Source organism: Paraburkholderia sp. CNPSo 3281 (assembly GCF_024206515.1).
In the GTDB taxonomy this organism is placed as follows: domain Bacteria; phylum Pseudomonadota; class Gammaproteobacteria; order Burkholderiales; family Burkholderiaceae; genus Paraburkholderia; species Paraburkholderia nodosa.
The window spans coordinates 1-57,671 of the sequence record NZ_JAMBPS010000003.1 but is presented as its reverse complement, the minus strand read 5'-3'; the positions used below and the strand labels follow the sequence as shown (position 1 = coordinate 57,671).

The window sequence follows — 57,671 nt, the reverse complement described above, 5'->3', positions numbered from 1 at the left end:
GCGCGATGAAATCCGCCGAGCGCGCCTTGGCTGCGTCTTTCTGGTCCTCGTAGTAGAGGCCGCTTGCGATCGGATGATGCGTGTCGTGCGCCTCGGTCACGAGGTCCGCGATCGTGAGCTGCAGGCCGTTCGCGACGATGCGCAAGCCCTCGTCGCGCGGCGCGAGCTTGAGCTTCGGGCCGAGATAGAAAAGGATATTGGCGGTTTGCGGCACGATCAGGTCGCCGTCCTTGAGAAAGGGCGGGGCGTAAGGCGGATACGGCTCGTCGCTCTCCAGTTCGCCCATCATCGCGCCGATGCCGAAGCCGTCCTTCTTCTCGCCACGCGCCACGTCCACGTAGGGCGCCTGCGCCTCCTCCAGCGCGAGCCGCACGAATTCGCCCCGGCCCTGCAGACCGTCCCAGTAATAGAGCTCGTATGCCATCGGTCGTCCCCTTGCGTTCATGGCCGTGCTCGCCACGGCCTGCGCGGCCGCTGCCCACGCAACGGACAGCAACGCACAGTATCGCTCGCAACGGTCGCGCCTGGTACGCGCGTGGCGTGCGCGCGCGAGATGGCGCAAGGGCGCCGCGCGCAGAAACGCAAAAAGCCCCGCCGCAGGCGGGGCCGGTGGCCGGGAGCGCCGGCGCACAGGGGATCGGGTCGGGGCGCGCGGCCCCTGGGCGCCGGGTCATCCGAACAGGCGCTGCACGCCCCAGGTGATCGCGAGACCGCCGCCGACCAGCCAGAGGTAGATGATGAAACCGGCGGTCAGCGCGCGCGGACCGGCCTGGCGGATTTGCGAGACGCGTGTTTCGATGCCGAGCGCCGTCATCGCCATGGTGAGCGCGAAGGTGTCGAGCGTGTTGACCGCGTGGGTGGCCGTTTCGGGCAGCACGTGGAGCGAATTCACGATCACGAGCGCGAGGAAGCCGAGCGCGAACCAGGGCACCGCGAGCTTGCGCGCGCCGCCGTGGCTGGCGTGGCCGTCGGCCGTTGCCTTGCTGCGCGCCGCGCCGTTGAGCCACACGCCGAGCACGAGCAGCACCGGCACGAGCAGCATGACGCGCGTCATCTTGACGATGGTGGCGATGTGCGTGGCCTCGGGGCTCACATTGCTCGCCGCGCCCACCACCTGCGCGACCTCGTGAATCGTGCCGCCGAAGAAGAGCCCGGCGCCCAGCGTATCGAGGTGCAGCCAGCCTGCGCGGAACAGCACCGGGTAGAGGAACATCGAAAGCGTGCCGAACAGCACGACGCTACCCACGGCCATGGCGCTCTTGTGCGGCTTCGATTGCAGCGTGGATTCGAAGGCGAGCACGGCCGCTGCGCCGCAGATCGCGCTGCCGGCCGCGGTGAGAATGGCGGTGTCGCGGTCGAGCTTGAGGAGCTTCATGCCGACCCAGGTGCCGATCACGAGCGTGCTCACGACGATCACGACCGATTCGACGAGCCCCGGCACGCCGACCTGGGCGATTTCCTGCAGGCTCACGCGCAGCCCGAAGAACGCCACGGCGATGCGCAGCAGCTTGCGCGCGGAGAAGTTCACGCCGGCGGCCCAGCTTTCGGGCATGCCGTCGCGCAGCGCATTGCCATAGATCGCGCCCGCGACGATGCCGACGATCAGCGGGCTCATGCCGAGCCCGGCGATGGCGGGCAGCGAAGCGACGCTGGTGACGGCGGCCGCAAAAAGCGCGACGAACAGTACGCCGTTGATCTGCCCGCGGGTGGACGGCGATGCGTGCGCAAGACTGGGTGTAGACATGACGGCCTCTCTACCGGGCGAGCCGGTCGAAAAATGGGGTAGCGAACAGGTCGCTATCGAATGGCCTAATCCTAATTTAGATATATCGATATGAAAAATCGTGATTTGTGAAGTAATATATAGGACAACACGATGGTTTTCCACGATGACCCCGGAACAACTGATAACTTTCGCTGCCGTCGCCGAGCATCTCAATATCAGTCGAGCTGCACTGGCATTGCATTTGTCGCAACCGGCCGTCTCGGGCCAGTTGCGGCTGCTGCAGGAGGAGATCGGCGAGCCGCTGTATCAGCGCGACGGCCGGGGGGTGCGCCTCACGCCCACGGGCGAGCAGCTCGCGGGCTACGCGGCGCGCCTGCGCGACACCTGGCGCGACGCGCTCACCTACCGCGACGCCTTGCGCGGCCTCGAGCGCGGCACGCTGCGCATCGGCGCGACCACCACGCCCGCGAGCTACCGGCTGCCGTATCTGATGGCGCAATTCCACGGCTGCTATCCGCAGGTCAAGCTCGAAACGTCGAGCGGAAATACGACGGACGTCGCGGGCATGCTCGGCGCGGTCGATATCGCGCTGATCGAGGGGCCGGTGGGCGAGCAGTTGCCGCCGGATACCGCCGTGCATCCCTGGCACGAGGACGAAATCGTCGCGATCGTGCCGCGCTCTCACGCGCTGGCGTCGCAGCTCGACGCGCAAGGGGAGGCGGCCGCAGCGATGCCGGCCATTACGGTGGAAGCGCTCGCGCAGTGGCCGCTGGTCCTGCGCGAGGATGGCTCCGGCGTGCGCCAGGTGGTCGAGCGCGCGTTCGCGCGCGCGGGCGTGCCGATGCGCGTGGCGCTGGAGATCGCAGGCGTGGAGGGCGTGAAGGAGGCGGTGCGGGCGGGCATGGGCATCGGTTTCGTTTCGGCCATGTCGATGCGTCATGAGAACGGCGCCTTGCGGCAGATCCGCCTTGGCCCGGAACCGCTCGCGCGGCGCTTCTCGATCCTGGTGCCGCACGCGGGCGCGGCTTCGCGCGTCGCGCAGCGCTTCCTGGAACTGTGTCTCGCCGATGTTCCGGGCGCCTGATCCACCAGACCCAGGGCAATCCAGAATGGCGGCCCGAGCGGCTAGCGCGCACTATCCGCCCTAATCAACCGGCGCGCAGGCGCTTTTTTTCGGGCTGGATTTGGAACCGGTTCCAAGAAGAGCAAAGTGCGCGGCGGCAGGCAACAGGAAGACGGCAATGGCGGAAGTAGCAATCGTGGCAAGCGCGTTCGGCGCGCAGGCAATCAGGCGTGACGGTCACGCGGCATGGAGCCGGCCGGCACGGCGCGCGGGCGCGCAGGCGTTCGAGGTGCGGCGCGAGCTGATGCACGACGCCGACACGCAGCCCGAAGCGCTGCGCGCGCTCGGAACGGCGCTTGCGGACGAGGGTTTGTGGCGCGTGTGGTCCACCCCGGACGCGCTGTATGGCGAGGATGGGGCGCTCGACGAGGCGGCACTTGGCGCCGCTGTCGCCGCGGGACGGGCACTCGGTGCGCGTTTCGTGAAGCTGCAGCTGGGCGGTTTCGCGGGCGACGCCAGCGCGGCGCGCCTCGCGAGCCTGCTCGAAGCACTGGGTGCGCGCACGGGCGACGCCGTTGCAGCGGGCAACGGCCCGCGCGTCGTCGTCGAGAACGGCCAGCTCGAGCAGGGCGGCAAGCTCGACCAGTTCATCGGCCTCTTCAACGCGCTGCGCGATGGCGGTGCGCCGGGCGTGATCGGCATGACATTCGACATCGGCAACTGGCAATGGCCGGGCGAGCCGCCGCTGCTCGCCGCCGCCGCGCTCGCGCCGTACGTCGAATACATCCATTGCAAGGCCGTGGTGGGCGAGGGCGCGCGCCGCTTCGCCGCCGCGCCGGGCGACGACGACACGCTGTGCCGCGCCGCACTCGCGCTGCTGCCGACACACGTCCCGCGCGGCATCGAGTTTCCGTTCGATCCGGCGCGCGTGGACGCCGCCGCCGCGCATTACGTCGAGTGGCTCGCGGCCGCTTGAGCGCCGCTTGAAGCCTCGAAGCCGAGCCCCAGACTCCCCATCCGATTCATCAGGAGCGCATCTCATGACCGAAGCACTCGATGTCATCACCTACGGCGAAGCAATGGCGATGTTCGTCGCCACGGAGCCGGGGTCGCTTGCCCAGGTCGCGCATTTCACGAAACGCGCGGCGGGTGCGGAGCTCAATGTCGCGACCGGCCTCGCGCGCCTCGGTTTCAAGGTGGGCTGGATGAGCCGCGTGGGCGCCGATTCGTTCGGCCAGTTCGTGCGCGACGTGCTCGCACACGAAGGCATCGACGCGCGCTGCGTGAGCACCGACACGCGCTTTCCGACCGGCTTCCAGCTCAAGTCGAAGAACGACGACGGCAGCGATCCGGCTGTCGAATATTTCCGCCGCGGCTCGGCGGCGAGCAAGCTCTCGGCTTGCGACTATCAGGCCGACTATGTGCTCGGCGCGCGCCATCTGCACCTGAGCGGCGTGGCGCCCGCGATCTCTTCCTCTTCGCGCGAACTGGCGTTCAAGCTTGCACACGAGATGCGCGCCGCGGGCCGCACAATCTCGTTCGACCCGAATCTGCGCCCCACGCTCTGGGGCTCGCAAGCCGAAATGATCGGCACGCTCAACGAACTCGCGAGTTTCGCCGACTGGGTGCTGCCCGGCGTCGGCGAAGGCCGCGTGCTGACGGGCTCGGACGACCCGGAAGCCATCGCGCAGTTCTATCTTGCGCGCGGCGCGCGCGGCGTGATCGTGAAGCTCGGCGCAGAGGGCGCGTACTACGCCACGGCCGAAGGCGAGCAGGGCCGCGTCACCGCGCAGCGCGTGGAGCACGTGGTCGATACCGTGGGCGCCGGCGATGGCTTCGCCGTGGGCGTGGTGAGCGCGCTGCTCGAAGGACGCCCGCTTGCTGCGGCCGTCGCTCGCGGCAACCGCATCGGCGCGCTGGCCGTCCAGGTGATCGGCGACTCGGAAGGTTTGCCGACGCGCGCGCAGCTCGATGCGCTCGAAGGCGCGCAAACGCAGGCTGCCGCGACAGCCGCATAACGGAACAAGGGGCGCCACGCCAAGGGCGGCGCGCCAAGTGACATGAGACCAGAGGGCGGCACTGTCAGGTACCGAGCCCCATTCAACTGGAGACACCGATGACCTCAACCTCGCTCGCACCGCGCCGCTGGTGGGCAATCATGCCGATCGTGTTCATCACGTACAGCCTCGCCTATCTCGACCGCGCCAACTACGGCTTCGCCTCGGCCGCCGGCATCAACCGCGATCTCGGTATCAGCCCGGGGCTCTCGTCGCTGATCGGCGCGCTGTTCTTCCTCGGCTACTTCTTCTTCCAGCTGCCGGGCGCCATGTATGCGGAGCGCCGCAGCGTGCGCACGCTCGTGTTCGCGAGCCTCGTGCTGTGGGGTGGCTGCGCCGCGCTCACGGGCGTCGTCACGAACATCCCGTCGCTCATGGCGATCCGTTTCGTGCTCGGCGTGGTCGAGGCGGCCGTGATGCCCGCCATGCTCATCTTCATCAGCACCTGGTTCACGAAGAAGGAGCGCTCGCGCGCCAACACGTTCCTGATCCTCGGCAATCCGGTCACGGTGCTGTGGATGTCGGTCGTTTCGGGCTACCTGGTCCATGCCTTCGGCTGGCGCCACATGTTCATCGCCGAAGGCGTGCCGGCTGTCGTGTGGGCCGTGTGCTGGTGGTTCCTCGTACGCGACAAGCCCTCACAGGTCACCTGGCTCTCCGACGATGAAAAGCGCGCGCTCGACGCCGCGATGCGCGCCGAGCAGGCCGCCATCAAGCCGGTGCGCAACTACGCCGAGGCGTTCCGCACGCCTGCCGTGATGCTGCTCTCGGCGCAGTACTTCTGCTGGAGCATCGGCGTGTACGGATTCGTGCTGTGGCTGCCCTCGATCGTGAAGAATGGCTCGGCGCTCGGTATGGTCGAAACGGGCTGGCTCTCCGCCGTGCCGTATCTCGCGGCGACCATCGCGATGCTCGCCGCCTCGTGGGCCTCGGACAAGCTCGACAATCGCCGCGCCTTCGTGTGGCCGTTCCTGCTGGTCGGCGCGCTGGCCTTCGCGCTCTCCTACGCGCTCGGTTCGACGCACTTCTGGATCTCCTACGCGCTGCTCGTGGTGGCGGGCGCGGCGATGTACGCGCCGTATGGCCCGTTCTTCGCGATCGTGCCGGAACTGCTGCCGAAGAACGTGGCCGGCGGTGCGATGGCGCTGATCAACAGCATGGGCGCGCTCGGCTCGTTCGTCGGCTCCTATGTGGTCGGGTATCTGAATGGCGCGACGGGCTCGCCTGCGGCATCCTATGCGTTCATGAGCGTGGCGCTGCTCGTTGCGGTGGGCCTCACGCTCGCCGTCAAACCGCAGCGCGACGCCGCCCGTGGTTATGCATCGCCGGCTCACGGAAAATAACCCTCTTTTCTAGCGCACTTATGAAGCCGAAAATCGTAGTCTACAAAGCCTTGCCCGCCGATGTCGCCGACTATCTGCGCGAGCATGCCGAAGTGATCGAGGTCGATGCCGACCAGCCCGGCGCACTCGCCGCCGCGCTGAAAGACGCCGACGGCGCGATCGGCGCGAGCGTGAAGATCACACCGGCGATGCTGGACGGTTCGCGCGTGAAGGCGATCTCCACGATCTCCGTGGGCTACGACCAGTTCGACGTGCCCGATCTCACGAAGCGCGGCATCGTGCTCGCCCACACGCCCGACGTGCTGACCGAATCGACGGCCGACACCGTCTTCTCGCTCATCCTCGCGAGCGCGCGACGCGTGGTCGAACTGGCCGACTGGGTCAAGGCGGGTCACTGGAAGGGCAGCATCGGCCCGGCGCAATTCGGCGTGGACGTGCAGGGCAAGACGCTCGGCATCGTGGGGCTCGGGCGGATCGGCGGCGCCGTGGCGCGGCGCGCGGCGCTCGGTTTCAACATGAAGGTGCTCTACACGAACCGCAGCCCGAACGAAGCGGCCGAACGCAACTATGGCGCGCGCCGTGTCGAACTCGACGAACTGCTCGCCAGCGCGGACTTCGTGTGCCTCCAGGTGCCGCTCACCGACGCCACGCGCCATCTGATCGGCGCAGAGCAGCTGAAAAAGATGAAGAAGAGCGCGATTCTCATCAACGCCTCGCGCGGCGCGACCGTCGACGAAAAGGCGCTGATCGCGGCGCTCGAAGCGGGCACGATCCACGGCGCGGGCCTCGACGTGTTCGAGCGCGAGCCGATCGATCCCGCGTCGCCACTGCTGCGCATGCCGAACGTGGTGGCGCTGCCGCACATCGGCTCGGCCACGCACGAGACGCGTCACGCGATGGCGCGCTGCGCAGCGCAGAACCTCGTCGCCGCGCTCGCTGGCACGCTCGACGTGAACATCGTCAATCGCGACGTGCTCGCGCGATGAGCATGGCTGCGGACGGCGCGGATCGCGACGATCACGCGGAAACGGGCGCAGCGGCCACGGCGCCGCGCCGCGCGACCATTAGCGACGTGGCGCGTGAAGCCGGCACCGGCAAGACCAGTATTTCGCGCTATCTGAACGGCGAGCTGGGCGTGCTGTCGCCCGACCTGCGCGCGCGCATCGAGGCGGCGATCGAGCGGCTCGACTATCGCCCCAATCAGATGGCGCGCGGGCTCAAGCGCGGCCGCAACCGTCTGCTCGGCCTGCTGATCGCCGATCTCGCCAATCCCTATTCGGTGGAGATTCTGCAGGGCGTGGAGGAGGCGTGTCACGCGCTCGGCTACATGCCGCTCATCTGCCACGCGGCGAACGAAATCGATATGGAGCGCCGCTATCTCCAACTGCTCACCACGTATCGCGTGGAAGGCGTGATCGTCAACGCACTCGGCGTGCGTGAATCGATGTTGAAACCCGTGGGCAGCGGCGGCATTCCGGCCGTGCTGATCGACCGTACCGTCGACGGCCTGGATGCGGACATGGTCGGTCTCGACAACGCGGCGGCCGTGCGCCTCGGCACGGAGCATCTGCTTGCGCACGGCTACGACGACATCGTGTTCGTCGTACAGCCGTTCGAGCAGGTGAGTTCGCGGCGCGAGCGCGAAGCGGCGTTTCGCGAATCGATGCAGGCGACGAAGGGCGCGGCGCGCGGTCTCACGCATGTGCTCGATCTCCACGACGAAGCCGCCGTGCAAGCCGCGCTCGTGGCGCTCGACACCCACGTGGCCCAGGCGCTCGCGCGCGATGCGCGGTGCGCGTTGTTTGCGGCCAACGCGCCGGTGGCGCTGCGCCTCGCCTTGCACCTAAAAGCGGCGCTCGGCGCGCAGTGGCAGCAGCGCGTGGCGCTCCTTGCCATCGACGATCCGGAGTGGGCCGAACTTGCCGGCATTACGACGATCCGCCAGCCGACGCGCGAGATCGGCTATCGTGCGGTGGAGTTTCTGCACGAGCGCATCGAGGGCGCGGCGCCCAGGGCACGCGCGGCGGCGTTCGAGGGCGAACTGGTGGTGAGGGCGTCGACGCTGGGGTGACGACGGCGCAATTGCGGGTCTCTCGTGCAGCCAGGGCTGCGCGCAGGCGCCGATATCTGCGATCATTCGGGCTGCGGCGCGCGTGCGTGCGTGCCGAACGTCATAAGGAAGCCCATGTCCGTAGCTCCGATCACGCTCGTCTGCCTCTCGCTCGCGACGCTGTTCGTCGCCGCCTTGCCCGTATCGCTGTATCGCCGGCTACGCGTGCCGTTCGCGCTCGACTGGCGCGATACGATCACGGGCGTCGCCATCTTCGCGTTGTTCGCGACTGTGATCGAGCGCGCCATCAACGACTACATGCTGCACGGCAACGCCGCCGTCGCGCAGGTGCTTTCGAATCCCGTTTTCTTCGTGCTGTACGGGGCGCTCGCCGCGGGCGTGTGCGAGGAGGTCGGGCGCTATATCGCCATGCGGCTCATCGCGCGCCGCGGCGCACGCAAGCCCAACGCCCCCACTGACGGCGCGGCGTTCGGCTACGGCATCGGCCATGCGGGTGCGGAGGCGTGGTTCGTCGGCGTGCTCGTGCAACTGCAGTGGATCGTGTTCGCGGTGCTCGCGAATCGCGGCGATCTCGACGAGCATCTGTCCAATCTCACGATGGACTCGGTCTTGCGCGTGCATCTGATTCTCGCTAGCCTTTCGCCGCTTTTCGCGGGCGTGTTCGCGCTAGAGCGCACGGCCGCGTTCGTGTTTCAGATTGCCTTGTCGGTGCTGATGTGGCGCGGCCTGCGCGCGGGATGGAAGGGGATTTTGCCGCTCGCAATCCTCGTGCACGCACTCATCGACGTGCCTGCCGCGATGTACCAGGCGCAACTCGTGCCGCTCGTGGCCGTGGATGGTTTGTACGTGGTGGCGGCTGTGGTGGTCGCCGTCGTGCTTTTCAGGACGTGCCGCCAGCAGCGGCGCGTCGCACGCGCGGCGTGAGTGCGCGCGTCTCACTCTTTTTTCTGGCGTCAATGGAAGCCTATCTGTTTGAATGCGTGAGCCCCGATTTCGACGAGCTCGCCCGCGTGATCGCCGACATCTTTCCCGAGCAGACGCGCTTTGCCGAAGAGCCGAACGAGAACGGCGTGCCGCAACTAGTCGTGCACTGGGTGGCGATGCGCTTCGGCTCGAAGGCGCGCCGCATGGCGCTCACGGTCGCCATCGCGCCCGCCGCGCTCGCACGCTATCGCGCACTGCCGCCGCGGCTGCGCGGTCGCAGCTTCGCGGTGTTGCGCGCCTACGTGGAGGCGACGATCGAATCGCTCGAGGAACAGCACGCGAAGGGAGAAGACGTGCCGCGCGAGGTGACGATCGCGCTGGACGAAGAATTTGCGTAAAGCGTGTGCTTGAAGCGATGGGCGCAGCGCGCCCGCTCAGCGTTGCGCTGGGACTTAGTCGGCGAGCTTGTAGACTTTGGCGAAGCGTGCGGCCTGCACGACGCCATAGTCGCCGGGCGCGTACTGCATGACCCAGTCGCCGGCCACGCCGCCGAGCCGGTCGCCGCCGGCCGAACGCACGAGCGTGAACGGCTCGTCCATGCGCCTTGCGAGCACCACGACTTGGCGGTTGCGATACGCGCCTGAGTCGCCGTGGGCGAGGGTATCGCTCGCCGGCAGGTACTTCGCATCGAATCGATCGCGCGAGACGACCCAGCGATCGCCGGTCGAACCGGTGATGATCGCGTCGCCCGGCGCATAGCGGTTCGGGCCTTCGAGGCTCATCAGCTCGCCGGCAAGGGCTGCGAACTCGACGCTCACGGTTTCGTCCTTGACGACGCGCTGTGCGGCGGGGTCGACACGCAGGTCGAGTTGGGTCAGTTCAATCATGGCGGCAGCAGCGGACCTGCTTCACAAAAAACGGCTTTCAAAGTAGCAACGGCCGGGCGAAACTGCCCGGCCGTCGCGCGGTCCGCAAGGGTACCCTGGATCGGGCCGTCGCGCACGCATGGGAGCGCGGCCCGACTGGCGGGTGACTCCGTCTTACTGCGCGGCCGGCGTGCTGGCCGCTTCGGTGTCGCTGGCTGCGGCGCCTGCGGACGGCTTCGCCTTGCCCTTGTGCTTCGGATGGCTCGGGTTGCCTGACGGGCCGTGCTCATTGCCGTGGCGGAAGGACTGATCGGCGAGCTTCTTCTGTTCCGGCGAGAGGCTGGTATAGAGCGGCTCGAACGCCGAGACGAGCTTCTGCATGTCGTCCGCGTGCGCCTGGGCGATCTGCGCGTACTGCTTCATGTCGTCGAGCGCGTTGCGTGAGCTTTCGCTCTCCGCACGCTGCTTGAAGAGATTCGCCATGGTCTCGCCGTTGCTGCGCATGACGTCGGCGAAGGTCTTCCATTGCGGCTCTTGCTCGGGCGTGATCTTGAGTTGCGTATGCAGCCACGTGATGCGCTCCTCGACACGCTGCTGATGCTGCGCGGCGCGCACGTCGGCGCTCGACGCGGCCGCGGCGGTTGCCGAAGCGGCCGGCGCGGCGCTTTGCGCGAACGCGCCGCTCATCGAGAGCGAGGCGGCAAGGATGACGAAAGCTTTCTTCATTGTGACTCCTTGAATCATTTCGTAGCGGGTAGCATGGCCAGAATGGCTGCAGGCGTTATTAGTACCACGTTCTCCCTTCGCCACGCCCCGGCTGCGACACTTGCTTACAAACGAAACGCGTGGAAATACCCGTCGCGCATGGCTTGCGCGCCGCGACCGCCGCCCGCCGCGCTAACCCGCGCGCGATAATGACGCCGTTCAGACTTCCCATCCAGACCGCCGCCCGATGAGACCTCCGCGCCTCGATCAACTCGACGACCTCGATCGCAGCCTCGTCGCGCTGCTGCAGGAAAACGCGCGCGAAAGCGTCGCGAATCTCGCACGGCGCCTGGGCGTCGCGCGCACCACGGTGCTTGCGCGCATCGAGCGTCTCGAACGCACACAGGTGATCGCCGGCTACGGCGTGCGCCTGGGTCAGGACGTGCTCGACGCGAGCCTGCAGGCGTGGGTCGGGCTCATCATCGCGCCGCGCCATGGACCCGATGTGCAAAAGCGCCTCGGCAAGATGCCCGAAGTGCAGTTGCTGTGCGCGGTGAGCGGCGAGTACGACTACGTGGCGTGGCTGCGCGCCGATTCACCCGACCGCCTCAACGATCTGCTCGACCAGATTGGCGGCATGCCCGGTGTGGAGCGCACCACCACGTCGATCGTGCTCGCGCGCAAGGTCGATCGCGGCTCGGTGACAGGCTGAATCGAGGGCTGAACCGCGGGCCGAAATACGGGCCGAACGACGAGGCACTCGCCATCGAAATGGAATGATTTCGTCATTTCGACGAAACCGATCGTCATAATGACGAAAATCGCGGTCGAAACGCATCGTTTTGCGTCTATGAACCGTATTTGTCTCTCCCTAGACTGTGTTTGAGCGGGCGCTGCCCATCCCCAAGCATAGAAAACCAAAGGAGATGACACATGAAAGTTGCGATTGCAGGCGCCGGCCTGATCGGCCACACCATTGCCCATATGCTGCGCGAGAGCGGCGACTACGAAGTCGCGGCGTTCGACCGCGACGCGAAGGCGCTCGAGCCGCTCGCGGCGCAGGGCATCCCCACCGCACGTGTCGATTCTGGCGACGCCGCCGCGCTGCGCGGCGCGCTGGAAGGCTACGACGTGCTGATCAACGCGCTGCCGTATTACCTGGCGGTGAACGTCGCCTCGGCGGCGAAGGGCGCGGGCGTCCATTACTTCGACCTGACCGAGGACGTGCGCGCGACCCACGCGATCCGCGCGCTGGCCGAGGGTGCCGAGCATGTCTTCATGCCGCAGTGTGGTCTCGCGCCCGGTTTCATCGGCATTGCGGCGCATGCGCTCGCGAGCCGCTTCACCGAGATCCGCGACGTCAAGATGCGCGTGGGCGCGCTGCCGCAGTTCCCCACCAACGCGCTCAAGTACAACCTCACGTGGAGCGTGGACGGTCTCATCAACGAGTACTGCCAGCCGTGCGAAGCGATCCGCGAAGGCCGCACGCAGTGGGTGCAGCCGCTCGAAGGCCTCGAGCATTTTTCGCTCGACGGTGTGGAGTACGAGGCCTTCAATACCTCGGGCGGTCTGGGCACGCTCTGCGAGACGCTTTCAGGCAAGGTCGAGTCGCTCGACTACAAGTCGGTGCGTTATCCGGGTCATCGCGCGCTCATGCAGTTCCTGCTCGAAGACCTGCGCCTGTCCAGCGACCGCGACACGCTCAAGTCCATCATGCGCCGCTCGGTGCCCGCTACGGAGCAGGACGTCGTGCTCATCTTCATGACCGTGACCGGCATGCGCGACGGCAAGCTCGTGCAGGAAGTGTTCACGCGCAAGATCTTCGCGAAGACGGTGTGCGGCGTGCCCATGAGCGCGATCCAGATCACCACGGCCGGCGCCATGTGCGCGGTGCTCGATCTGTTCCGCGAAAAGCGTCTGCCGCAAGCCGGGTTCGTGCGCCAGGAGCAGGTGTCGCTCCAGCAGTTCCTCGCGAATCGCTTCGGTCAGGTGTACGAAGGCGCGACGCTCGACAGCCGCGCGAAAGTGGTGGCCTGAAATCTCAGGTCGATGCCGTTGCCGACACGATGCGCTGTAGCAAGGCGTCGTAGTCGGCCGCGGCGGGCGCGCTGTTGTCGAAGAGCAGAAGGCCGTCGAGTTGCGCGCCCGACGGCATGAAGCGCCGCTGCCGGTATTCGTCCCAGTGAGCGAGCTTGTAGGCATCGATCGGATGGGCGCGCGCGACGATGCGCGCGTGCGCCGTTTCCTCGCTCGTATGCACCCACACCACGGTGAGCCCCACCTCCTGACCGACGCCGAGCCACGCGCGGTCGAACAGCTTGCGCTCGCGCACTTCGCGCGATAGCGGGCCGACCACTAGCGCGCTCACGCCAAGCTCCAGGTTTTCGCGCGCCGTGTCGATGAGCCCCCGGTACTCGGGTTCGCGAAAATGCTGCAGGAAGAGCGGGCTGTCACGATCGTTCGGGGCGTGCGTGAGCGCGCCCATCGCGGCGGCGCTATAGGTGGCGTAGAGCGTGTCCTTGTCGAGCAGGCAGAACGGCTCGCCGGTCTCGCGGGCGAGCGGGGCGAACAGGCGTTTGGCGAGCGACGTTTTGCCGGCGCCGGCGTGGCCGCAGAAGAACACCAGTCTCGTCACGGGCGGCGTGCCTCGCCGTGTTGTGTGCCGGTGTCTGCCGACGGGGCGTTTTTCGGGCCCGTTCGCCCGGGCTCGTGTCCGTTCAGGAATTTGCCGTTGGCGTCGAGCCACATCACGTTGAGGATGCCAAAGCCGAGCGCAACGCCGATGCCGAGGATCCACGAGAAGTACCACATGGCCGTCGCTTCCTCTTTATGCCGGTTGCGAGCGCTGCCGCGCATTCCCCAAAGCATATAACAACGATGATCGATCCGGCGTCCGTACGGATATGATGGGCGCGAACCAGCAGCCAGAGGTCAGAAAAGGGGAAAGCGCCCATGCCGCCTTTGCCGTCGCGCAGGTCGATTGCGAGCCTCGCCGCTGCCTTCACGGTGGTTGCCGCGTTCGCACTCGGCGGCTGCGCCGAGGAGCAGCCGCAGCCCATGCCGTTCAAGCCCGTACCGGCTGAACGTATCCTGAAGCCGGGCTACACCGAGCCGGGCGAGGGCCTCGTGGCCGTGGACGTGCGCCGCGAGCGCACCCGCAACGTCATCGTCAAATTTCGCGACGCGCCCGTCTACCTCGACGGCGAGCGCGTGACCGACCTCATGGACGGCGAGCACGTCACGTTCTACCTCAAGCCGGGCGTGCACCGCATCGGCGTGACGACGCAGTTCGATCCCGTGATCGAGCTGCGCTTTCTCGTGGATCCCAGCTACACCAACCGCGCGAGCGTCACATTCGACAAGGATGACCGTCTCGGCATCCGCCGCGTCGCGCAGTAGGCCCGCAGCAGTCCGGAAGACGGCCGCTGGTTCGCCGCCGCCGTTGCACGGCGGGCACGGGCAGTGCTCTCGAACGCCGGCCAGACCCCGTCAGGCGGGCGCACGCCGCTGGGGCACCCGTCCAGACGCCGCCGGTCGACGGAACCCCTTAAACTTGGCAACCGGTGCAAATCGAAGCGGCGCGGGCGCGACCCGCCGCGCGGAAGAAAAGGAACATGCTAATCAATTGCGTCGCGTATCAAGGCGGCAAGAAACTGGCCGACGTCACCGTCGAAGCCATCAGCGACTATCTGGCCAAGCCCGAGTGTTTCGTCTGGGTCGCGCTCAAGGATCCCGACGCCGGCGAAATGGCGGCGATGAAGGATGAGTTCGGCCTGCATGCGCTCGCCATTGAAGACGTGATGAACGGCAACCAGCGTCCGAAGATCGAGGAATACGGCGACACGCTCTTTTGCGTGCTCCACACCCTCGAACTCGACGACGACGGCGAAGTCATCATAGGCCAGGTGAACGTATTCGCCGGCCCCAATTTCGTGCTCTCGGTGCGCCACCGCGCGCAGCAGGGTTTCACCGACGTTCGCGCGCGCTGCGAGCGCGAGCCCGCGTTGCTGCGCGAAGGCTCCGGGTTCGTGCTCTACGCGCTCATGGACAGCGTGGTCGACCGCTACGCGCCGGTGCTCGAAACGCTCTCTGCCGAAATCGAGGAACTGGAGGACCGCATCTTCGACAAGCACGACCTCGCGGGCTCGCGCGCGATCATCGAGGATCTCTATTCGCTCAAGCGCCGTCTCGTGATCCTCGCGCATCACGTCACGCCGCTCGTCGATGCCGTCGGCAAGCTCGTGGGCGGCCGCATTCCGCAGATCTGCGTGGGCATGCAGGCGTACTACCGCGACGTGTCCGACCATCTCGTGCGCGTGTCCAACATGATCGACGCGCGCCGCGAAATGATCGTCACGGCCATCCAGGTGAATCTCGGCATGATCTCGCTCGCGGAGAACGAGGTGACGAAGCGGCTCGGTTCGTTCGCCGCGCTCTTCGCCGTGCCGACGATGATTGCGGGCATCTATGGCATGAACTTCGAGCATATTCCGGAGCTACATTTCAGGTTTGGCTACCAGATCTGCCTCGCTGCCATGCTCGTGCTCGATATCTTCCTGTTTTTCCTGTTTCGTCGTATCAACTGGCTCTGAGGCGGGCTCTGAGGCGGGGCGGGCGTTGCTGCGGCGCCGCATTGCCGGCAGCGACGCCGGTGACAGAGCGAAGTTGACATCGTTGAGCGCCTGCGCCGAGAATGGGCCGGCAGAAAACGTTTGCGCATAACCAGAAAGCAGGGCCCAGCCGGGCCCGACAAACCGGAGACTTCCAAAATGAACTCCCGCATTCGCCGCCGCATCCTCCTCGCCGCCAGCGCGCTCGCCACGACCGCCGTGACCGGCGCCTTGCCGCTCGCGGCCCGCGCACAGGCGCCTCACAAGCCGAAGGTCGCGCTCGTCATGAAGTCGCTCGCCAACGAGTTCTTCCTCACCATGGAGACCGGTGCGAAGGACTATCAGAAGCACAACGCGGACCAGTTCGATCTCATCACCAACGGCATCAAGAACGAGACCGATACCGCCGCGCAAATCCAGATCGTCGAGCAAATGATCGTCTCGAAGGTCGACACCATCGTGCTCGCGCCCGCCGACTCAAAGGCGCTCGTACCCGTCGTGAAGAAGGCGGTGGACGCGGGCATCATCGTCGTGAACATCGACAACAAGCTCGACGCCGACGTGCTCAAGTCCAAGGACCTGAACGTGCCGTTCGTCGGTCCGGACAACCGCAAGGGTGCCCGCCTCGTGGGCGACTATCTCGCCAAGCGCCTGAAGTCGGGCGACCAGGTGGGCATCGTCGAGGGCGTTTCCACGACGACCAACGCGCAGCAGCGCACCGCGGGCTTCAAGGACGCGATGGACGCCGTGGGCGCGAAGATCGTCTCGACGCAATCGGGCGAATGGGAGATCGACAAGGGCAACGCGGTCGCCTCCGCCATGCTCAATGAATACCCGGACATCAAGGCGCTCCTGTGCGGCAACGACAACATGGCGATCGGCGCCGTGTCGGCCGTGCGCGCCGCGGGCAAGCAGGGCAAGGTGTACGTGGTCGGCTACGACAACATCGGCGCCATCAAGCCCATGCTCAAGGACGGCCGCGTGCTCGCCACGGCCGACCAGTACGCGGCAAAGCAGGCCGTGTTCGGCATCGACACGGCCCTGAAGGCGCTCAAGGAGCACAAGAAGCAGTCGGAGCTGTCGGGCATCGTCGAAACGCCTGTGGTGCTCGTCACGAAGTAAAGCGCTGCTGGCAGGCGCCACGGCGTGCCGCGGCGGTATTTGCGTGCGCAACTCAATAAACGCTCAAGAATCTCGCCGCGCAGCCGTTATTTGTACCGGGATGGCCGCATGGGCGGCCGTCTTCCGCTGTGTGGCGATTCGCTGCCCAGCGCGCCGTTCGCTGCACGCTCTACCGGAGCGTGCAGCGGCGGTGCGGACCCACAGTATCCGGGCGGCGCGACTCACCGGTTGAACCCGGCGGCGCGGCTCGCGACTACAGGATCGTGATGGATGCAAATGTCCCCGACGTAGCGTCACCTGCGCCCGCCGTGCTTACGGTTACGGGCGTCGGGAAGACCTACGAGCAGCCGGTGCTCGCCGGCGTCAGCCTCGCGCTGCACGCCGGCGAAGTGCTTGCGCTCACGGGGGAAAACGGCGCGGGCAAGAGCACGCTCTCGAAGATCGTGAGTGGCCTCACGGCGCCGAGTGCAGGCAGCATGACGCTGATGGGCCGGCCCTACGCCCCGGCGAGTCGCCGCGAAGCCGAGGCGCTCGGCGTGCGCATGGTCATGCAGGAGCTGAACCTGCTGCCCACGCTCACTGTTGCGGAGAACCTGTTTCTGGACCGCCTGCCGCAGTCGGGGCCGCTGCGGTTCGGCTGGATCGATCGCAGGCGGCTGCGTGACGACGCGCGGGCCGCGATGGCGCAGGTCGGGCTCGAAGCGATCGACCCCGACACGCCGGTCGGGGAGCTGGGTATCGGGCATCAGCAGCTCGTGGAGATCGCGCGCAACCTGATCGGCAGCGCCGCGGGTGCCGGTGGTGCCGATGGCGGCGACATGCGCGTGCTGATCCTCGACGAGCCGACGGCCATGCTCACGGCCCGCGAGGTCGAGCTGCTGTTCGAGCAGATCGCGCGGCTCAAGGCGCGCGGCGTGGCGATCGTCTACATCTCGCACCGGCTCGAAGAACTCGAGCGCATCGCGCAGCGCGTCGCGGTACTACGCGACGGCAAGCTCGTGCGCGTGGACGCCATGGCCAACCTTACGCCCGAGCGCATCGTCGCGCTGATGGTGGGGCGCGAGCTTGGCGAGCGCATCGATCTTGGGCAGCGGCGCATCGGCGCGCCGCTCCTGAAGGTGGACGGGCTCACGCGCGCGAAGGCCGTGCGCGACGTGTCGTTCGAAGTGCGCGCCGGCGAGATTTTCGGCGTTTCGGGGCTGATCGGCGCGGGCAGGACGGAGCTGATGCGGCTCATCTACGGCGCCGACCGCATGGAGCGCGGCACGGTGGCGCTGGCGCCCACGCCGGGCGCGGCGCCGCAGCCGGTGCAGATCGCCTCGCCCGCCGACGCGGTACGGCTCGGCATCGCGCTCATCACCGAAGACCGCAAGGGCGAAGGGCTGCTGTTGCCGCAGCCGCTCGCCGCGAACGTGACGCTCGGCAACGTGGGCGCGGTATCGCGCTATGGCGTGGTGGACGCGGCGCGCGAGAACACGCTGGCGCGCACGCAGATCGACGCACTGCGAATCCGCACGTCCGGACCCGCGCAGCCGGTGGGCGAGCTGTCGGGCGGCAACCAGCAGAAGGTGGTGATCGGCCGCTGGCTCGCGCGCGACATCACGCAGTCGATGCGCGTCGTGCTGTTCGACGAGCCCACGCGCGGCATCGACGTCGGCGCGAAGTTCGACATCTACGCGCTGATGGGCGCGCTCGCTCGCGAAGGCCGGGCGCTCGTGGTGGTGTCGAGCGACCTGCGCGAGCTGATGCTGATCTGCGACCGCATCGGCGTGATGTCGGCGGGGAAGATGACGGCCATCTACGGTCGCGACGAGTGGAGTCAGGACAAGCTGCTGGCCGCCGCGTTCGCGGGGCTGCGCGCCGAGGATGCGCTGGTCGCGAACGCGTGCGATCTGCCGGAGATGGGCGATGTGCCGCCACACGTGGACACGCGAAAGCCGCAGGTACGAAACGACGACCCACGAGGGAGCGCTTCATGACGAACGATCCGTTGCGCGGGCAACCGTCGCCGCAGGGTGACGATCGCGGTGGGCGAACCAGTTCGACCAAAATCGTGCCGGCCGCGGCGCCCGAGCCTGCGCCGCATGCGGTGCAGGCGAGCGGCAAGCCCGTGGGGACGCGCTTCGGCTTTTCGAACTACCTGGGCCTCGCGCTCGCGCTGATCGCGATGATCGTGTTGTTCTCGCTGCTGAGTTCACACTTCCTCACGTACGATACGTTCAGCACGATCGCTAACCAGATTCCCGATCTTGTGGTGATGGCCGTGGGCATGACCTTCGTGCTGATCATCGCGGGCATCGATCTTTCGGTGGGCTCGGTGCTCGCGCTCGGCGCTTCGGTGGTGAGCGTGGCGTCGCTCAAGTGGGGCTGGGGCGCGCTGCCGGCGGCGCTGCTCGGCCTCGTCGCCGCGGCGGCCACGGGCACGCTCACGGGCGCGGTGACGGTGGGCTGGCGCATCCCGTCGTTCATCGTCTCGCTCGGCGTGCTCGAAGCGGCGCGCGGGCTCGCGTACCAGATGACGAATTCGCGCACGGCGTATATCGGCGACGCGTTCGACTTTCTCTCGAACCCGATCGCATTCGGCATTTCGCCGGCGTTCCTGATCGCGGTGGCGGTGATGGTGATCGCGCAGCTCACGCTGACGCGCACGGTATTCGGACGATATCTGATTGGTATCGGTACCAACGAGGAAGCGGTGCGCCTGGCGGGCGTCGATCCGCGGCCGTACAAGGTGATCGTGTTTGCGCTGATGGGCGCGCTTTCCGGGCTCGCGGCGCTGTTTCAGATTTCGCGCCTCGAAGCCGCCGATCCGAACGCGGGCGTGGGGCTGGAGCTGCAGGTGATCGCGGCCGTGGTGATCGGCGGCACGAGCCTGATGGGCGGGCGCGGCTCGGTCATCAGCACGTTCTTCGGCGTGCTGATCATCTCGGTGCTGGCCGCGGGGCTCGCGCAGATCGGCGCGAACGAGCCCACCAAACGGATCATCACCGGCGCGGTGATCGTCGTGGCGGTCGTGCTCGACACGTACCGCAGCAGGCGAAGTCGTAGAGGCAGCAGGGCATAGCAATTTTTCGAGGGCGCGGTCCGCAACGCAGCGCGGGCCGGCGGAAATGACCGGGAAAGCGACGCCAGACCAAACCAACAACGGGCGCGCAGAGAGCCGGCAGCAACAGGGCAGCAAAAAAGCAGGAGCAACATAAATATGGCGACGATCAAGGATGTGGCCGCCGTGGCGGGGGTATCTTTCACGACGGTGTCGCATGTGGTGAACAATTCGCGTCCGGTGTCGGCGGACGTGCGGGCCAAGGTCGAACGTGCGATCCGCGACCTGAACTACGTGCCGTCGGCGGTGGCGCGCTCGCTCAAGGCGCGTGCGACGGCGACCGTGGGTCTGCTCGTGCCGAACGGCACCAACCCGTATTTCGCGGAGCTTGCGCGCGGCGTCGAGGACGCCTGCGCGCGCAAGGGCTACTGCGTGTTCTTCTGCAACTCGGACGACGACCCGGCCAAGCAGCGCAGCTACCTGCGCGTGCTGCAGGAAAAACGCATCGACGGCCTCATCGTCGCCTCGGCCGGTGACGACGCCGTGCTGGCCTCGACGCTTGCCGATGCCCGCGAGCCGATCGTCGTGATCGACCGCAACATCGAGGGGCTCGACGCCGATCTCGTGCAGATCGACCACGAGCGCGGCGCCTGGCTCGCCACGCGGCATCTGCTCGAACTCGGGCACTCGCGCATTGGCTGTATCACCGGGCCGGTGACAACCGCGGTCAGCGCGATGCGCATGCACGGCTTCCTGCGCGCCATGTCCGAGCGGGGCGTGGAGATCGCGCCGGGTGCGATCGTCGAAAACGACTTTTCCGGAGCGGGCGGATACCGCGCGGCGGCGCAACTGTTCGACAGCGTGCGGCCGACCGCGATCTTCGCCGGCAACGACATGATGGGCATCGGCGCCTTGCGCGCGGCCGCCGAGCGCGGCTTGCGCGTGCCGGGCGACTGCTCGATCATCGGTTTCGACGATATCGAACTCGGCAACTTCACCTGGCCCGCGCTCTCGACGGTCGGCCAGCCGGCTCGCGCGCTCGGCGACATGGCGGCGCTCACGCTGATCGAGCGCATCGCGAACGCGCGCGAGGAAGGCGCGAACGTGCGCGAAGAAGGCGCGAGGGCGCGGCGCCGCGTTATGCCGCCTACGCTCTTTCCTCGTGAATCGACGGGGCCCTGGGTCGGCGCGGAGGAATACGCGCCGCTTGCGGCCTGAGGCAGGGTGGCCGTACCGAAGGCGCAAGCCATCGAGGAGGCATCGTGACGACTGACGCAGCAAAGCCGATCGGCGCTCGCGTGGCCGTGGTCGGCAGTCTGAATATGGATCTCGTCGCGCGTGCGCCGCGCTTGCCGGCTCCGGGCGAGACGCTCGCCGGCAATGCGTTTGCGCAGGTGGCCGGCGGCAAGGGCGGCAACCAGGCGGTGGCCGCGGCGCGCCTGGGCGCCCGGGTGGCGATGGTCGGCCGGGTCGGCGCCGACAGCAACGGCGAGGTGTTGCGCGCGGGGCTGGTCGCAGAAGGTATCGACTGTGGCGCGCTCGAAACGTCGCTGGGCGCGCCGACCGGCGTGGCGCTGATTGTCGTCGACGACGCGAGCCAGAATGCTATCGTCATCGTGGCGGGTAGCAACGGCGAGGTTACGCCCGAAACGATCGCGCGCCATGAGGCCGTGCTCGCGCAGGCCGACGTCGTGGTCTGCCAGCTCGAAACGCCCACCGACGCCGTGGCGGCCGCGCTGGCCGCCGCACGGCGGCTCGGCAAGATCACCATCCTCAATCCAGCGCCCGCTACGGGGCCGCTGCCCGCGCAGTGGCTTCCGCTCATCGACTATCTCGTACCGAACGAACTGGAGGCCGCCGCGCTCACCGGCTTGCCCGCGAGCACGCCCGAAGAGGCGGCGCGCGCGGCATTGGCGCTGCGCGAGGCGGGCGCCTGCAACGTGCTCGTGACACTCGGTGCGCAGGGCGTATGCGTGCTGCTCGACGACGCCGCGCCCGCCCATCTGCCCGCGCCGCGCGTCAATGCGGTGGACACGACGGCGGCCGGCGACACTTTCATCGGCGGACTGGCCGCGCGTCTGGCCGCCGGGGCGCCTGCGCTGGAAGCGGTCGCTTTCGCATTGCGTGCGGCGTCCGTTTCCGTCATGCGCGCGGGCGCTCAACCTTCCATTCCCACGCTCGCCGAACTTGCGGGCTGAGTGTATCCGCGCATCTTGCTGCCGTAAGCCATAGCTGGCCCGGCGCGGCTTATTCGCGCCGCGCATGATTGGATTCCGCTAATACTTCATACGATATACACATTTCAAGCCCGTGAAACCCTGTGCCGTAAACGCCTCTTAGAGGGACAACTCGATGTCGGGCGCTGGGCCCGACCACACCACAAGCGTTGGGGGAGTCATGGGCAAGGGCATCAGTATCAAGGCGCGCATCGGCATCACAATGGGCTTTCTGGCGACGTTGATCGTCGCGATCAGTGCGGTCGGGTGGCTGGGCCTCACGCGTTCGAACGACGCGTATCGCGAGACCTTCACTGACCAGATGCCGAGTTCGCATGCGGTCAACCTGGCCGAGATCTATGCGGCGCGCGAGCGTCTCGCACTCGACCGGGCCGCCTTCGAACTGGGTACGTCGGATGCCGCCGCGACGATCGACCGCGCGCATATGCTGCGCGGCGTGTCGGACGACTTCTGGAAGAAGTACATGAGCCTGCCGCACGGCGGCGAGGAAGCGCGCCTTGCTCAGGACGTTGCGGCCCGGCGCGATACCCTGCACCAGATCGCGGACCAGTTCATGACGACCGTCCAGTCGGGCGACCAGGCGAAGGTCGTCGCGGGCGCCAAGGCGCTCAAGGAGGCCTACGACGGGCTCTCGAAGGCCGACGCCGTGCTCGACAAATTCCAGATGACGCAAGCGCAGCAGGGCTTCGACGACGCCCAGGCCGCGTTCTCGCAACTGCGCATCGCCTGCATCGTGGCGCTGCTCGTGGGCATCGGCGCGGCTGCCTATTCGTTCTTCTCGCTGCGCCGCGCCATTGCGGAGCCGCTCGGCGAAGCGCTCGGCGCTTTCCATGCGATCGCCGCCGGCGATCTGCGCCGGCCCGTGGTCGTGCGCCGCAACGACGAGATGGGCGAACTGCTGGGCGGTGTCGCGCAGATGCAGCGCAGCCTCACCGAAACGGTGCGCTCGGTGCGCTCGGGCACCGAATCGATTGCCACGGCCACGCGCGAGATCGCCGCGGGCAACCTCGACCTCTCGTCGCGCACCGAAGAGCAGGCTTCTGCACTTCAGGAGACCGCTTCGAGCATGGAACAGCTCACGGGCACCGTGAAGCAGAACGCCGACAACGCCCGCCAGGCCAGTGCGCTCGCCGCCAACGCCTCGGAAATCGCCAACAAGGGCAGCTCGGTCGTCAATCAGGTGGTCGGCACGATGGGCGACATCAACGACAGCTCCGCGAAGATCGCCGACATCATCACGATCATCGAGGGCATCGCGTTCCAGACCAACATCCTCGCGCTCAATGCGGCCGTCGAAGCGGCGCGCGCGGGCGAGGAAGGGCGCGGCTTCGCCGTGGTGGCGGGCGAAGTGCGCAGCCTCGCGCAACGTTCATCGGCGGCAGCCAAGGAGATCAAGGGGCTCATCGACACCTCGGTCGAGCGCGTGCAGGCGGGTTCGGCACTGGTCGACGAGGCGGGCCGCACGATGACCGAGATCATCGCCGCGGTGCAGCGCGTGACCGACATCATGGGCGAGATTGCGGCGGCTTCGCAGGAGCAGTCGGGCGGCATCGACCAGGTCGCGCGCGCGGTCACGCAGATGGACGAAGTGACCCAGCAGAACGCGGCGCTCGTCGAGGAGGCCGCTGCTGCGGCGCAGTCGCTCGAGGACCAGGCGGGACGCCTGCGCGAGGCCGTCGCCGTGTTCAATCTGGAAGACGCAGCGGGAGGGGCGGCGCAGGTGAAGCCCGCGCCGGCAGCCGCCAGGGCGGCTTCCGCATCCCGTGCTGTTACGCGCCCGGCATCGGCAGGCGGCGCTGCTGCGCCCGCGGCAAAGCGCGCGCCGCGCCGCGCTCCCGCTCCCGCCGCCGTCCAGCCGGCCGCACGGCCCGCGGCAACCCCGAGCGTGCCCGTGAGCGCTGTGGCGTCGGGCGCCGGTTCGAACGGCGACTGGGAAACCTTCTGAAATTCCTCTGATCAGCCGCGCGGGCCGTCCGCGCAAGCGAGATAGCCGCTGCGCCCCAGCGGCTTTTTTTACGCCTTTGACCCCGTTGTGCGGCGCCTCCCTGCGCCATGCGGGCGCCGTTACGGTACATTGTCAGCCGTGTCATCTGCGCGGCCTGCTCGGCGCGCTACACTGCGGCGCCCAACGGTGCCCGCGAGCGGCATGGCGTCGTGCTGGACGGTTCAGCCCGCGCCGATGCGCGAGCGCGGCCCGCACGGGGTGGCGCCGCAAAGGGGAAGGACCCGCGCCGCAGGGCAAGGGAGGGCGCACCGCGCCAGGCAGGACGAATTGCGCCGGCATCGAGCGCTGGCGCCGCATGACAGCACAAACAAGGAACCCGACATGACGCATGACGATCTCGCGCAACGCCTCGTGAATGCGCGCCGGCATCATCATCTGATCGAAACGCTGGAACCCGAGCGTGTGCCGCCGGACGCGGCCACGGCCTACGCGATCCAGCAGGCGGTGCTCGCCGGGCTCGAGACGACCACGGGCGGCTGGAAGGTGGGGGCGCGCGCCCCGGGCGGCCCCGCCTCCGGCGCGCCGATCCCGGCGCCGCTCGTGCACGCCTCGCCGGCGCGCTTCGAGCGCCGCCACTTCTTCCGCGTGCTCGTGGAGCTGGAGATCGCCTTTCGTTTTTCGGAACCGATCGTCCCGCGCGCCGAAGCCTATGCGCGCGACGAGGTGCTCGCACGCGTCGGCCAGATCCTGCCGGCCATCGAGATCGTCGATAGCCGTTTCGCGCAGTGGCCCAATGTCGCGCCGCTCGCCCAGCTCGCCGATGCGCAGAACAATGGCGCACTCGTGACCGGCCACGCGCTGCCCTACCCAGCGCTTGCCCGCGTGCTCGATTTCGTGGCGCCGGAGCTCGAACTGACGTTCGACGGCGCTTCGCTCGTGCCGGAGGCGCCGGGCAACCCCGCCGGCGATCCGCGCGAACTGCTGGTCTGGTTCGTCAATCATTGCGCCGCAATGGGCATCACGATCGAGCCCGAATGGACCATTACGACCGGCACCTATGTCGGTGCGCATCGCATCGATACACCGGGTCTCCTGCACGGCCACATCGACGGGTTGGGGGAAGTCGAAGTCGAGTTCGTCTAGGTCGCCCAGGGGGCGCATCATGTAACTGTCGCACCTGTCATATTTGCTCTCACGAACGGCCGCCGCGCGCATTGCGCGGCGGCTTTATTTTTTTGTGCGCGCTCTGTGGCTCATGGGTGTAAACCTGGCAACCTGTCACGCGCGTCATCTTCATCGCGCGCGTGCGTCGTTCGTGCGTTGTCCGCTCATTGTCCGTTTGGAGCGGGAAAACCACTACCGCCAACAGGGGCCGGTCAGCGTCGATTGGCATCCGCGCATGAATGCGCGGCAGGTCACCGACGATGGCGAAATCGACGCGTAAAACGGTAAAAAAATCGCATTGACGCGTGCTCACAACATCTGCGTGGCAGTGCCCAAGGAGAGCGCGCTCTGCGGGCTCGCGAACAAATCGTAACGAATGGGTGTGCACCGACGCTGCACTGGTGCGTTTGATGAAGAGGCGCTGCGTATGCCGTAGCACCGGACAGGCCGGACGACGAGGCGAAAAGCCGGTCGAACACCAGGTAAAAAGCGGGTTGCTGCGAATGCCCGGCCCGACGGAATTGGCCAACACGCAGGCACAGCATTTGGGAAGGAGCGTGACCCCGGTCTGAAATTTGCACCAGTGCGGATGATCATTGTAAGTCGTTGTCTGGCGCCCTCCAAGCGCTCAATAATGCTTAGCTTTCGAGGGCACATCCGGCGCGATTTAACGGTGCGAAAAATTTCAAAAGGGTTTAGGATGAATTTGAGCGATGTCGTTTCCGAATAGCGCGCCGCGCACGACATCGGTCGCAGATCTCGGCGAGGAGGTAGCATGGATATCTACAGCAGCTTCGCGACCCGCTTCGAAAAAACGCGAGAGGAAGAGTTCTCGCTCGAGGAGTATCTCGCGCTCTGCAAGGAAGATCCCAATGCGTACGCCACGGCTGGCGAACGTATGCTGACGGCAATCGGCGAACCCGAACAGATCGACACCCGCAACGATCCGCGTCTGTCGCGCATCTTTGCGAACAAGGTCATCAAGGTGTATCCCGCATTCCGCGAGTTCTATGGCATGGAAGACGTGATCGAGCAGGTCGTCGCGTACTTCCGCCATGCGGCGCAAGGACTCGAAGAGAAGAAGCAGATTCTCTATCTGCTCGGTCCGGTGGGCGGCGGCAAGTCCTCCATCGCCGAGCGTCTGAAGCAGCTCATGGAGCGCGTGCCGTTCTACGCGATCAAGGGCTCGCCCGTGAACGAATCTCCGCTCGGGCTGTTCGACTACGACGAAGACGGTCCGATACTCGAAGAGCAATACGGCATACCACGCCGTTACCTGCGGAGCATCTTGAGCCCGTGGGCGGTGAAGCGCCTGCACGAATACAACGGCGACATCCGCAAGTTCCGCGTGGTGCGCCGCTTCCCGTCCATCCTGCGCCAGATCGGCATCGCGAAGACCGAACCTGGCGACGAAAACAATCAGGACATCTCGTCGCTCGTCGGCAAGGTGGACATCCGCAAACTCGAGCAATACGCCCAGGACGACGCCGACGCGTACAGCTACTCGGGCGGCCTCTGTCTCGCGAATCAGGGCCTGCTCGAATTCGTCGAAATGTTCAAGGCGCCGATCAAGGTGCTGCACCCGCTGCTCACGGCCACCCAGGAAGGTAACTTCAAGGGCACCGAAGGATTCGGGGCGATTCCGTTCAACGGCATCATTCTCGCGCACTCGAACGAGTCGGAGTGGAAGGCGTTCCGCAACAACCGCAACAACGAGGCACTGCTCGATCGTATCTTCGTGGTAAAGGTGCCGTACTGCCTGCGCTACTCGGAAGAGATGAAGATCTACGAGAAGCTGTTGCGCAATTCGTCGCTGGCCGAGGCCGTGTGTGCGCCGGGCACGCTGAAGATGATGGCGCAGATGTCGGTGCTCACGCGCTTGCAGGAGCCGGAGAACTCGAGCCTCTTCTCGAAGATGCAGGTGTACGACGGCGAAAACCTGAAGGACACCGATCCAAAAGCGAAGTCGTACCAGGAGTATCGCGACTTCGCGGGCGTCGACGAAGGGATGAACGGGGTGTCTACGCGCTTCTCGTTCAAGATTCTCTCGCGCGTGTTCAACTTCGACTCGACCGAAGTGGCAGCGAATCCGGTGCACCTCATGTATGTGCTCGAACAGCAAATCGAGCGCGAGCAGTTCCCACCGGAAACCGAGCAGAAGTATCTGTCGTTCGTGAAAGACGTGCTGGCCTCGCGTTACGCGGAGTTCATCGGCAAGGAGATCCAGACCGCTTACCTCGAGTCGTATTCCGAATACGGGCAGAACATCTTCGACCGCTATGTGACGTATGCCGACTTCTGGATTCAGGACCAGGAGTTCCGCGATCACGATACGGGCGAAAGCTTCGATCGCGCGGCGTTGAATGCCGAGCTCGAGAAGATCGAGAAGCCCGCGGGCATCAGCAACCCGAAGGACTTCCGCAACGAGATCGTGAACTTCGTGCTGCGTGCGCGTGCGGCCAATGCCGGCAAGAATCCGGCCTGGATCAGCTACGAGAAGCTGCGCGTGGTGATCGAAAAGAAAATGTTTTCGAACACGGAAGAACTTTTGCCGGTCATCTCGTTCAATGCGAAAGGATCGGCGGAAGAGCAGCGCAAGCACGAAGACTTCGTCAACCGCATGGTGGCGAAGGGCTATACGCCGAAGCAGGTCCGGTTGCTCTGCGACTGGTATCTGCGGGTGCGCAAGTCGTCGTGAACGAAGAGGCTTTACTGTCCGAGCGCGCTGCCGCAGGTTTGCGGCGGCGCAAAAGGACCCCCGGCGGGGCGCAGGCGGCGTGGCCATGAGCGGGTGAACGCGGCACGCACGATGGCAGACGCGGCAATGAACACTGCGCACCTCGCCCATTCGCAACTGGAGCGGGAGACTGAATGTGCTTCATCAAATCATCGACCGCAGGCTAGCCGGAAAGAACAAGAGTATTGCTAATCGCGAGCGTTTTTTGCGCCGCGTGAAGAACTATATTCGTCACGCCGTTTCGGAAGCGGTGCGTGACCGCAGCATCAAGGACATACAGAGCAACCAGAGCATCACCATTCCGCGCAAGGACATCGCGGAGCCGTCGTTCCGGCACGGCCCTGGCGGCAAGCGCGAAATGGTTCACCCAGGCAACGAGGACTACATTCGCGGCGACCGCATTCCGCGGCCACAGGGCGGCGGCGGCGGTGGCGGCAGCCAGGCGAGCAACGAGGGCGAAGGTCAGGACGACTTCGTGTTCGAACTCTCCCGCGAAGAATTCATGCAGTACTTCTTCGACGACCTCGAACTTCCGCGCCTCGTCAAAACCCATCTCATGGCCGTGCCTACGTGGAAGAGCATCCGCGCGGGCTGGGCTGCCGAGGGCACGCCGAACAACATCGACGTCGTGAGATCGCTGCGCAGTGCGCTCGGCAGGCGCATCGCGCTCGGTGCGCCGCTCGTCAACGAACTGCACGAACTCGAGGAGCAACTCGAAGCGCTCAAGGCCGACCCGGCCGACCGGCGTCAAGAGATCGCGTTGCTCGAAGAGCAGATTCATCACCTGCGCGGGCGCATCTGGCGCATTCCATTCATCGACCCGTTCGATCTGCGTTACGTGAATCGCGTGAAGCAGCCGCAACCGTCGAGCCAGGCCGTGATGTTCTGCCTCATGGACGTATCGGGCTCGATGGACGAGCAGCGCAAGGACTTGTCCAAGCGCTTCTTCATCCTCCTGTATCTGTTCCTCAAGCGCAATTACGAAAAGATCGAGGTGGTCTTCATTCGCCATCACACGCGCGCCGAGGAAGTGGACGAGGACACCTTCTTTCATTCCACCGAAAGCGGCGGCACGGTCGTGTCGAGCGCGCTGGAGCTGATGAAAAAAGTGATCGAGGACCGTTATTCGCCAAGCGACTGGAACATCTACGGCGCGCAGGCTTCGGACGGCGACAATTGGACTGACGATTCACCCAAATGCCGCAAGATTCTCGCGGATGACATACTGACTCAGGTGCGCTATTTTGCGTATATTCAGGTGACGCCGGAGGAGCAGAACCTCTGGCTCGAATACGCGCAGCTCGCACTCACCGAACCGCATCTGGCGATGAAGAAAGTCGACACCGCGGCGGACATCTACCCGGTGTTCCGGGAGCTTTTCGAAAAGCAGGTGGAACACTCATGACGACACGCCACCTGCACAATGAGGCGCGCGGCTACCAGCCGGAGCGCCGGAAGACGAGCGGCCACGAAAAAGGGCATCATGGCGAACACGGTGACGGGCGCAAGCGCGGCCACCACGAAGACGCCGAAGCGCCCGGACACGCCGCCGGGGCTGCTCGCCACAAGGAGCATGGGCTCGCCCAGCAAAGGGAAGTGCAAATGAACGTAGCCGACAAACGGCCGTTGCCGTGCCCCTCCGACTGGACCTTCGAACTCATCGAGGAGTACGACACACACATCTCGCATGTTGCAGAGCAATACGAACTGGACGTTTATCCGATCCAGCTCGAATTGATCAGCGCCGAGCAGATGATGGACGCTTATGCGTCCGTTGGCATGCCGGTGAACTATCGCCACTGGTCGTTCGGCAAGCACTTTCTCTCTACCGAAAAGAGCTATCGCCGCGGCCAGATGGGTCTTGCCTACGAGATCGTCATCAACTCCAACCCCTGCATTGCGTATCTCATGGAAGAGAACACCATGACGATGCAGGCGCTCGTGATCGCGCATGCCGCATACGGGCACAACTCGTTCTTCAAGGGCAACTATCTGTTCCGTCTCTGGACGGACGCGCACGCCATCATCGACTACCTCGTCTATGCGAAGAATTACATCGCCGAATGCGAGGAGCGTTTTGGTCTCGACCGCGTGGAAGAGTTGCTCGACTCGTGCCACGCGCTCATGAATTACGGTGTGGACCGCTATAAACGGCCGCAAAAGCTGTCGCTCGAACGCGAGGCCGCCTTGCGCCGGGAACGCGAGGCTTATCTGCAGTCCCAGGTCAATGAGCTGTGGCGCACGCTGCCCAAGCAGCAAATGCCCGTTGCCGAGGAGATCGACGAGCGCTTTCCGCCGGAGCCGCAGGAAAACCTGCTGTATTTCGCCGAAAAGAACTCGCCGCTGCTCGAACCGTGGGAGCGCGAAGTCATACGCATCGTGCGCAAGATCGGGCAGTACTTCTATCCGCAGCGGCAAACCCAGGTCATGAACGAAGGCTGGGCCACGTTCTGGCATTACACGCTGCTCAACACGCTTTATACGCAGGGCAAGCTCGAAGACGGCTTCATGATGGAGTTCCTGCATTCGCACAGCAACGTGATCTATCAGCCGCCAGTGACGAAGCCGTATTACAGCGGCATCAATCCGTATGCGCTCGGCTTTTCGATGATGAGCGACATTCGCCGCATCTGCGAGAACCCCACGGAGGAGGACCGCAAGTGGTTCCCCGAGCTGGCCGGCAGTCCGTGGCTCAAGGCGCTGCACTACGCCATGCGCAATTTTAAGGATGAGAGCTTCGTGGCGCAATACCTTTCGCCGCATCTGATCCGCGAAATGCGGCTCTTCTCGGTGCTCGACGACGATATGCGCGACGCGCTCGAAGTCTCGGCCATCCACGACGAAAGCGGCTACCAGTACGTGCGCCAGGCGCTCTCGCGTCAGTACGACATGCATCACCGCGAGCCGAATATCCAGGTGTGGTCGGTGAACACGCGCGGCGATCGCAGCCTGACGCTGCGTCACTTCATGAGCGACAACCGTCACCTTACGGGCGACACCGACGAAGTGCTGCGCCACATGGCGCGCCTCTGGCAGTTCGACGTGTTCCTCGAAAGCGTGGACGAAAACGGCACGGTCCGAAAACGCTACGAATGCCGGTATATGCCGCCGCCGATTCGGGTATAGCCAACTCGCTGCGTGACGCGATTGAGCGCATAAGTCATGAGGCCAGCCTGCGGGCTGGCCTCTTTCATTGATGCGCGTGCAACGACGTTGCAATCGGGCACGTACCGGAGCGCCCACGCGCGCTAACATACTGCGCCAGTGAACCCGCAGCTAAAAAACACCGCACCTGGAGGCGGATTTCGAAAGGATGGCGTAATGGCGTTTGAACTGTTTCGCGGCGTGCGGCCGCTGTCTCGCACGTCTGCATTGCGCGATGCGCTCGCCGGCGTGCAGCTTGCCTCGATGAACGTGCCGCAACTGCTTGGCTACGCGCGCATCGCGGGCATGCCTGCCGTAACCGGTCTGTACACGGGCTTTCTGCCGCTCGTTGCGTTCGCGCTCTTTGGCGCGTCGCGTCATCTCGTGGTCGCCGCCGATTCCGCCACGGCCACCATTTTCGCGAGCCGTCTCACGACCATGGCGACGCCTTCGAGCGCCGAGTATGTCGCGCTCGCGGGCATGACCGCCTTGCTCACGGCCGTGATGTTGTTGATCGCACGCCTGTTTCGTCTCGGCTTTCTCGCAGACTTTCTCTCGCGCACCGTCCTCGCAGGTTTTCTCACGGGCGTGGGCGTGCAGGTGGGCGTGGCGATGCTCGGCGACATGCTTGGCATTACTGTGAATTCACGCCGCACGGTCCTGCAGATGAAGCAGATCGTCACGCAACTGGGCATGATTCACTGGCCGACGCTTGCCATCGCCGTGGTCGTCGTAGCGGCGATCCTGGTCTTCAAGACGTTCCGGCCGCGCTGGCCGGTGCCGCTCGTCGCCGTGGCGGGGAGCATCGCTGCGAGCGCCATCCTGAACTTCGCGGGCCACGGCATTTCCGTAATCGGGGCGGTGCAGGGCGGCTTGCCGCGCCTGAGCTTTCCCGCGGTAGGCTGGTTCCAGATGATCGATCTGCTGCAGGTGGCGGCGTCGTGCTTCGTCATCATCGTCGCGCAGAGCGCCGCCACTAGCCGCGCGTTTGCCGAGCGCTATGGCGAGCGCACTGACGAGGACACCAATCTCCTCGGCCTCGCGGCGGCCAATGCGGCGGCTTCGATGAGCGGCGCTTTTGTCGTGAACGGCAGCCTCACGCAGACCGCCATGGCCGACCAGGCCGGCGCGCGCAGCCAGTTCGCGCAGCTCGTGTTTGCAGGCGTCGTACTCGTGGTGCTGTTGTTCTTCAGCCGCTTGCTGCAATACCTGCCGCATTGCGTGCTGGCCGCGATCGTCTTCACGATTGCCGTGGGACTTGTCAACATTCGCCAGTTGATCGATATTCGCCGCGAAAGTCCCGGCGAATTCAGGCTTGCGGTGACGACGGCCCTCGCTGTTGTCGTGATCGGCGTGGAGAACGGCATCCTCATCGCAATTGGCCTGTCGTTGCTGCGCCACGTGCGCCATAGCTACCGGCCGCACACCATGGTGCTCGTGCCGAACGAGGAGGGGCACTGGCTGCCCGAACCCGCGCAAGCGGGCCAGCTCACGGCGCCGGGGCTAATCGTCTATCGGTTCGGTGCGGACCTGTTCTATGCGAACGACCACTTGTTCATCGACGAACTGCGCGCGCTGATCGATGGGGCGCCGTCGCCCGTGCATTGCGTGGTCGTCGATGCGGGGGCGATTACCGATCTCGATTATTCCGCGGGGCGCGCCGTGATCGACCTTTGCTCGGAACTCGCGGAGCGCGGCGTAAAGGTGATTTTCGGGCGTGTGAATCGCTATCTGCTTTCAGACATGGATCGGCATGGCATCACGGCCGTGGTGGGCCGTGCGAACATTTTCCCGACCCTGCACGAAGCGCTCGCGGCGGTGCGTCCCGAGCTGGAGTCGCGCTCGGATGCGTGACGCTCGTGTAGCCATGCTACAAGCCAGAAAGCCGTGTAGTGCAAAAAACATGTGAAGCAGCTACATAAAAACGTCCAGAGAAACCCCGATTGCCGGCCGGAATTCGCCGCTGTTATTGTGCGCCTCAAGCGCTGTGGAAGCGCTTCCACTCCAACCCGATCCGGCTGCCCAGAACGCATGCGCCGGTAATTCCCGCGCAGGAGGCTTCGTGACTCAGGACACCGCATTGCCGCATTCCGCCGCCACCGTTGCCGACGATCCGTTCACGCCGCCCGCCAGCTCCGCACTGTGGCGCAGCGACTTCCTCCTGGGCGCGGCCACGGCTTCGTATCAGATCGAAGGTGCGATCCACGAGGACGGCCGCCTGCCGTCGATCTGGGACACCTTCAGCGCCACGCCGGGCAAGGTGCTCGCGGGCGACACGGGCGCTGTGGCCTGCGACCACTATCACCGCTGGGAGGCCGATCTCGATCTGCTCGAGAGCCTGAACTTCGAGGCCTATCGCTTTTCGATCGCGTGGCCGCGTGTGATGGACGCGGCGGGACGGCCCAATGCCAAAGGCATCGCCTTCTACAAGCGTTTGCTGGAGCGGCTGCGGGAGAGGGGCGTGCGCACCTTCGCCACGCTCTACCACTGGGACCTGCCGCAGCACCTTGAAGATCGCGGCGGCTGGCTCAATCGCGACACCGCATATCGCTTCGCCGACTACGCGGACCTCATGAGCCGCGAACTGGCCGGCCTCGTCGACGCATGGATGACGCTCAACGAGCCGTGGTGCTCGGCGTACCTCGGCTACGGCAACGGCCATCATGCGCCGGGCCTCGCAAACGGCCGCTACGCCACCCAGGCCATGCATCATCTGCTGCTCGGCCACGGCCTCGCCACCGGCGTGCTGCACGCGAACGATCCGGGCTCGACCAAGGGCATCGTGGCCAACGTGGGGCGCGGCACGCCCGACTCCTCGTTGCCTGAGGATGTACGCGCCGCGCGCCGCTTCGAGGTGCAGCACAACGCGTGGATTCTCGATCCGCTGCTCAAGGGCGCGTATCCCGACGAACTCTTCGAGCTGTGGCCGGGCACCGAGCCGCTCGTGCTCGAAGGCGACATGAAGACGATCTCGGCGCCGCTCGATTTTCTCGGCATCAACTACTATTTCCGCACCAACGTGAAGAGCGACGGTGCGCACGGCTTCGTCGAAGTGCCGCTGAAGGACGTCGAGCGCACGCAGATGGGTTGGGAGGTTCACCCCGACGGTCTGCGCGACCTGCTGATCGGTTTCGGCCGCAACTACGAGAACCTGCCGCCGATCTACATCACCGAGAACGGCATGGCTTCGGACGACCGCGTGAGCGACGGAGAGGTGAACGACACGCAGCGCATCTCGTTCCTCAAACGCCATCTCGCCGCCGTGGACGCCGCGATCAAGGCCGGTGTGGACGTGCGCGGCTATTTCGTCTGGTCGCTGCTCGACAACTTCGAATGGGCGTTCGGCTATGAGCGGCGCTTTGGCGTCGTGCATGTCGATTACGACACGCAGGTTCGCACGCCCAAGCGCAGTGCGGAACTCATCGCGCATTTCATCGCGCAGCGGCGCGCGCTTGACGGCGCTTGACGGCACTTGACGGCACTTCGCGGGCGCTTGACAGGGTTACCGAGCAAGGGCAACAACTAGCGTGACAACCACGGCAGGGCATGCGACGCTCGGGCATGCCGTACGATGCGCCGTGGCCGCAAAACTTCCAACCCAAAAGCTTTTGCAGACCAACCCGGAGCAACCGGAGCCCTGCATGGGCCCGACGCCGGTGCCGAAGGCACTGACGCCAGGCGACAGCTGAAGCGCCAGCTCCGGATCGACAGGAGACGCAATGAAGCACAACGTACCCGTTCTGCGCGGCATCGTCGCCGCTCTCGCGCTGGCCGGCGCGCTCGCGGCCCACGCCGCGGAGCCGCTCAAGGCCAACGTGATTCACTGGTGGACGTCGGGCGGCGAGTCGGCCGCGATCAAGCAGTTTGCGCTTGCCTACGATCAGGCGGGTGGGAAGTGGGTCGACAACGCGATCGCCGGCGGGGATCAGGCGCGTGCAACGGCAATCAACCGCATCGTGGGCGGGGATCCGCCCACCGCAGCGCAGTTCAATACGTCCAAGCAGTTTCACGATCTCATCGACCAGGGACTCCTGAATAATGTCGATGCGGTCGCAACGAAAGAGAACTGGAGCGGCATCTTCCCTGAGTCGATTCTCACGGCGATCAAGGTCAAAGGGCACTACTATGCCGCGCCCGTGAACATCCACATGCAGGACTGGTTCTTCTATTCGAAGCCCGCGTTCGCCAAGGCCGGGATCAAGAGCGAGCCGCAGAATTTCGACGAACTCTTCGCCGATCTCGACAAGCTCAAGGTGGCCGGCCTGATTCCGCTCGCGCTGGGCGGTCAGGCATGGCAGGAGAAGATCACCTTCGACGCCATCTTCGCCGACATGGACCGCGATCTCTACATGAAGGTCTACCGCGACCGCGATGCGAATGCCGTGAATTCGCCTGCGTTCCGCAACGTGCTCACGACCTTCAAGCGGTTGCATAATTACGTGGATCCGGGCTCGCCGGGCCGCAACTGGAACGACGCTACGGCGCTCGTGATTTCCGGCAAGGCGGGCATGCAGATCATGGGCGACTGGGCCAAGGGCGAGTTTTCGGCCGCGAACCAGGTGGCGGGCAAGGATTTCGGATGCTTCCCCGGTTTCCCGAAGTCGCCGTACATGATCGCAGGCGACGTGTTCGTGTTCCCGAAGACCGACAATCCCGAGCAGGTCAAGGCGCAGCAACTGCTCGCCACGGTGATGACGTCGCCTGCCGCGCAGGTCGTGTTCAACCAGAAGAAGGGCTCGATTCCGATTCGCCCGGACGTGGACACCTCGGGCTTCGACATCTGCGCGAAGGAGGGCATGGCGATCATGAAGGACAAGTCGCGGCAACTGCCGAATCCGGAAATGCTGATTCCGCCTGATGTCCAGGGCGCGCTCCAGGACGTCATCACGAACTTCTGGAACAAGAACCAGTCGGCCGAAGACGCGCAGAAGGCCTTCGCCACGGCAATCCAGAGCTGAGCGCAGCCATGTACGCCGCCAAGCTGCACCCGGCCAAACGCCAGGCGGGGCAAGCGCGCAGCGCGCGCCCCGCGCGGCGGCGGCTCTCGCTCGCCGCCTGGATCGCGCTCGCGCCGATGGCGGCGACGGTCCTGTTCGCGTATCTCGGCACCATGCTGTGGACGGCGCGCGTCTCGCTCAGCTTCTCGCGCTCGCTGCCCACCAACACCTTCGCGGGCGTGACGCAGTACGTGCGGCTCTTCCAGAACGACCGCTGGATCCTGTCGCTGCAGAATCTCGTGATCTACGGCGCGTGCTTCATCGCGGCGTGCCTCGCGATCGGGCTGCTGCTCGCGATCTTCATCGATCAGCGCGTCGTGGCGGAAGGTGCGCTGCGCACGGTGTTTCTCTATCCCTATGCGATGTCGTTCGTCGCAACGGGCCTCGTCTGGCAGTGGATCCTCAACCCCGAACTCGGCGTGCAGGCGGTGCTGCGGCACATGGGATTCGAGCACGCGCGCTTTGACTGGATCGTCACGCAGCGCTTTGCGATCTACACGCTCGTGATCGCCACCGTGTGGCAGGCCTCGGGCCTCGTGATGGCGCTCATGCTCGCGGGCCTGCGCGGCATCGACGACGAAATATGGAAGGCTACGCGCCTCGACGGCATTCCGCGCTGGCGCGTGTACGCGAGCATCGTCGTACCGATGCTCAAGACCTCGCTTTCCACGGCATTCGTGCTGCTCTTCGTGATGGTCGTGAAGCTCTACGACGCCGTGGTCGCGATGACCCAGGGCGGCCCCGGCACGGCGAGCGAGGTGCCCGCGAAATTCATCATGGATTACCTGTTCAATCGCGCGAACATCGGGCTCGCTTCGGCAGCGTCGATCGTGCTGCTCGCCACTGTGCTCGCGATTCTTGCGCCATTCTTCTACGCGCGCAGCCGCGCGGCGCTCAAGGGAGACCGGGCATGAGCACGCCTTTGGCCGATTCGCTGCGCCCTGCGCCCGCTCGAGCGCGTGCAGCGCAAAAGCGGCGCAAGCCGCGCAGCCGCTTCACGCCCGCGCGGCTCGGCGTGTATGCGTTTCTGTTCACGGCGGCGGTGTTTTTCCTGCTGCCGCTCTATGTGATGCTGGTGACTTCGGTCAAGCCGATGACAGAGATCCGCCTCGGCCATCTGCTCGCGCTGCCGGTGCATTTGACGCTCGCGCCGTGGCGCGACGCGTGGGCCTCCGCGTGCACGGGGCTCGACTGCGGCGGCATTCGCGTGGGCTTCTGGAATTCGGTGCGCATCGTCGTGCCGAGCACGGTCCTCTCCATTGCCGTGGGCGCCGTGAATGGCTACGCGCTGTCGTTCTGGCGGCCACGCGGAGCGGGCGTGCTGTTCGGCATTCTGCTCGCGGGCGCCTTCATTCCCGTGCAGGTGATGGTGTACCCGCTCGTGCGCGTGCTGGCCTTCGTGCATCTGTTCAGTTCGCTGCCCGGCATCGTCGTGATTCACACGATCTTCGGCATGCCGGTGATGACGCTCCTGTTCCGCAACTACTATGCGTCCTTGCCGGAGGAGCTGTTCAAGGCCGCGCGCATCGACGGCGGCGGGTTCTGGCGCATCTTCGTGCAGCTCATGCTGCCGATGTCGGTGCCGATCATTGTCGTGGCGATCATCATGCAGGTCACCGGCATCTGGAACGACTACATTCTCGGCCTCGTGTTTGCGGGCACGAAAAACCTGCCGATGACGGTGCAACTGAACAACATCATCAACACGACGACCGGCGAGCGTATCTATAACGTCAACATGGCCGCGACGATCCTCACGTCGGCCGTGCCGCTCGCGATCTACTTCATTTCGGGGCGCTGGTTCGTGCGCGGCATCGCCTCGGGCGCGGTGAAAGGTTAGGAGCAGGGCATGGGCAATCTCACGAACGTTTCCGTACGCAATCTGCGCATCGACCTCGGCGCGAGCACGGTGATCGACGAACTCGATCTCGATGTGCGCGCAGGCGAGTTCGTCGTGCTGCTCGGCCCTTCGGGCTGCGGCAAATCCACCTTGCTGCACAGCATCGCGGGCCTCGTCGACGTGACCGACGGCAGTATCGAGATCGGCGGCGAGGACATGACATGGGCCGACCCAAAGGATCGGGGCGTGGCGCTCGTGTTCCAGTCGTACGCGCTCTATCCGACCATGAACGTGGAGCGCAATCTCTCGTTCGCACTCCGTATCAATGGCACGCCGAAGGCGGAGATCGACCGCCGCGTGAAGCGCGCCGCCGACATGCTGCAGCTCGGGCCGCTGCTTTCGCGCAAACCCGCGCAGCTCTCGGGCGGCCAGCGCCAGCGCGTGGCGATCGGGCGCGCACTCGTGCGCGAGGCGGACGTGTTCCTGTTCGACGAGCCGCTCTCGAATCTCGACGCCAAGCTGCGCACCGAATTGCGCCGCGAACTCAAGCAGTTGCACCAGCAACTCGGCGCGACGATGATCTACGTGACGCACGACCAGGTCGAGGCGATGACGCTCGCCACGCGCATGGCGGTGATGAAGGGCGGGGCGATCCAGCAGTTCGGCACGCCGGCCGAAGTCTACGCGCGCCCCGAGAACCTGTTCGTCGCGACCTTCCTCGGCGCGCCGCCGATGAACCTGCTGCGCGGCAGGCTCGAAGCCGACGAAGGCCGCCTGCGCTTTCGCGGGCCCGGCCTCGACGTGGATGTTTCGGCATACGCGTTCAAGGGCACGCCGGATCCGACGCGCCCCTGCGTGCTCGGCGTGCGTCCGGAAGACGTGCGCGCAGGCGGTGCAGTGCGCCCGCGCGAGGCGGCGTGGGAAGGGCGCTTGACGCTCGTGGAGCCCATGGGCAATCATCGTGTCCTGTGGATCGAGCATGAGGGCGGGCAGATCGCGTCGATCGATCAGGACAAGACGCCGCTGGCGAGTGGGGCGGCGGTGCCGTTCTCCATCGACAGTGCGCATGTTTCGCTGTTCGACGAAGAAATCGGCGCACGAATTTGATGCACAGAACCGACAAAGACAGAGAGACCAGGAACGTGGCGACCCTGAAAGACGTGGCGGCGCTGGCCGGCGTGGGCCTTTCGACGGCTTCGCGGGCGATATCGGGCAACGGTCCGGTGTCGGCGGAGGCGGCCGCGCGCGTGCAGGCTGCGATCGAGCAGCTCAATTTCCGGCCTTCATCCATCGGCCGGGCGATGGCCACGAAGTCGCTCGGCATCATCGGTATCTTCGTACCGACGTTTTTTGGCTCGTACTACGGCACTATCCTGAAGGAGACCGACACGCAACTGCGCGCCGTGCGGCGACACGTGGTGGTGGCCACCGGTTGCGGCGAAGCCTCGCCGCGCGAGCAGGCCATCGAGGCCGTGCGCTTCCTGATTGGCCGCGATTGCGACGGCGTGGTCGTCATCAGCCACGATCTGTACGACGACGACCTGCAGATGCTGCACGCCATGCACCCGCGCATGGCCTTCCTGAACCGCTCATTCGATCAGTTACCCGAAGCATCGTTTTGCGCCGATCACTTCCACGGCGGCGAGATGGCTGCCCGCACGCTCATCGAGCACGGCCATCGCGAGCTTGCGGTGATCGGCGGGCCGTCCACGTCATCGGATAATGCGGCGCGTCTGCATGGATTTTTCGCCGAGCTGGCGCGTCACGGCATCGAGCGCCGGACCGTGCCGCATATCGTCTCGGACTTCTCGCCCGAAGGCGGCTATGTGGCGGCCGGGGCGCTTCTCGAACGCAAACACCGTTTCACCGGGCTGTTCTGCGCGAACGACACGATGGCCATGAGTGCGCTCGCGCGCCTGCAGCAGGCAGGATTGCGCGTGCCCCACGACGTTTCGGTCATCGGCTACGACGACGATTATTCGGCGGCCTACATGGCGCCGGCGTTGACCTCGGTACACATTCCCACCGCGGAGCTCACGCGCAATGCGGTGCGCTGGCTCATCAACCAGTGCTACGGCACGCAGTGGCCGATCGAGCGCACGTTCCCCGTGAGCGTGACGATGCGCGATTCGGTGGTGCGGGCGAAGTAACGCGCGCGTGGCGTGCATCGAGCAACAGTGGTGGAGGCGATGGAGAGGGGTGGGGAGCGGCACCCGGGAGGCGGCAAGTCGCGTAAAATCGAACGCATTCCCAATCCCCACGTTTTCCATTCATGCCCGCGCAAGACCCGGCTGGTACGGTCAAGAAAGAAGAAGGCGTCGCGGTCATAGACCGCGCGTGTGCCATCCTGTTCGCGTTTCGCCCCGGAGACAGCGCGCTCACGCTCGCCGAACTCGCGGCGCGCACGGGGCTTTATAAAAGCACGTTGCTGCGGCTGGCCGGCGCGCTGATTCAGCATCGCCTGCTGCTGCGCCTCGACGACGGTCGCTACCAGCTCGGCCCCGCCACGTTCGCGCTGGGCGCGCTCTATCAGCGCAGCCTCAACATGGGCGACATTCTGCTGCCGCTCATGCGCGATCTGGCCGCCGCGAGCGGGGAGAGCGTTTCGTTCTACGTGCGGGACAACGCGGTGCGCGTGTGCCTGCATCGCGTCGATTCCCATCACGTGGTGCGCCACCATGTGCGCGAGGGCGACGTGCTGCCGCTCGAAAGCGGATCAGGCGGGCGCGCGCTGCTGGCATTCGGCGGCGAGCCGGGCGAGCCGTTCGAGAGCATTCGCCACGACTTCTACTGCATCTCGATCGGTGAGCGCGACCGCGAGACCGCCGGCGTTTCCATGCCCGTGTTCGGCGTTCGCGATACATTGCGCGGCGTGCTCACGCTCGCGGGGCCGAGTTCGCGCATCGACGGGGCGTTCGTCGAGCGCCATCTCGACGCGCTGTTCGATTGCGCGATACGTGCTACCGACACGCTCGGCGGCGACTCGCGCGCGCTGCGCGCCGCCCAACGTGCGCACGCTGAGCGCGCACGCCAGGACGCCTGAAGCCACGCGCGGCTAGCGCAAACCCTGCAGGCGCAAGGCGCCGTTTGCACGCGGTCGCTTTCACGGCGCATTGATCAGGACTGCTCCAGATGTCGCTCCGGCGCGCCGGTATACGCATACGGAATCTGGCGCGGCATGGGCCCCTTGTTACGCTCGCCGCGCCCGCGCTGCTCCCACGCATGCGCGAGGATGCCCACCGCGCGCGCGAGGCAGAACACGCCGCGCGCCAGTTCGGGCGCAAAGCCCAGTTCGGCGTAGATAACGGCTGTTACGCCGTCGATGTTCATCGGAACGGGCCGGTCCTTGCGCTTTTTCAGCAAGGCTTCGATGCCGCGCGCAATCGCCGCATAGCGGCCCTTGATCGTGCCGGACGCCACACGTGCATCGACGAGTGCGAGCAGCCGTCCGGCGCGCGGATCGACCGGATGAAAGCGATGGCCGAAGCCCGGCAGATACTTGCCGTGCACGGCGATGTATTCGTCCACGCCGGCTTCGACCGCGGCTTCGAATGAGGCGCCCGCCACAACGCGCGCGGCGATGTCGGCATAGAGTTCGACCGCCTGCTGGCCGGCGCCGCCGTGCACGTCGTCGAGTGCGTTGAGCGCCGAGGCCATTGCGCCGTTGATCGGCAAGCCGCAGCTCGTGGCCATGCGCGAGATCGCGATCGAAGGCGCGTGTGGCCCGTGATCGACCGAGGCCACGAGCGCCGCTTCGAGCAGCGTGGCCTCTTCGTCGCCGGGCAGTTCGCCGCGCAGCATCAGCCAGATCATCTGCGGGAAACTCACGTTGCCGATCAGCTCCTGGATCGGATAGCCGCGCACCTTGATGGAGCCCGGATGGATGTCGATGATCGAGGTGCTCCAGTAGTCGGCGCAAAGGGCGGCGAGATCGGGCGTGGTCGTGTTCGTCGTCGGCATGGTCAGATCACTCCGTCATGGTGGAGGGCGTCGATTTGGGCCGCTTCGTAGCCGAGTTGTGCGAGCGTTTCGCGCGTGTGGGCGCCGAGCGTCGGGGCGGGCGTGGCGGGTGCGGCGTCGGCATCGGCGAGCCGCAGGCCCGCGCGCGTCACGCGTTGCGCGGCTTCGCCCTGTGCCGGTTCGAACTGGCGGATGAAGCGCCGTTCGGCGAGATGCGGATGCGCGAGGATTTCGGGCACCGAGAGCACGCGGCCCACGGGCACTCCGCGCTCGAGCAGGCGTGTTTCCCAGTTGGCTGCGCTGTCTGCGGCGAGCGCGGTTTCGATCTCGGCCTTGAGCGCTTCGCGATACTGCTTGCGCGAATGGCGCGCGGCAAAACGCTCGTCGCGCGGCAGGTCGGGGCGGCCGATCACCTCGCACAGGCTTTCGAACTGGCGCGTTTCGTTTGCGGCGATATTGAGCAGGCCCGCACCGGTGCGGAACGTGCCCGAGGGTGCGGCCGTAAAATTCTCGTTGCCCATCGGTGCGGGCTCGACCCCGGCGTTCAGATAATTCGACACGACCCAGCCCATGGTTGCGAGCGTGGCTTCGAGCATCGAAACGTCGAGGCGCCGCCCGCGGCCGCTCGTGCGCGCGTCGACGAGCGCCGCGCAAATCCCGAACGCAGCGGTGAGGCCGCCCACCGTATCGGAGACGGGATAGCCCACGCGCAGCGGCGCGCTGTGCGCGTCGCCCGTCACGCTCATCACGCCGGACATGCCCTGAATGATCTGGTCGTACGCAGGACGGCGCGACAGCTCGCCTTCGTCGCCGAAACCGGAGATGGCACAGTAGACCAGCGCCGGATTCACTTTGGATAACTGATCGTAGCCGAGTTCGAGGCGGTCCATCACGCCGGGCCGGAAGTTCTCGACGAGCACGTCGGCATGGCGCACCAGATCGAGCAAGATGGCTTTGCCGCGCGGGTCTTTCAGGTTCAGCGTGATCGAGCGCTTGCCCGCATTCACGGCCACGAACGACGCGCCCATATTGCGCGCCGCGGCGTCCTTGTCGGCCCCGAGGCGCCGCGCAAGGTCGCCGCCTTCAGGATGCTCGACCTTGGTGACTTCGGCGCCGAAGAGCGCGAGTTGATAGGCGCAGAACGGACCCGCGAGCACATTCGACAGATCCAGGACGCGCACGCCGGCTAACGGGAGCATGGTTACCGCCTCGTATTGAAAAAATTAGTGGGAGATGTCGTCGAGCGCGCGATTTTTCGTGCGCGGCCCAAAGATGCCGATGGCCGCCATCACCACGATCATCGCGCCCGTGATCAGTGCGAAAACGCCTTGCACACCGAAGTGGCGCAGCGCGAACGCGATCATGAAGCCCGAGAACATCGCGGAGAGGCGCGACATCGAATAAACGAAACCCACTGCCGTGGCGCGCATGCGAGTGGGGAACAGCTCGACCTGGTACGCGTGATAGCCGACCGAGAGCAGCGTGCCGCCAAGCGTGATGAGTACACCGAGGAACATGAGCATCGCGGCCGACGTCTGCATGGCGAACAGGGTGCCGCAGACGGCGATGGCGAGCGCGGAGAGCACGACGAGCGTCTTGCGCTCGATGCGGTCGGCAATCGCCATGCCGAGGAGCGGACCGAACGGATTCGACGCGGCGATCACGAACGAGTAGAGCAGGCTGTGCGTGACCGTGACGCCCTTGGAAACGAGCAGCGTCGGCACCCACGAGGCGAAGCCATAGAAGCCGATGGCCTGAAACAGATTGAACACGAGCAGCGTGATCGTGCGGCGGCGGTAAGGCGGCTGCCAGATTTCGGCGAAGCGCGCCTTGGCAAGCGTTTGTGCGCTGGGCGATTCCTCGACAGGCACGGGCAGCAAATGCCCATGCTGTGCCTCGATCTTCGCTTCGAGCCTCGCGAGAATGCGAGCGGCTTCCTCGGTGCGGCCGCGCTGGGCGAGCCAGCGCGCGCTCTCGGGCACGCGGCGGCGGATCGCCCAGGCAGTGAGCGCGCCGAACGCGCCGAACATCACGACCCAGCGCCAGCCGTCGAAGCCGAGCGGCGCGCGCGGCACGAACCACCACGCGAGCAACGCGACAGCTGGCACGGCCGTGTACTGCACCAGGTGCACGAACGCGAACGCGCGGCCGCGCATGTGCTTGGGCACGAGTTCGCTCACGTAGGTGTCGATGGTAACGAGTTCGACTCCCACGCCTATGCCCGCGATGAGGCGCCACAGGTTGATGCCGGGCGCGCTCGTTTGCAGCGCCATGATGCAGGTCGCCACCGAATACCAAAGCAGTGACGCGGTGAACAGGGTGCGGCGGCCATAGCGGTCGGCGAGGCCGGTCAGGCAGAACGTGCCGATGAAGAGCCCCGCGAACGATGCCGCCACGAATGCGCCGAGACCCGAGAAGCCGAAGAACGAAGCCGTGGTGGTCGAGTAGAGGCCGCTTTTCACGAGGCCCGGCCCGACATAGGCCGTGAAGAACAGATCGTAGAACTCGAACCAGCCGCCCAGCGAAAGCAGAAGTACGAGCGTCCAGATGGCGCGCGTGGCCGGCAGGCGGTCAATGCGTGCGTTGATCTCGGCCGCACTGATGGGCGCGGCGGCATGGTCCCGGAGCGACGCGCGCGTCGCTCCGATTGGCAAGCTGGACATCGGACTCTCCTGAACGCTTCGTTTGCGTGTGCGTTCTCTCTAACAGAACACCGTTCTAAAAATATCGCTCGATGATACTGCGAGGCGCTGAGCCAACCGACCAGGGCTTTTACTGAGTGGGAGGCGCACGGAGGGGGCGGCGTACGCGTTACATAGGGCCTCATCCTCGTCAGCCTGACCGGCGGTCTGCGGTCGCTGTGCCGCGTGGTTCGCCGTCCGTGAGCGGCCTGTTGGGCATGCCGTGTGCTACAAGCCCGTCGTTTTATACGGATGCTCAGTCAGGAGACGTCTTGAAGAAGAAAGTCTTTTCCGGAGCCGTTCCTGCCAAGCTCGCCTTGTCGCTCTGCGCCGCTATCGCGCTCTCCGGCTGTGCGCATCCGGAAAGCGGGGAGTACACGCAGGCGCAATCGAATGTGCCATCGCCGCTCACCGACCTCGACAACGAAAAGGGCGCCGCCGCCCCAAACACGGCGCAGCCAGCCGTTGATCAGCAGGCGCTCGACGCGCTCAATGCCATGGGCGCTTATCTGCGCACGTTGCGCAAGTTCGAGGTCGATGCGGACACGTCGACCGACGTCGTGCTCGACAACGGCCAGAACGCCGCGCTGCTGCGCCATACGATGCTCAAGGTCAAGCGGCCCGACCGTTTGCGCGCCGACATCACGGGCAACGGCAACGTGCGCGGACTGATCTATGACGGCCGCGAGTTCATGACCTTCAACGAAAAGAAAGGCTATTACACGCGCAATGACGCGGCGCCGACGCTAGATGGTCTCGTGCGCGAACTCGCGAATACTTGGCGTATCGAAGCGCCGCTCGCGGAGCTTTTCTATTGGGGCAACGGCAAGGACGACAACACGGCGATCACGGCGGCGCAGGCGCTCGGCGTCGAGAAACTCGATACGCGCTGGTGCACGCATTACGCGTTTCAGCAGCGTGGCGCCGACTGGGAAATGTGGATCGAGCAGGGACGGCGGCCGCTGCCGTGCCATTTGGTCGTTACCGACACGACCCAGGCCTCGAGGCCGCGCCATGAAGTGACATACCACTGGAATCTGGCGCCGTCGTTCGTCGCATCGACATTCGCGTTGCATCCGAAACCCGGTGCGAAGCGAATCGAACTGGAGCCAGCTGCCGCGCGGCCTTCGTTCGAGGAGGCTCAGTGAAAGAGCGGCGCAAGCAACCGGTCTCGTTGATTTCGGGCCATGGGGACCAGGGTGGCAACGGGCGGGAAGACTTGCCAGATGGCGCTCCCCGCGGATTTATCCTATTTAACATAAGATAAATTATCGAAGTTTTTTTCGATGTTCGCAAACATCGATAAGCATCACATCTCGACAATGACCTTCAACGCCTGCGTGCTGGCCGCCTGCGAGAACGTCTCATACGCCTTGGGCATGTTGTCGAACGCAAACCGATGCGTGATCAGCCGGTTCGGATCGATCCGTCCGACGCGCACGGTTTTGAGCAACATGGGTGTGCTCACCGTGTCGACGAGACGCGTCGTGATCGCCACGTTGCGGTCCCAGAGCTTGTCGAGGAAAAGCGACGCCGGCACGCCGTGCACGCCGATGTTCGCAATTACGCCGCCCGGCGCCACGATCTGCTGGCACAGTTCAAACGTCGCAGGCACGCCAACGGCCTCCATCGCGCAATCCACGCCCACACCATCCGTGAGCTTCATCACCGCATCCACGGCATCGCCCGTGCGCGGATCGATGCACGCCGTCGCGCCGAATTTCTTCGCGCATTCCAGACGATTGGGGTCCATATCGATCATGATGATCTGCGCGGGTGAATAAAACTGCGCGGTCAGGAGCGCGGCCAGCCCGATCGGCCCGGAGCCCACAATGGCCACCGTGCTGCCGGGCTCGACCTTGCCGTTGAGCACGCCGCATTCGAAGCCCGTCGGCAAGATGTCCGAGAGCATCACGAGCGCGGCCTCGTCGAGGCCGTCGGGAATCCGGTACAGGCTCGTTTGCGCGTGCGGCGTACGCACGTATTCGGCCTGCGTGCCGTCGATGCGATTACCGAGAATCCAGCCGCCCGTCTTGCAGTGCGAATACATGCCGCGCCGGCAGTACTCGCATTGTCCGCAACTCGAGATGCACGAGACGAGCACGTGATCACCGACTTTCAGCGTCGAGACGCCACTGCCGATTTCGTGAACGACGCCCACGCCTTCATGGCCGAGAATGCGGCCCGGCTCGCAACTCGGCACGTCGCCCTTGAGAATGTGAAGATCGGTGCCGCAGATCGTCGTCTTCGAGATCTTGACGACGGCGTCGCCGGGTCCTTGCAACGCGGGCATTGGCCGCGTTTCGAGTGCGAACTTGCCCGGACCGTTGTAGACCAGTGCTTTCATGGTTCCTCCATCGACAACCGGAAATGTGCCGGCTCGCCGGGCGCCCTCCTTTCAGTCAGCGGGCGCGCGGCGAGTCCGTCTTCCTCTGCAAGGTTTGCATATTTCGATACACGGTGAGCCGCCGTGAACGGATTCGAAATAGCGACGACGTCGCCCTTGCATTCATGATCGTAGTCCAATGTCCGATGGCTACGAAGTGATGGCGTGGAGGTTCATGCGTTAAGCATGACTTTCTTGTGCTCGCTCAAACGCTAGAACAGATGCCGGATACCGACCTGCACACCGAATTCGCTCTGACCCGGTCCCGGCGTCAGGAACGAACCCGTCGTAATGCTGGCGCCCGCCATTTTGAACTGGGCGGTGCCGTAGTTCTTCAATTCGGAAACCGTGCCGTAAAGCCGCGTGCCCTTCGAGAGATCGTAGTTGACGATCGCCCCATACTGCAGGGCGTCGTTGCCGAGATGCGTGCTGTCCTTGGTGTAGGCGGCGCCGGCACCCACGCTGAAGAACGGCGTGAAGCGGTAGTCGGCCGAAAGCGAATACGTGCTGTGCCAGTCGCCCGCCGTATTGCCGACCGGCCCGACCGTCGGATCGTATTTTCCCGCCGGGTTGCTGAGCGCATTGCCCGTGGTCGCGGAAATGACGTCGTTGGCGCGGAAATAGCCAACGTAGATGCGCCCCCACCCGTAGTCCAGATTGCCGCCCGCCATGAATTCCTGCACACGGTTGGACGCTGTCGCATTCGCCGCATTCAAATAGGCAAGCGCGAGATAAACCGGGCCCTGGGTGGTCTGCACCCCGGCCTGATACACGGCGTTGCCCGCGAGCGTGCCCGGCTGGCCGCCCACCGAATAATGCAGTTCGACCTGGGTCCCCACGAACTTGGGCGAGATCCACGCAATATCGTTGTCGACGCGCGCCAGCCAGTTCGCGAAATTGTTGTAGCCCGAGGCGTAGGTCGCCGCGCTGAAGGCGTCCATATTGCCGCTCCAGGCGAACATCGGCGTGTTCTGCCGGCCGAAGCGCACCTCGCCGAAGCCACCGCCCACACCGACCCACGCCTGGCGATCGAAGAACCGATAGCTGTTCTGCAACTTGCCCGTACCCGGATCGAAGCCGCTCTCCAGCGCGAAGTTCACGCGGTATCCGCCGCCTATGTCCTCCGTGCCGCGCAAGCCCCAACGGCTCGTCATCAAGCCGTTATTGCCGAGCACGGCGAGCGACGTGGTCTTGCCGTCGACTTTCGTGTTCTGGTAGCCGGCGAACACGTCCAGCACGCCATAGAGCGTCACCGACGATTGCGCCATTGCCGGCGTACTGGCGATGACAGCCGCAGTGGCCACCGACAAGCTAAGGAATCCTCTATTTAGCGACATCGTCACTTTCCCTTTCCCCAGTTGTTGACTTCTTGATAGTTCGGCGCTGAGGTGAAGGTTTCAGCGTGCGCGGTCGGTCGCAAGCATGCGCTTGACCACGAGTGCGAGCGGCACGGTGAAGCAAAAGTGCGACATGAAACCGCCGATGATGACGACCGGGTCGTAGTAATTCGGATGGTTGTCGGATGCGATGCTGATCGCCACATGCATGACGATCCAGGCCAGGATCGCGTAAAAGAGCGCGACGAACGTGGCCTCGTAGCCACGGCGGCGGAAATACGGCCAGACCGCGGCGAACAGCACGCCCCACGCAATCGCGAAGAAGAAATGAATGGCAGTCCCGAGGAAATACGCCCAGATGCCGAGCGAGTCCTGCACGCCTTTGCCGAACACGAGGCCGGTCGCGTTGCGGGGAATACCCGCAAGCGGCATGAGATGCTGGGCGCCGACCCAGATGAGCGCCTCGTAAATCCAGATGATCACCGCGCCCGTCAAGCCGCCGGCTATGCCGGCGCGCAAGATAGCGCCGAGCGTTGGCTTGCCGTCGATTGCCGTTTTCGTTCCTTGATACCCGCCCTCACCTACGCTTGCATTGCCGCTCATCGCCGTCTCCTCCTGTCATACTGCACGAAATGTTTTTCGCCAAGATAGAAACGGGGCTAACGGAAAACTACATCGGGTTAACGGCAGGCAAGAGGCGTTCCGTGGGCAAGAACGCGCGCGCAAGGCACGTCCGTGGCTCGCGATGAGCCGCGCGGCGCCAAGCTGGACAAGGCTTGGCGCGATTCATCGGTGCACGGTGGGGGGCTGGCAGACCGGCTTGCAGACCCGGTCGCCGATAAGAGAAATCGATACGGCGGAAACGACTTCGCAACGCCAGGTCTGCAAATGCGCTCCCTATGCCGCCACTCACCTCCCCCCTTTTATCCGCAGCAGGAGGCGCAGCAGCACAGGCAGCACCAGCAGCACGAGCGGCATCTGCACGATCAAGCCCGAGATGATTGCGACGGCGAGCGGTTGCTGCATTGCGGAACCCTGGCCGAGCGCGAAGGCAAGCGGCAGCAGCGCGAGAATGGCTGCGATGGTCGTCATCGCGATGGGCCGCAGGCGATTGCGGCCCGCGGCCTGCAACGCCTCCTCGAGCGGCACGCCCTCGTCGCGTACGAGCCCCTGGAACTCGGAAACGTAGAAGATTGCGACCTCCGTCACGATGCCGACGATCATCGTCATGCCCATCATCGCGGAGATGTTGAGCTCAATGCCCGTCACCCACAGCCCGATGAAAACGGCGCCCGTGGCGAGCAGCGGCATCGCCATCACCGCGAGCGCCACGCGAAAGCGCTCGTAGAGGAATAGCAGCAGGCCGAACACCAGCGCCACGGCCGCGCCGAACACCGCGAGCAGCCCCTTGAAGGCGATCTGCTGTTGCTGGTACAAGCCGCCAAGTTCGTAGTAGACGCCCGTCGGCAGGAGCGCGGGATCGGCAAGCGCGCGCTGCACGTCGGCGATCGTCGAGCCGAGGTCGCGCCCATCGATGCGCGCCGTCACCGCCACCATGCGCTTGAGGTTGTCGCGACTGATCTCGGGTTGCCCGCTCACGTGCACCGGGTCGGCAACGCGTGAAAGCGCGAACACGTGCCCATCCGGCGCGCGCAACGGCAGGCGCGCGAGTTCGGTGTCCGTCATTTGCAGCGCGCCTTGCGCACGCACGCGCACGCCGACCGTCTTCGGGCCGTTCTGGAACTGCGTGGCCAAGTTGCCGTCCAGCAGGTCCGAGACCTGCTGCGCGATTGCCTGCGGGTCCATGCCCTCGGCAGCGGCGGCGTCGGGGCGTATGCGCAGATCGATGGCGTCGCCGGCAGGATTGATGCCGTCGTTCACATCGACGATGCCGCTGATCTTGCCGATGCGTGCGGCCACACGTTGGGCGGTCGTGTCGAGCACATGAGAGTCGTCCGAGTAGATCTTGATCTGCACGGGCTGCGGAACCGCCGTGAGGTCGCCGATCAGGTCCTCCATCAACTGCGCAAGCTCGACGCTCACACCCGGCACGTTTGTTTCGATCTGCGAACGGATCTCCTCCATCACCGTGTCGATCGGTTCGCGGCTACCCGACTTCAGGCGCACAAAGAAGTCCCCCTTGTTCGGCTCGTTCAGGTCGCCGCCAAGTCCGGCACCGGTGCGGCGTGAATACGTCGCCACATTCGGGTTCGCGCGAATGATCGCTTCGATTTGTTGCATCAGACGATCGGTTTCGGTGATCGACGTGCCCGGCTGCGTGTGATAGTCGAGCACGAAACCGCCCTCGTCCATCGACGGCATGAAGCCGCTCCCGACGCGCGTGAACGCGAGCGCCGAAAGCAGCGCAAGCGGAACCACGAGCGCGAGCACCCACAGGGGCCGCGCGCTCACGCGCGAGACGAGCCGCGCATAGGTGCGGTTGAGCCATGCGGCGAAGCGCGTTTCGCGATGCTCCTCCGCATCTTTCGCCGTGAGCCAGCGATCACAGAGAATCGGGATCGCGAGCCACGTGACGAGGAACGATATAAAGAGTGCGCTCGCCATCGTCACGGAAAGCGCCTTGAAGAACGCGCCCGTTACGCCCGAGAGAAACGCCAGCGGCACGAAGATGATGAGCGTTGCCGCGGAAGAGCCGGCGAGCGGTCGCGTGAATTCGAGCGCCGCGCTCATCACGCGGCCATGAAACGCATGCGCGCCGGCTTCGCGCATACGCCGCGCGATGTGCTCGATCATCACGATGGCATCGTCGATCACGAGGCCCACCGCCGCCGCCATCCCGCCGAGCGTCATGATGTTGAAGCCCATGCCGAACACGTCGAGCAGCAGAATGGTCGCGGCCATTACGACGGGCACGAGCGCCACCGCGATGAGCGTGATCTTCGTGTTGCGCAGAAATACGAAAAGAGTGAGCGCTGCGAGCACCACGCCGATCATGATCGCATCGCGCACGCTGGTGGCCGAGGCGATCACGAGTTCGCTCTGGTCATACCAGTTCGAGAGCGTCACGCCGTGCGGCATCTGCGGGCCAAAGTCCTTCAGGCGTGCGCGTATCGCCTGCGCCATCGCCACACTGTTCGCGCCGGGCTGCTGGTAGACGTTGATCAGCACCGCGTCCTGACCGTCGGCGGTCACGCGGATCCATTGCGGCACGGTCCCCTGGGCAACGGTGGCCACATCGCGCAGGCGGATCTGCGTCGCGCCCGCGGAAGAGACGACCACGTTTTTCAGCGTATCGAGCCCGCTGAAAGCCGAATTCGCCACGACGAGATAGAGCTTGTCGTGGTCCTCGATGCGCCCGGTGGCCATCAGCACGTTGCCCGCGCCGATCGCGCGCGAGACATCGGCGACCGAAAGCTTGTACGTCGCGAGGCGCGCGGGATCGACGGCAACTTCGAGCTCGTTGCGCGCCCCACCCGTCACGTCCACGCGCGCCACGCCCGCAACGGAGGAAAGCAGCGGACGCAACTGGAACTGGGCGAGGTCGTAGAGCTGCGAGAGCGACAGGCGCGACGACGTCAGGCTGTACGCGAGCACCGGAAACACCGTGGGGTCCATCCGGCGCACCTGCATGGTGGTGCCGGGCGGCAGCGTCGCGAGGATCTCGGCGATGGCCGACTGCGCTTGCAACGTGGCTTGCGCCATGTCCGTGCCCCAGTCGAAATTCAGGGAGATTTCCGCCGCGCCCCGGCTCGTGCGGGATTCCACGTCGCGCACGTTCGGCACCCGCCGCAACGCTTCTTCCACCGGCATGGTGACGAGCGTCGCCATCTGTTCGGCCGGACGGTCGCCCGCGTCGAGCGAAATCACGGCGCGCGGAAAGGAAACGTTCGGAAAGAGCGAGATCGGCAGACGCAACGCGGTGAGCGCACCGGCAAGCGCAGCAAGCGCGATCACGAACAGCAGCGAACGTCGATGGCGCTGCATCCACTGGCTAAACGTCATCGCGCGCCGCCTTGCGCTACGCGCACGGCCATGCCGTCTTCGAGTTCGTAGTTGCCGACGACGACGAGCGGCCGCGAGGCGTCGAGCGCGCCATCCACGCCGTACGTATCGCCATGCTCGACTTTCACCTTCACGTCGACGCGGTGCGCCTTGTTGTTCGGCGCGATTTGAAACACATAGCTGCCCTTCGCGTCCTGGAGTACCGAGGCGCGCGGCACGTTCCACCACGTGCCGGTCTGCGTGTCGATGTCGGCCCGCACGCGCGTTCCTGGCAGGAAGGCGGCGCCCGCGAGCGGCACGCTCGCACTCACGTTCACGAGCTGGCTCTGCGCGTCGATGGCTGCGCCGACGAGCACGATGCGCCCCTGCGCACGCTGCGACCCGAGCGAAGCGGACAGCGGGCGCAGCACGACACGATCTCCGGCGCGCAGCGCGAGCGCATCGGCGGGCTCGACGCCCAGCGAAATGTTCGCGGCATTGCCCGCTGCTCCGTTGGATGCCACGAGTTGGGCGAGCGCCGTGCCCGCCTGGATCCGGTCGCCCGGTACCGCGGCAAGCTGCGCGATGACGCCGGCCACCGGTGCCGTGATCGTTTTCGAACCCGGTGCAATACCCGTCGCTTGTTGCGCAGCGAGCGCCTGCTGTGCGTCGTCAAGCGCTTTTTGCGCCGCGGCGAGCTGCGATTGCGTGGCGAGACCGTCGTGAAAGAGCGAGCCGGTGCGCGCGAGTTCGCCGCGTGCGAGCGTCGCTGCGCTTTGTGCCTGCGTATAGGCGATCACGGCGTTCGGATCGGCTTGCACAACGAAGAGCGCGGCGCCCTGCGCGACGGTCTGGCCGGGCTGGACGAGCACGCGCATGACGCGTGCGAGATACGGCAGGCTGATGGTCGTTGCGTTCGAAGCCGCAGACGCGACCGCGCCATACGCGACGACGGTTTGGGCGACCGGCTGGCGCACCACGTGCACGACCTGCACGGCGGCGGATGGCGCAGGCGTGCTGCCCGAGGAGCCGGCGTCATCGGCGCGCGCTGCATGCGGTGCGAAAAGCGTTGCACCAGCGACGAGTGCGGCCGCCGCGCCGAGTGCGTAGACGGTGACACGCGTGCGCGTGCCGGAAAGAAAGCGGTGCTCAGTCATGGAGATCAACGTGCAACGATGGTATTGGAGGGCGCGCTTTCAGCAGTGGCGCCTCGCGCGGGCTGAGTCTGATCAGGATCGGGAATCGCGCTGCCGAGCAGCGCCTGGAGGCCAATGCGCTGCTCCGCTAGCGCTTCGCGCGCGGTGGCGGCATCGATGTGGCGCGCGAGCGCTGCGCTTTGCGCGTCGACGTACTGGCCGAGCACGATGTTGCGCGCCGCGTAGGCGTCGTGCGCCTGCGCGGCGGCACGCTCGAGCCCTGGCAGCGCAGCGTCATCCTGATCGAGTTGATGCGCGGCGATCGCGCTGTCGGCACGCAGGTGGGCGATATCGGCGTAAGCCGCGTTCAGGCGTATCTGGTATTCGTCAGCGAGACGCCGTCGCGTGGCCTGCTCGATGGCGATATTGCCGCGATTGCGGTTGAAGACCGGCAGCGTGAGGTTGATCGCGAAGCCACTCGTGTAGATCTCCGAAGTGTCGCGCTGGCGCGTAAAGCCCACCGAAAGACTGGGGAACTGGTTGAGGATCGCGGCGCGGTATTTCTGCTCCTGCGCCTCGTAGCCTGCCTGCAGCGCGATCAGATCGGGACGGCGCTGCGCCAGCTTCGCAACGGCGGCGTCGAGCGTGCTATCGGGCATCGGCGTGACTGCCGTGTCGCCTGTGAGTGCGAGCGTCGTGTCGGGCGCGAGGCCGAGCAGCGCATTGAGGTCATGGTGCGTCTGCTCGCGCGCGTGCTGCATGTCGGTGTATTGCTTGCGGGCGTCTTCGTAGGCGGTGAGCGACGCGGTGACGCTGTCCGCCGTGACGTTGTGCTCGCTTGCCGCGTGTGCGGTGCGCTCATAACGCATGCGGGCCAGCGCCGTCTGCTGCTCGAGCAGCGGCAACACCTCATCCTGAAAGCGCGCTCTCACATACAGTTGCTTCGCTTGCGCAACAACCTGCCACTCCTGCCAGAGCAGACCGAGGTCGGTCTTGCGAACCGTGGCGTTGGCGGACTTCGTGTTCGCGCCACGTGTGACAATCGCCATCACGTCCATGCTCAGGCCGTAGCTGAACGCGCGCGACAACCCAACAGCGCCGGGATAGTCGCTGGAGATGCTTACTTGGGGATCCGGCAGGAGTCCCGCCGAAAACGCCTGCGCTTGCGCAATGCCGAGATCGTCGCGGGCAAGTTTCAGGTCGGGATTGTTGACGACGGCCAGCATCGCGACGTCCTCGATATCGAAGCCGTTCGATGGATCGAAGCGATGCGCTGCAAGCTCGGGCAACGGCATTTTCGCGGGATCGATCTGCACCCGCGCGAGCGCATCCTGCGTTGTCAACGAAGGACCCGTAGCCAATGGCTGCGCCTTGTAGCTTGCGCAACCGGCAAGCAGTGCGGTGCCCGAGACAACGGCGACGAGCGTGGCACGCGCGCGATGCGGGATGTTGAAGTGAAAGACGCGCGGATACATCGCGCGAGACTGCGGGCTGGACAATATGGACTCCTCGAGCCAATCCCGCGCAGCATGAATGCGCGAGCATGGACCTGAACGCAAACGCCACACGTCGGTAGCGTTGCGGCAGGCATGCGGCACATTCTGCAGGGTTAACGCTTATGCAATCCTTAAGCAGGCGTCCGTGTCCAATCGCTACGGCCGCTTCGCCGTCAGATAGGCGATGCGCTCAGCGCCGAGTTGCGCTCCGCTTTCGAAAATCGCCCGCATCCTGACTTCCAGATACGCGCGCTCATCGCGGGTAGATTCTTTTTCGAACACCTCTTCCAGGCTGGGCGCCAACGGGTGGGGCGAGGTACGAAGAAACGTTTCCCAAGGCAGGCTGTCTTCTGTTCGCACTTCGATGTGCAATTCCAGATGAATGTCAGTGAAGCCCGCGTCGATCGCGAAGCGCACGAGGTCGCGCTCACCATAATTCGTGATGGGGAGCGAGCGCGCCTTCTCCGTGTCGGGGAACTGCGCCGCCCGGCATCGGAGCAACAAGGGAGAGAAGGGATCTTCCGTGTGCCGTAGCAACGGAGCCGAAATATCGGTCATGAGCACCCGGATCGAGGCGCCGGCCCGTTCAATCGCGCGAAACCCGACCAGACCATCACCCGTGCCAATGTCGGCCAATGTCATGCCAGGGCGAAGGCGGACGTAATCCAGCACACGGTCTGCGTATTTTGTGATCTCGGCACGGACATCGTCCTCATGGGCGCGATCGTCGCCATGACGCTTCCGGAGGATCCATCTGGACCAGTTGTCCTGAGTTACGTCGTTCGTGAGGAGCAGGCCAATAAGCTGGGGTAAGGCGCAAGGCGTGCGATAGGTGTGGTCTGGCGCCGGTTTCGCACGCCCTACCCTTCAAAAATGGGCGCCGGGAAAATCGGCCTTTACTCCGGCGTGCTTGATCCGCTCGCAAGTTGCGCGAAAACCGCGACGTGCAAGCCACCCGCTTTTCGGCACGACCGCCCGACGCGCTCCAAGTGCGTCTGAAAAAACCACGCCAATAAGATAACTTTTCTTATCACAATGGCATGATTTTAGCGAAAAACTCTCCACTGCAAAAACGCGCCGCAGGCGGCCATCACTTCGGCTCGGATTCCCTCACATCGACCGCGCGACTCGCACGCTGGGTCCTGAGCGCCGTGCAGACCTATTTTCAGTGACAATATGTGAGAGCGTCCTCGCGCTGCCGAAGGAAGCGAGCGCGTAGACGCTTTCGGACATCGAGCTTTGCGAGTAACGCGGCAGGAGGTTTTATGCAGTCGCGGGATCACTGGAATCGCGTCTATACGACAAAGACGCCGACCCACGTAAGCTGGTTTCAGGAGCATGCGCTCCAGTCGGTGGCGCTCATTCGTCAGGCAGGTTTATCGAAGGACGCGGCCATCATCGACGTGGGCGGCGGGGCCTCGACGCTCGTCGACGACCTCGTGGCGGACGACTATCGCAACGTCACGGTGCTGGACCTTTCCGACGCCGCGCTCGCCGCCGCCCGCATGCGCCTGGAAACGCGAGTGGGCGAACGCGCAAGCCGCGTTTCGTGGATCGTGGGCGACATCACGCAAATCGAACTGCCCGTGCGGGCTTACGACGTTTGGCACGACCGCGCCGTGTTTCATTTCCTGACGAGCCACGAAGACCGGGAAGCCTACGTGAACGCCGTGCTGCGCGCCGTGCAACCGGGCGGCATCGTGATCGTGGCGACTTTCGCCGAGGACGGCCCCGACCATTGCAGCGGGCTGCCCGTCATGCGCTATAGCGCCGATGCGTTGCACGCCGAATTTGGCGCGCCCTTCACGCTGCTCAAACAGGAACGCGAGGAGCATCACACGCCGGGGGGCGCCACGCAGAAGTTCATCTACTGCATGTGCCGTAAAGAGACTTCGTGAACCTGCTTGTCGTTGATGCGCGCCGTTTCAGGGTGCGAACGCGAGTGCGGCGTTTTCCGGAAGATTTTCGAGCGCGCGGCTGCCATCGCGCAGCGCTTCGCTCTCGCCGTTGAAGGTCGTTTCGCTGTATGCGATGAGCTTGAAGCCGCTACCCGCGCTGCGAGGGATGGTGATACCCCAATGCCACCCTCCTTCCTGTTCGAAGACGTGCAGCTTCAGAGATGCATGCAATGTGTTTGATCGAATCGTCATGTCACGCCCTCCTTTGCGAAAGCGTCGAGGTAGCCGGCAGACATTGATCAGTGTAGGCATCATTTTGTTGCGGCGCAATAAATATCGACGTTGAGTGGCGATGCTACGCCATCGCGCGTCGTCATCCGGCAACAAAGCGAAACAGGCCGCAACGAGAAGCAACAAGCGGAAACAAAAGTAAACAAGCGTGCAGCAGCGCAGAGCTGTGCCGCAGGGTCACGCGCTCTGCCCCTTCAAAAGGAGGTTGCCACGCATCTCGTAACACGTCCCGGTCTATCCGATCGAGCCCGACGCGGACCCGATGGCCCCAGTGGCACACCTCGTTTGACAAGCTGCAACGCGAAGTGCCCGACGACGTGCTCGTGCTCCCCTCGCATAACGATTGCTTTTACGGGGTTGCACGCGCGCATCGAGCGTTTGCGCCAGGGGCAGGACAAGAGCCTCGCGCGCCTGCGCGCCACGCTCGCCGAACTGCGCCGCACCGTGAATGTGTTCGGTGCGCTGTTCGTGCGGCGTATCGGCGAAGACGATCTCGGGCAGGTGAGCCTCGCAACCGGCGAGAGCCTGGCGCGCCTGAACTACCTGCTATATCGCGGCGAGGTGAAACGCGAGCTGCGCGACGATGGCATGTACTGGTATTCGCGGACGTAAAAAATGGCAGGGAAGGCGCACTACGCCTCGCCTGCGACAAGCCGTATCGATGGCACGCACCGGAAAACCCGGAAAATCTTCCGTCGGTGCTTACATGTTCGGATAGTTCGGGCCGCCGCCGCCTTCGGGCGTGACCCACACGATGTTCTGCGTCGGGTCCTTGATGTCACAGGTCTTGCAGTGCACGCAGTTCTGCGCGTTGATCTGCAGGCGGTCGCTGCCGTCGTCGTTCTTCATGAACTCGTACACCGCGGCCGGGCAGAAGCGCGCTTCGGGGCCCGCGTAGGTGCGCAGGTTCACGTTCACGGGCACGCTCGCGTCCTTGAGCGTCAGGTGCG

General features: G+C 65.3%; 52 protein-coding genes (1 of these 52 running past the window's edge). 33 read left to right on the top strand and 19 right to left on the bottom strand.

Annotation, left to right across the window (positions count from 1 at the left end):
- Together M3I56_RS04260 and M3I56_RS04255 are read right to left on the bottom strand one after the other, a co-directional pair.
- A protein-coding gene (locus M3I56_RS04260) for a glutathione S-transferase (RefSeq protein WP_254352700.1) crosses the window boundary here: on the bottom strand, window positions 1-424 show its 5' portion. The gene continues 311 nt to the left of window position 1, outside the view; 424 of the gene's 735 nt are visible here — the first part of the coding sequence; its start codon is at window positions 422-424; its stop codon lies off the left edge, out of view.
- Between the two features lie 246 nt (window positions 425-670).
- Window positions 671-1,744 carry a YeiH family protein gene (locus M3I56_RS04255; protein WP_254352699.1) on the bottom strand — a complete coding sequence of 358 codons (1,074 nt, stop codon included), beginning with the start codon at window positions 1,742-1,744 and terminating at the stop codon, window positions 671-673.
- Between the two features lie 145 nt (window positions 1,745-1,889).
- Between M3I56_RS04255 and M3I56_RS04250 the strand changes: the two genes are divergently transcribed.
- The 8 genes from M3I56_RS04250 (at window position 1,890) to M3I56_RS04215 (ending at window position 9,582) form a co-directional block, all read left to right on the top strand.
- Entirely contained in the window at window positions 1,890-2,810 is a 921-nt protein-coding gene (locus tag M3I56_RS04250) for a LysR family transcriptional regulator (protein ID WP_254352698.1), read from the top strand.
- A gap of 157 nt (window positions 2,811-2,967) precedes the next feature.
- On the top strand, window positions 2,968-3,765 hold the full coding sequence (locus M3I56_RS04245; protein ID WP_254352697.1) for a TIM barrel protein: 798 nt from the start codon (window positions 2,968-2,970) through the stop codon (window positions 3,763-3,765).
- 64 nt (window positions 3,766-3,829) lie between these two features.
- Window positions 3,830-4,807 (top strand): sugar kinase, encoded by a 978-nt coding sequence (locus tag M3I56_RS04240; RefSeq protein ID WP_254352696.1) that lies wholly within the window; start codon window positions 3,830-3,832, stop codon window positions 4,805-4,807.
- Between the two features lie 98 nt (window positions 4,808-4,905).
- Window positions 4,906-6,189, top strand: coding sequence for an MFS transporter (locus M3I56_RS04235; protein WP_254352695.1), 1,284 nt, complete (start codon window positions 4,906-4,908; stop codon window positions 6,187-6,189).
- 20 nt (window positions 6,190-6,209) lie between these two features.
- A complete protein-coding gene (locus M3I56_RS04230) occupies window positions 6,210-7,175 on the top strand; it encodes a D-glycerate dehydrogenase (protein WP_254352694.1) in 966 nt (321 codons plus the stop codon).
- 2 nt (window positions 7,176-7,177) lie between these two features.
- On the top strand, window positions 7,178-8,260 hold the full coding sequence (locus tag M3I56_RS04225; RefSeq protein ID WP_254352942.1) for a LacI family DNA-binding transcriptional regulator: 1,083 nt from the start codon (window positions 7,178-7,180) through the stop codon (window positions 8,258-8,260).
- Window positions 8,261-8,374: 114 nt separating this feature from the next.
- Window positions 8,375-9,184, top strand: coding sequence for a YhfC family intramembrane metalloprotease (locus M3I56_RS04220; protein WP_254352693.1), 810 nt, complete (start codon window positions 8,375-8,377; stop codon window positions 9,182-9,184).
- 32 nt (window positions 9,185-9,216) lie between these two features.
- Window positions 9,217-9,582, top strand: a complete 366-nt coding sequence (locus tag M3I56_RS04215; protein WP_254352692.1) for a DUF3022 domain-containing protein — start codon at window positions 9,217-9,219, stop codon at window positions 9,580-9,582.
- Between the two features lie 54 nt (window positions 9,583-9,636).
- Here M3I56_RS04215 and M3I56_RS04210 read toward each other — a convergent pair whose 3' ends face one another.
- Window positions 9,637-10,071, bottom strand: a complete 435-nt coding sequence (locus M3I56_RS04210) for a PGDYG domain-containing protein (RefSeq protein ID WP_254352691.1) — start codon at window positions 10,069-10,071, stop codon at window positions 9,637-9,639.
- Between the two features lie 153 nt (window positions 10,072-10,224).
- On the bottom strand, window positions 10,225-10,776 hold the full coding sequence (locus M3I56_RS04205) for a Spy/CpxP family protein refolding chaperone (RefSeq protein WP_254352690.1): 552 nt from the start codon (window positions 10,774-10,776) through the stop codon (window positions 10,225-10,227).
- A gap of 226 nt (window positions 10,777-11,002) precedes the next feature.
- Here M3I56_RS04205 and M3I56_RS04200 point away from each other — a divergent pair, with 226 nt between their 5' ends.
- Both M3I56_RS04200 and M3I56_RS04195 read left to right on the top strand, forming a co-directional pair.
- Window positions 11,003-11,467 (top strand): Lrp/AsnC family transcriptional regulator, encoded by a 465-nt coding sequence (locus M3I56_RS04200; RefSeq protein WP_028207862.1) that lies wholly within the window; start codon window positions 11,003-11,005, stop codon window positions 11,465-11,467.
- 221 nt (window positions 11,468-11,688) lie between these two features.
- Window positions 11,689-12,792 carry a saccharopine dehydrogenase family protein gene (locus tag M3I56_RS04195; RefSeq protein ID WP_254352689.1) on the top strand — a complete coding sequence of 368 codons (1,104 nt, stop codon included), beginning with the start codon at window positions 11,689-11,691 and terminating at the stop codon, window positions 12,790-12,792.
- A gap of 4 nt (window positions 12,793-12,796) precedes the next feature.
- On the opposite strand, the gene M3I56_RS04190 is transcribed toward M3I56_RS04195, so the two are convergent.
- Entirely contained in the window at window positions 12,797-13,390 is a 594-nt protein-coding gene (locus tag M3I56_RS04190) for an ATP-binding protein (protein WP_254352688.1), read from the bottom strand.
- A complete protein-coding gene (cydX, locus tag M3I56_RS04185) occupies window positions 13,387-13,566 on the bottom strand; it encodes a cytochrome bd-I oxidase subunit CydX (RefSeq protein ID WP_254352687.1) in 180 nt (59 codons plus the stop codon). Before cydX ends, M3I56_RS04190 begins: the two co-directional genes overlap by 4 nt.
- A gap of 141 nt (window positions 13,567-13,707) precedes the next feature.
- Between cydX and M3I56_RS04180 the strand changes: the two genes are divergently transcribed.
- The 9 genes from M3I56_RS04180 to M3I56_RS04140 all read left to right on the top strand — a co-directional run bounded on the left by M3I56_RS04180 (window position 13,708) and on the right by M3I56_RS04140 (window position 24,855).
- On the top strand, window positions 13,708-14,154 hold the full coding sequence (locus M3I56_RS04180; protein WP_254352686.1) for a hypothetical protein: 447 nt from the start codon (window positions 13,708-13,710) through the stop codon (window positions 14,152-14,154).
- A 215-nt stretch (window positions 14,155-14,369) separates the two neighbouring features.
- Window positions 14,370-15,347: a magnesium/cobalt transporter CorA gene (corA, locus tag M3I56_RS04175; protein ID WP_254352685.1), complete on the top strand. Its 978-nt coding sequence runs from the start codon at window positions 14,370-14,372 to the stop codon at window positions 15,345-15,347.
- A 177-nt stretch (window positions 15,348-15,524) separates the two neighbouring features.
- Window positions 15,525-16,487, top strand: a complete 963-nt coding sequence (locus M3I56_RS04170) for a sugar ABC transporter substrate-binding protein (RefSeq protein ID WP_254352684.1) — start codon at window positions 15,525-15,527, stop codon at window positions 16,485-16,487.
- A 266-nt stretch (window positions 16,488-16,753) separates the two neighbouring features.
- Window positions 16,754-18,466 (top strand): sugar ABC transporter ATP-binding protein, encoded by a 1,713-nt coding sequence (locus M3I56_RS04165; protein ID WP_254352683.1) that lies wholly within the window; start codon window positions 16,754-16,756, stop codon window positions 18,464-18,466.
- Window positions 18,463-19,551, top strand: a complete 1,089-nt coding sequence (locus tag M3I56_RS04160; RefSeq protein WP_254352682.1) for an ABC transporter permease — start codon at window positions 18,463-18,465, stop codon at window positions 19,549-19,551. The genes M3I56_RS04165 and M3I56_RS04160 overlap by 4 nt, the downstream gene beginning before the upstream one ends.
- Window positions 19,552-19,689: 138 nt before the next feature.
- Entirely contained in the window at window positions 19,690-20,748 is a 1,059-nt protein-coding gene (locus M3I56_RS04155; protein ID WP_254352681.1) for a LacI family DNA-binding transcriptional regulator, read from the top strand.
- A gap of 44 nt (window positions 20,749-20,792) precedes the next feature.
- Window positions 20,793-21,728, top strand: a complete 936-nt coding sequence (gene rbsK / locus M3I56_RS04150) for a ribokinase (protein WP_309249125.1) — start codon at window positions 20,793-20,795, stop codon at window positions 21,726-21,728.
- Between the two features lie 199 nt (window positions 21,729-21,927).
- Window positions 21,928-23,712, top strand: a complete 1,785-nt coding sequence (locus tag M3I56_RS04145) for a methyl-accepting chemotaxis protein (RefSeq protein WP_254352680.1) — start codon at window positions 21,928-21,930, stop codon at window positions 23,710-23,712.
- 381 nt (window positions 23,713-24,093) lie between these two features.
- Window positions 24,094-24,855: a 2-keto-4-pentenoate hydratase gene (locus M3I56_RS04140; RefSeq protein ID WP_042265698.1), complete on the top strand. Its 762-nt coding sequence runs from the start codon at window positions 24,094-24,096 to the stop codon at window positions 24,853-24,855.
- A gap of 49 nt (window positions 24,856-24,904) precedes the next feature.
- Here M3I56_RS04140 and M3I56_RS04135 read toward each other — a convergent pair whose 3' ends face one another.
- Entirely contained in the window at window positions 24,905-25,189 is a 285-nt protein-coding gene (locus M3I56_RS04135) for a hypothetical protein (protein WP_254352679.1), read from the bottom strand.
- 462 nt (window positions 25,190-25,651) lie between these two features.
- Here M3I56_RS04135 and M3I56_RS04130 point away from each other — a divergent pair, with 462 nt between their 5' ends.
- The 11 genes from M3I56_RS04130 (at window position 25,652) to M3I56_RS04080 (ending at window position 40,637) form a co-directional block, all read left to right on the top strand.
- Window positions 25,652-27,574 carry a PrkA family serine protein kinase gene (locus tag M3I56_RS04130; protein WP_254352678.1) on the top strand — a complete coding sequence of 641 codons (1,923 nt, stop codon included), beginning with the start codon at window positions 25,652-25,654 and terminating at the stop codon, window positions 27,572-27,574.
- 175 nt (window positions 27,575-27,749) lie between these two features.
- Window positions 27,750-29,018 (top strand): YeaH/YhbH family protein, encoded by a 1,269-nt coding sequence (locus M3I56_RS04125; RefSeq protein WP_028207874.1) that lies wholly within the window; start codon window positions 27,750-27,752, stop codon window positions 29,016-29,018.
- On the top strand, window positions 29,015-30,739 hold the full coding sequence (locus M3I56_RS04120; RefSeq protein ID WP_254352677.1) for a SpoVR family protein: 1,725 nt from the start codon (window positions 29,015-29,017) through the stop codon (window positions 30,737-30,739). Before M3I56_RS04125 ends, M3I56_RS04120 begins: the two co-directional genes overlap by 4 nt.
- A 195-nt stretch (window positions 30,740-30,934) precedes the next feature.
- Window positions 30,935-32,611, top strand: coding sequence for a SulP family inorganic anion transporter (locus M3I56_RS04115; protein WP_254352676.1), 1,677 nt, complete (start codon window positions 30,935-30,937; stop codon window positions 32,609-32,611).
- Between the two features lie 208 nt (window positions 32,612-32,819).
- Window positions 32,820-34,223, top strand: a complete 1,404-nt coding sequence (locus M3I56_RS04110; protein WP_254352675.1) for a GH1 family beta-glucosidase — start codon at window positions 32,820-32,822, stop codon at window positions 34,221-34,223.
- Window positions 34,224-34,476: 253 nt separating this feature from the next.
- On the top strand, window positions 34,477-35,715 hold the full coding sequence (locus M3I56_RS04105) for an ABC transporter substrate-binding protein (protein WP_254352674.1): 1,239 nt from the start codon (window positions 34,477-34,479) through the stop codon (window positions 35,713-35,715).
- An 8-nt stretch (window positions 35,716-35,723) separates the two neighbouring features.
- Window positions 35,724-36,668 (top strand): carbohydrate ABC transporter permease, encoded by a 945-nt coding sequence (locus tag M3I56_RS04100; protein ID WP_254352673.1) that lies wholly within the window; start codon window positions 35,724-35,726, stop codon window positions 36,666-36,668.
- Entirely contained in the window at window positions 36,665-37,594 is a 930-nt protein-coding gene (locus tag M3I56_RS04095) for a carbohydrate ABC transporter permease (RefSeq protein ID WP_254352672.1), read from the top strand. Before M3I56_RS04100 ends, M3I56_RS04095 begins: the two co-directional genes overlap by 4 nt.
- A 9-nt stretch (window positions 37,595-37,603) precedes the next feature.
- Entirely contained in the window at window positions 37,604-38,701 is a 1,098-nt protein-coding gene (locus M3I56_RS04090) for an ABC transporter ATP-binding protein (protein ID WP_254352671.1), read from the top strand.
- Between the two features lie 35 nt (window positions 38,702-38,736).
- Window positions 38,737-39,744, top strand: a complete 1,008-nt coding sequence (locus M3I56_RS04085) for a substrate-binding domain-containing protein (RefSeq protein ID WP_028207882.1) — start codon at window positions 38,737-38,739, stop codon at window positions 39,742-39,744.
- Between the two features lie 122 nt (window positions 39,745-39,866).
- Window positions 39,867-40,637, top strand: a complete 771-nt coding sequence (locus M3I56_RS04080; protein WP_254352670.1) for an IclR family transcriptional regulator — start codon at window positions 39,867-39,869, stop codon at window positions 40,635-40,637.
- Window positions 40,638-40,711: 74 nt separating this feature from the next.
- Here the strand turns inward: M3I56_RS04080 and M3I56_RS04075 are convergent, their stop codons facing one another.
- Genes M3I56_RS04075 through M3I56_RS04065 form a run of 3 tightly spaced genes read right to left on the bottom strand, consistent with a single transcriptional unit; the run spans window position 40,712 to window position 44,217 of the window.
- Window positions 40,712-41,554 (bottom strand): citryl-CoA lyase, encoded by an 843-nt coding sequence (locus M3I56_RS04075; RefSeq protein ID WP_254352669.1) that lies wholly within the window; start codon window positions 41,552-41,554, stop codon window positions 40,712-40,714.
- 2 nt (window positions 41,555-41,556) lie between these two features.
- Window positions 41,557-42,753, bottom strand: a complete 1,197-nt coding sequence (locus tag M3I56_RS04070; RefSeq protein ID WP_254352668.1) for a CaiB/BaiF CoA-transferase family protein — start codon at window positions 42,751-42,753, stop codon at window positions 41,557-41,559.
- A 24-nt stretch (window positions 42,754-42,777) separates the two neighbouring features.
- On the bottom strand, window positions 42,778-44,217 hold the full coding sequence (locus M3I56_RS04065) for an MFS transporter (RefSeq protein ID WP_254352667.1): 1,440 nt from the start codon (window positions 44,215-44,217) through the stop codon (window positions 42,778-42,780).
- 290 nt (window positions 44,218-44,507) lie between these two features.
- On the opposite strand from M3I56_RS04065, the gene M3I56_RS04060 reads away from it, so the two are divergent.
- Window positions 44,508-45,383, top strand: coding sequence for a DUF2092 domain-containing protein (locus M3I56_RS04060; RefSeq protein WP_254352666.1), 876 nt, complete (start codon window positions 44,508-44,510; stop codon window positions 45,381-45,383).
- 161 nt (window positions 45,384-45,544) lie between these two features.
- On the opposite strand, the gene M3I56_RS04055 is transcribed toward M3I56_RS04060, so the two are convergent.
- The 7 genes from M3I56_RS04055 to M3I56_RS04025 form a co-directional block, all read right to left on the bottom strand.
- Window positions 45,545-46,582 (bottom strand): zinc-dependent alcohol dehydrogenase family protein, encoded by a 1,038-nt coding sequence (locus M3I56_RS04055; protein WP_254352665.1) that lies wholly within the window; start codon window positions 46,580-46,582, stop codon window positions 45,545-45,547.
- A gap of 251 nt (window positions 46,583-46,833) precedes the next feature.
- Window positions 46,834-47,925 (bottom strand): porin, encoded by a 1,092-nt coding sequence (locus tag M3I56_RS04050; protein WP_254352940.1) that lies wholly within the window; start codon window positions 47,923-47,925, stop codon window positions 46,834-46,836.
- A 93-nt stretch (window positions 47,926-48,018) separates the two neighbouring features.
- Complete coding sequence (locus M3I56_RS04045; RefSeq protein ID WP_028207888.1) at window positions 48,019-48,561, bottom strand: hypothetical protein; 543 nt, start codon at window positions 48,559-48,561, stop codon at window positions 48,019-48,021.
- Between the two features lie 306 nt (window positions 48,562-48,867).
- Window positions 48,868-51,921 (bottom strand): efflux RND transporter permease subunit, encoded by a 3,054-nt coding sequence (locus M3I56_RS04040; RefSeq protein WP_254352664.1) that lies wholly within the window; start codon window positions 51,919-51,921, stop codon window positions 48,868-48,870.
- The gene (locus M3I56_RS04035; protein ID WP_254352663.1) at window positions 51,918-53,057 is read right to left on the bottom strand and encodes an efflux RND transporter periplasmic adaptor subunit; all 1,140 of its coding nucleotides are present in this window, start codon (window positions 53,055-53,057) and stop codon (window positions 51,918-51,920) included. Before M3I56_RS04035 ends, M3I56_RS04040 begins: the two co-directional genes overlap by 4 nt.
- A gap of 5 nt (window positions 53,058-53,062) precedes the next feature.
- Window positions 53,063-54,535 (bottom strand): TolC family protein, encoded by a 1,473-nt coding sequence (locus M3I56_RS04030; protein ID WP_254352662.1) that lies wholly within the window; start codon window positions 54,533-54,535, stop codon window positions 53,063-53,065.
- A gap of 153 nt (window positions 54,536-54,688) precedes the next feature.
- Window positions 54,689-55,204 carry a class I SAM-dependent methyltransferase gene (locus M3I56_RS04025; RefSeq protein ID WP_254352661.1) on the bottom strand — a complete coding sequence of 172 codons (516 nt, stop codon included), beginning with the start codon at window positions 55,202-55,204 and terminating at the stop codon, window positions 54,689-54,691.
- A 593-nt stretch (window positions 55,205-55,797) separates the two neighbouring features.
- Here M3I56_RS04025 and M3I56_RS04020 point away from each other — a divergent pair.
- Window positions 55,798-56,430: a class I SAM-dependent methyltransferase gene (locus M3I56_RS04020; RefSeq protein ID WP_254352660.1), complete on the top strand. Its 633-nt coding sequence runs from the start codon at window positions 55,798-55,800 to the stop codon at window positions 56,428-56,430.
- A gap of 27 nt (window positions 56,431-56,457) precedes the next feature.
- On the opposite strand, the gene M3I56_RS04015 is transcribed toward M3I56_RS04020, so the two are convergent.
- On the bottom strand, window positions 56,458-56,682 hold the full coding sequence (locus tag M3I56_RS04015) for a hypothetical protein (protein ID WP_254352659.1): 225 nt from the start codon (window positions 56,680-56,682) through the stop codon (window positions 56,458-56,460).
- A 396-nt stretch (window positions 56,683-57,078) separates the two neighbouring features.
- On the opposite strand from M3I56_RS04015, the gene M3I56_RS04010 reads away from it, so the two are divergent.
- Complete coding sequence (locus tag M3I56_RS04010; protein ID WP_254352658.1) at window positions 57,079-57,333, top strand: hypothetical protein; 255 nt, start codon at window positions 57,079-57,081, stop codon at window positions 57,331-57,333.
- 90 nt (window positions 57,334-57,423) lie between these two features.
- Here the strand turns inward: M3I56_RS04010 and M3I56_RS04005 are convergent.
- On the bottom strand, window positions 57,424-57,671 hold a 248-nt coding region (locus M3I56_RS04005; protein ID WP_254352657.1), incomplete at its 5' end, for a 4Fe-4S dicluster domain-containing protein.

Excerpts from the sequence above, each read along its gene's own strand:
- M3I56_RS04255 (WP_254352699.1), bottom strand. The coding sequence starts at position 1,744 with ATGTCTACACCCAGTCTTGCGCACGCATCGCCGTCCACCCGCGGGCAG.
- M3I56_RS04250 (WP_254352698.1), top strand. The coding sequence starts at position 1,890 with ATGACCCCGGAACAACTGATAACTTTCGCTGCCGTCGCCGAGCATCTC.
- M3I56_RS04245 (WP_254352697.1), top strand. The coding sequence starts at position 2,968 with ATGGCGGAAGTAGCAATCGTGGCAAGCGCGTTCGGCGCGCAGGCAATC.
- M3I56_RS04240 (WP_254352696.1), top strand. The coding sequence starts at position 3,830 with ATGACCGAAGCACTCGATGTCATCACCTACGGCGAAGCAATGGCGATG.
- M3I56_RS04235 (WP_254352695.1), top strand. The coding sequence starts at position 4,906 with ATGACCTCAACCTCGCTCGCACCGCGCCGCTGGTGGGCAATCATGCCG.
- M3I56_RS04230 (WP_254352694.1), top strand. The coding sequence starts at position 6,210 with ATGAAGCCGAAAATCGTAGTCTACAAAGCCTTGCCCGCCGATGTCGCC.
- M3I56_RS04225 (WP_254352942.1), top strand. The coding sequence starts at position 7,178 with ATGGCTGCGGACGGCGCGGATCGCGACGATCACGCGGAAACGGGCGCA.
- M3I56_RS04220 (WP_254352693.1), top strand. The coding sequence starts at position 8,375 with ATGTCCGTAGCTCCGATCACGCTCGTCTGCCTCTCGCTCGCGACGCTG.
- M3I56_RS04215 (WP_254352692.1), top strand. The coding sequence starts at position 9,217 with ATGGAAGCCTATCTGTTTGAATGCGTGAGCCCCGATTTCGACGAGCTC.
- M3I56_RS04210 (WP_254352691.1), bottom strand. The coding sequence starts at position 10,071 with ATGATTGAACTGACCCAACTCGACCTGCGTGTCGACCCCGCCGCACAG.
- M3I56_RS04205 (WP_254352690.1), bottom strand. The coding sequence starts at position 10,776 with ATGAAGAAAGCTTTCGTCATCCTTGCCGCCTCGCTCTCGATGAGCGGC.
- M3I56_RS04200 (WP_028207862.1), top strand. The coding sequence starts at position 11,003 with ATGAGACCTCCGCGCCTCGATCAACTCGACGACCTCGATCGCAGCCTC.
- M3I56_RS04195 (WP_254352689.1), top strand. The coding sequence starts at position 11,689 with ATGAAAGTTGCGATTGCAGGCGCCGGCCTGATCGGCCACACCATTGCC.
- cydX (WP_254352687.1), bottom strand. The coding sequence starts at position 13,566 with ATGTGGTACTTCTCGTGGATCCTCGGCATCGGCGTTGCGCTCGGCTTT.
- M3I56_RS04180 (WP_254352686.1), top strand. The coding sequence starts at position 13,708 with ATGCCGCCTTTGCCGTCGCGCAGGTCGATTGCGAGCCTCGCCGCTGCC.
- corA (WP_254352685.1), top strand. The coding sequence starts at position 14,370 with ATGCTAATCAATTGCGTCGCGTATCAAGGCGGCAAGAAACTGGCCGAC.
- M3I56_RS04170 (WP_254352684.1), top strand. The coding sequence starts at position 15,525 with ATGAACTCCCGCATTCGCCGCCGCATCCTCCTCGCCGCCAGCGCGCTC.
- M3I56_RS04165 (WP_254352683.1), top strand. The coding sequence starts at position 16,754 with ATGGATGCAAATGTCCCCGACGTAGCGTCACCTGCGCCCGCCGTGCTT.
- M3I56_RS04160 (WP_254352682.1), top strand. The coding sequence starts at position 18,463 with ATGACGAACGATCCGTTGCGCGGGCAACCGTCGCCGCAGGGTGACGAT.
- M3I56_RS04155 (WP_254352681.1), top strand. The coding sequence starts at position 19,690 with ATGGCGACGATCAAGGATGTGGCCGCCGTGGCGGGGGTATCTTTCACG.
- M3I56_RS04145 (WP_254352680.1), top strand. The coding sequence starts at position 21,928 with ATGGGCAAGGGCATCAGTATCAAGGCGCGCATCGGCATCACAATGGGC.
- M3I56_RS04140 (WP_042265698.1), top strand. The coding sequence starts at position 24,094 with ATGACGCATGACGATCTCGCGCAACGCCTCGTGAATGCGCGCCGGCAT.
- M3I56_RS04130 (WP_254352678.1), top strand. The coding sequence starts at position 25,652 with ATGGATATCTACAGCAGCTTCGCGACCCGCTTCGAAAAAACGCGAGAG.
- M3I56_RS04120 (WP_254352677.1), top strand. The coding sequence starts at position 29,015 with ATGACGACACGCCACCTGCACAATGAGGCGCGCGGCTACCAGCCGGAG.
- M3I56_RS04115 (WP_254352676.1), top strand. The coding sequence starts at position 30,935 with ATGGCGTTTGAACTGTTTCGCGGCGTGCGGCCGCTGTCTCGCACGTCT.
- M3I56_RS04105 (WP_254352674.1), top strand. The coding sequence starts at position 34,477 with ATGAAGCACAACGTACCCGTTCTGCGCGGCATCGTCGCCGCTCTCGCG.
- M3I56_RS04100 (WP_254352673.1), top strand. The coding sequence starts at position 35,724 with ATGTACGCCGCCAAGCTGCACCCGGCCAAACGCCAGGCGGGGCAAGCG.
- M3I56_RS04095 (WP_254352672.1), top strand. The coding sequence starts at position 36,665 with ATGAGCACGCCTTTGGCCGATTCGCTGCGCCCTGCGCCCGCTCGAGCG.
- M3I56_RS04090 (WP_254352671.1), top strand. The coding sequence starts at position 37,604 with ATGGGCAATCTCACGAACGTTTCCGTACGCAATCTGCGCATCGACCTC.
- M3I56_RS04080 (WP_254352670.1), top strand. The coding sequence starts at position 39,867 with ATGCCCGCGCAAGACCCGGCTGGTACGGTCAAGAAAGAAGAAGGCGTC.
- M3I56_RS04075 (WP_254352669.1), bottom strand. The coding sequence starts at position 41,554 with ATGCCGACGACGAACACGACCACGCCCGATCTCGCCGCCCTTTGCGCC.
- M3I56_RS04070 (WP_254352668.1), bottom strand. The coding sequence starts at position 42,753 with ATGCTCCCGTTAGCCGGCGTGCGCGTCCTGGATCTGTCGAATGTGCTC.
- M3I56_RS04065 (WP_254352667.1), bottom strand. The coding sequence starts at position 44,217 with ATGTCCAGCTTGCCAATCGGAGCGACGCGCGCGTCGCTCCGGGACCAT.
- M3I56_RS04055 (WP_254352665.1), bottom strand. The coding sequence starts at position 46,582 with ATGAAAGCACTGGTCTACAACGGTCCGGGCAAGTTCGCACTCGAAACG.
- M3I56_RS04045 (WP_028207888.1), bottom strand. The coding sequence starts at position 48,561 with ATGAGCGGCAATGCAAGCGTAGGTGAGGGCGGGTATCAAGGAACGAAA.
- M3I56_RS04040 (WP_254352664.1), bottom strand. The coding sequence starts at position 51,921 with ATGACGTTTAGCCAGTGGATGCAGCGCCATCGACGTTCGCTGCTGTTC.
- M3I56_RS04035 (WP_254352663.1), bottom strand. The coding sequence starts at position 53,057 with ATGACTGAGCACCGCTTTCTTTCCGGCACGCGCACGCGTGTCACCGTC.
- M3I56_RS04020 (WP_254352660.1), top strand. The coding sequence starts at position 55,798 with ATGCAGTCGCGGGATCACTGGAATCGCGTCTATACGACAAAGACGCCG.
- M3I56_RS04015 (WP_254352659.1), bottom strand. The coding sequence starts at position 56,682 with ATGACGATTCGATCAAACACATTGCATGCATCTCTGAAGCTGCACGTC.